43 protein-coding genes are annotated in these 51,280 nt (G+C 41.5%); 21 read left to right on the top strand and 22 right to left on the bottom strand.

All coding sequences use genetic code 11. The features are described 5' to 3' along the window. Positions 1-127: 127 nt before the first annotated feature. The 4 genes from KDU71_RS19345 to KDU71_RS19330 form a co-directional block, all read right to left on the bottom strand. Positions 128-2,038 carry a pyruvate carboxylase subunit B gene (locus tag KDU71_RS19345; RefSeq protein WP_212192760.1) on the bottom strand — a complete coding sequence of 637 codons (1,911 nt, stop codon included), beginning with the start codon at positions 2,036-2,038 and terminating at the stop codon, positions 128-130. A gap of 180 nt (positions 2,039-2,218) precedes the next feature. Next, a complete protein-coding gene (locus KDU71_RS19340; RefSeq protein WP_212192759.1) occupies positions 2,219-2,404 on the bottom strand; it encodes a hypothetical protein in 186 nt (61 codons plus the stop codon). Between the two features lie 14 nt (positions 2,405-2,418). Next, positions 2,419-3,975, bottom strand: a complete 1,557-nt coding sequence (locus tag KDU71_RS19335; RefSeq protein WP_212192758.1) for an acyl-CoA carboxylase subunit beta — start codon at positions 3,973-3,975, stop codon at positions 2,419-2,421. Between the two features lie 422 nt (positions 3,976-4,397). Continuing rightward, positions 4,398-5,183, bottom strand: a complete 786-nt coding sequence (locus KDU71_RS19330) for a phosphatase PAP2 family protein (protein WP_212192757.1) — start codon at positions 5,181-5,183, stop codon at positions 4,398-4,400. A 211-nt stretch (positions 5,184-5,394) separates the two neighbouring features. On the opposite strand from KDU71_RS19330, the gene nqrF reads away from it, so the two are divergent. Continuing rightward, on the top strand, positions 5,395-6,645 hold the full coding sequence (gene nqrF / locus KDU71_RS19325) for an NADH:ubiquinone reductase (Na(+)-transporting) subunit F (protein WP_212192756.1): 1,251 nt from the start codon (positions 5,395-5,397) through the stop codon (positions 6,643-6,645). 94 nt (positions 6,646-6,739) lie between these two features. Here the strand turns inward: nqrF and KDU71_RS19320 are convergent, their stop codons facing one another. The 6 genes from KDU71_RS19320 to KDU71_RS19295 all read right to left on the bottom strand — a co-directional run bounded on the left by KDU71_RS19320 (position 6,740) and on the right by KDU71_RS19295 (position 10,323). After that, a complete protein-coding gene (locus tag KDU71_RS19320; protein WP_212192755.1) occupies positions 6,740-7,123 on the bottom strand; it encodes a DUF423 domain-containing protein in 384 nt (127 codons plus the stop codon). A gap of 50 nt (positions 7,124-7,173) precedes the next feature. After that, entirely contained in the window at positions 7,174-7,431 is a 258-nt protein-coding gene (locus tag KDU71_RS19315; protein WP_212192754.1) for a hypothetical protein, read from the bottom strand. A gap of 39 nt (positions 7,432-7,470) precedes the next feature. Then, positions 7,471-8,091, bottom strand: coding sequence for a YiiX/YebB-like N1pC/P60 family cysteine hydrolase (locus tag KDU71_RS19310; protein WP_212192753.1), 621 nt, complete (start codon positions 8,089-8,091; stop codon positions 7,471-7,473). A gap of 44 nt (positions 8,092-8,135) precedes the next feature. Beyond that, a complete protein-coding gene (locus tag KDU71_RS19305) occupies positions 8,136-8,396 on the bottom strand; it encodes a hypothetical protein (RefSeq protein ID WP_212192752.1) in 261 nt (86 codons plus the stop codon). Positions 8,397-8,398: 2 nt separating this feature from the next. Further along, entirely contained in the window at positions 8,399-8,737 is a 339-nt protein-coding gene (locus tag KDU71_RS19300) for a cupin domain-containing protein (RefSeq protein WP_212192751.1), read from the bottom strand. A gap of 77 nt (positions 8,738-8,814) precedes the next feature. Then, positions 8,815-10,323 (bottom strand): hypothetical protein, encoded by a 1,509-nt coding sequence (locus KDU71_RS19295; RefSeq protein ID WP_212192750.1) that lies wholly within the window; start codon positions 10,321-10,323, stop codon positions 8,815-8,817. Positions 10,324-10,498: 175 nt separating this feature from the next. Here KDU71_RS19295 and KDU71_RS19290 point away from each other — a divergent pair, with 175 nt between their 5' ends. The 5 genes from KDU71_RS19290 to KDU71_RS19270 all read left to right on the top strand — a co-directional run bounded on the left by KDU71_RS19290 (position 10,499) and on the right by KDU71_RS19270 (position 18,098). Beyond that, a complete protein-coding gene (locus KDU71_RS19290) occupies positions 10,499-12,088 on the top strand; it encodes a DUF2339 domain-containing protein (RefSeq protein ID WP_212192749.1) in 1,590 nt (529 codons plus the stop codon). A 104-nt stretch (positions 12,089-12,192) separates the two neighbouring features. Then, entirely contained in the window at positions 12,193-13,434 is a 1,242-nt protein-coding gene (locus tag KDU71_RS19285) for an MFS transporter (RefSeq protein ID WP_212192748.1), read from the top strand. A 91-nt stretch (positions 13,435-13,525) separates the two neighbouring features. Then, positions 13,526-16,204, top strand: coding sequence for an AMP-binding protein (locus KDU71_RS19280; protein WP_212192747.1), 2,679 nt, complete (start codon positions 13,526-13,528; stop codon positions 16,202-16,204). Between the two features lie 45 nt (positions 16,205-16,249). Continuing rightward, complete coding sequence (locus tag KDU71_RS19275) at positions 16,250-17,233, top strand: oxidoreductase family protein (RefSeq protein WP_212192746.1); 984 nt, start codon at positions 16,250-16,252, stop codon at positions 17,231-17,233. Between the two features lies 1 nt (position 17,234). Then, positions 17,235-18,098, top strand: a complete 864-nt coding sequence (locus KDU71_RS19270) for an inositol monophosphatase family protein (protein ID WP_212192745.1) — start codon at positions 17,235-17,237, stop codon at positions 18,096-18,098. On the opposite strand, the gene KDU71_RS19265 is transcribed toward KDU71_RS19270, so the two are convergent. Next, positions 18,081-19,436: a DUF5723 family protein gene (locus tag KDU71_RS19265; RefSeq protein ID WP_212192744.1), complete on the bottom strand. Its 1,356-nt coding sequence runs from the start codon at positions 19,434-19,436 to the stop codon at positions 18,081-18,083. The two genes, KDU71_RS19270 and KDU71_RS19265, sit on opposite strands and share 18 nt — an antisense overlap. 82 nt (positions 19,437-19,518) lie before the next feature. Here KDU71_RS19265 and arfB point away from each other — a divergent pair, with 82 nt between their 5' ends. Both arfB and KDU71_RS19255 read left to right on the top strand, forming a co-directional pair. Beyond that, positions 19,519-19,929, top strand: a complete 411-nt coding sequence (gene arfB / locus KDU71_RS19260; protein ID WP_212192743.1) for an alternative ribosome rescue aminoacyl-tRNA hydrolase ArfB — start codon at positions 19,519-19,521, stop codon at positions 19,927-19,929. Positions 19,930-19,970: 41 nt separating this feature from the next. Next, positions 19,971-20,450: a hypothetical protein gene (locus KDU71_RS19255; protein WP_212192742.1), complete on the top strand. Its 480-nt coding sequence runs from the start codon at positions 19,971-19,973 to the stop codon at positions 20,448-20,450. 179 nt (positions 20,451-20,629) lie between these two features. Here the strand turns inward: KDU71_RS19255 and gnd are convergent, their stop codons facing one another. Next, complete coding sequence (gnd, locus tag KDU71_RS19250) at positions 20,630-22,084, bottom strand: decarboxylating NADP(+)-dependent phosphogluconate dehydrogenase (protein WP_212192741.1); 1,455 nt, start codon at positions 22,082-22,084, stop codon at positions 20,630-20,632. Positions 22,085-22,333: 249 nt separating this feature from the next. Next, complete coding sequence (locus KDU71_RS19245; protein ID WP_212192740.1) at positions 22,334-23,443, bottom strand: glycosyltransferase family 4 protein; 1,110 nt, start codon at positions 23,441-23,443, stop codon at positions 22,334-22,336. A 164-nt stretch (positions 23,444-23,607) separates the two neighbouring features. Here KDU71_RS19245 and KDU71_RS19240 point away from each other — a divergent pair, with 164 nt between their 5' ends. Continuing rightward, a complete protein-coding gene (locus tag KDU71_RS19240) occupies positions 23,608-24,669 on the top strand; it encodes an NUDIX domain-containing protein (protein WP_212192739.1) in 1,062 nt (353 codons plus the stop codon). An 87-nt stretch (positions 24,670-24,756) separates the two neighbouring features. Then, the gene (locus KDU71_RS19235) at positions 24,757-26,115 is read left to right on the top strand and encodes an MFS transporter (protein WP_212192738.1); all 1,359 of its coding nucleotides are present in this window, start codon (positions 24,757-24,759) and stop codon (positions 26,113-26,115) included. Positions 26,116-26,178: 63 nt separating this feature from the next. Here the strand turns inward: KDU71_RS19235 and KDU71_RS19230 are convergent, their stop codons facing one another. Beyond that, positions 26,179-26,841, bottom strand: a complete 663-nt coding sequence (locus KDU71_RS19230; RefSeq protein ID WP_212192737.1) for a Crp/Fnr family transcriptional regulator — start codon at positions 26,839-26,841, stop codon at positions 26,179-26,181. Positions 26,842-26,919: 78 nt separating this feature from the next. Next, positions 26,920-28,506 (bottom strand): sulfatase family protein, encoded by a 1,587-nt coding sequence (locus tag KDU71_RS19225; RefSeq protein WP_212192736.1) that lies wholly within the window; start codon positions 28,504-28,506, stop codon positions 26,920-26,922. 188 nt (positions 28,507-28,694) lie between these two features. On the opposite strand from KDU71_RS19225, the gene KDU71_RS19220 reads away from it, so the two are divergent. Together KDU71_RS19220 and KDU71_RS19215 are read left to right on the top strand one after the other, a co-directional pair. Continuing rightward, positions 28,695-29,327: a MarC family protein gene (locus tag KDU71_RS19220; protein WP_212192735.1), complete on the top strand. Its 633-nt coding sequence runs from the start codon at positions 28,695-28,697 to the stop codon at positions 29,325-29,327. Between the two features lie 222 nt (positions 29,328-29,549). Beyond that, positions 29,550-29,771 carry a hypothetical protein gene (locus KDU71_RS19215; protein WP_212192734.1) on the top strand — a complete coding sequence of 74 codons (222 nt, stop codon included), beginning with the start codon at positions 29,550-29,552 and terminating at the stop codon, positions 29,769-29,771. Positions 29,772-30,427: 656 nt separating this feature from the next. On the opposite strand, the gene mazG is transcribed toward KDU71_RS19215, so the two are convergent. Then, entirely contained in the window at positions 30,428-31,213 is a 786-nt protein-coding gene (gene mazG, locus KDU71_RS19210) for a nucleoside triphosphate pyrophosphohydrolase (protein WP_212192733.1), read from the bottom strand. 149 nt (positions 31,214-31,362) lie between these two features. On the opposite strand from mazG, the gene KDU71_RS19205 reads away from it, so the two are divergent. Together KDU71_RS19205 and KDU71_RS19200 are read left to right on the top strand one after the other, a co-directional pair. Then, positions 31,363-32,295, top strand: coding sequence for a PhoH family protein (locus KDU71_RS19205; RefSeq protein WP_212192732.1), 933 nt, complete (start codon positions 31,363-31,365; stop codon positions 32,293-32,295). Between the two features lie 85 nt (positions 32,296-32,380). Beyond that, the gene (locus KDU71_RS19200) at positions 32,381-33,331 is read left to right on the top strand and encodes a phosphoribosylaminoimidazolesuccinocarboxamide synthase (protein WP_212192731.1); all 951 of its coding nucleotides are present in this window, start codon (positions 32,381-32,383) and stop codon (positions 33,329-33,331) included. 54 nt (positions 33,332-33,385) lie between these two features. Here KDU71_RS19200 and KDU71_RS19195 read toward each other — a convergent pair whose 3' ends face one another. Together KDU71_RS19195 and KDU71_RS19190 are read right to left on the bottom strand one after the other, a co-directional pair. After that, a complete protein-coding gene (locus tag KDU71_RS19195) occupies positions 33,386-33,964 on the bottom strand; it encodes a hypothetical protein (protein WP_212192730.1) in 579 nt (192 codons plus the stop codon). 278 nt (positions 33,965-34,242) lie between these two features. After that, complete coding sequence (locus KDU71_RS19190) at positions 34,243-36,408, bottom strand: S9 family peptidase (RefSeq protein WP_212192729.1); 2,166 nt, start codon at positions 36,406-36,408, stop codon at positions 34,243-34,245. Between the two features lie 451 nt (positions 36,409-36,859). On the opposite strand from KDU71_RS19190, the gene pflB reads away from it, so the two are divergent. The 4 genes from pflB to KDU71_RS19170 all read left to right on the top strand — a co-directional run bounded on the left by pflB (position 36,860) and on the right by KDU71_RS19170 (position 42,017). Further along, on the top strand, positions 36,860-39,091 hold the full coding sequence (gene pflB / locus KDU71_RS19185; protein ID WP_212192728.1) for a formate C-acetyltransferase: 2,232 nt from the start codon (positions 36,860-36,862) through the stop codon (positions 39,089-39,091). An 85-nt stretch (positions 39,092-39,176) separates the two neighbouring features. After that, positions 39,177-39,902, top strand: coding sequence for a pyruvate formate-lyase-activating protein (pflA, locus tag KDU71_RS19180; RefSeq protein WP_212192727.1), 726 nt, complete (start codon positions 39,177-39,179; stop codon positions 39,900-39,902). 38 nt (positions 39,903-39,940) lie between these two features. Then, positions 39,941-40,723, top strand: coding sequence for a formate/nitrite transporter family protein (locus KDU71_RS19175; RefSeq protein WP_212192726.1), 783 nt, complete (start codon positions 39,941-39,943; stop codon positions 40,721-40,723). Positions 40,724-40,862: 139 nt separating this feature from the next. Then, complete coding sequence (locus tag KDU71_RS19170) at positions 40,863-42,017, top strand: adenylyltransferase/cytidyltransferase family protein (RefSeq protein WP_212192725.1); 1,155 nt, start codon at positions 40,863-40,865, stop codon at positions 42,015-42,017. Between the two features lie 20 nt (positions 42,018-42,037). Here the strand turns inward: KDU71_RS19170 and KDU71_RS19165 are convergent, their stop codons facing one another. The 3 genes from KDU71_RS19165 to KDU71_RS19155 form a co-directional block, all read right to left on the bottom strand. Continuing rightward, positions 42,038-42,976, bottom strand: a complete 939-nt coding sequence (locus KDU71_RS19165; RefSeq protein WP_212192724.1) for a TIGR01212 family radical SAM protein — start codon at positions 42,974-42,976, stop codon at positions 42,038-42,040. A 121-nt stretch (positions 42,977-43,097) separates the two neighbouring features. Beyond that, complete coding sequence (locus KDU71_RS19160) at positions 43,098-44,180, bottom strand: lactonase family protein (protein ID WP_212192723.1); 1,083 nt, start codon at positions 44,178-44,180, stop codon at positions 43,098-43,100. Positions 44,181-44,191: 11 nt separating this feature from the next. Next, on the bottom strand, positions 44,192-45,334 hold the full coding sequence (locus KDU71_RS19155) for a hypothetical protein (protein ID WP_212192722.1): 1,143 nt from the start codon (positions 45,332-45,334) through the stop codon (positions 44,192-44,194). 145 nt (positions 45,335-45,479) lie between these two features. Here KDU71_RS19155 and KDU71_RS19150 point away from each other — a divergent pair, with 145 nt between their 5' ends. Further along, a complete protein-coding gene (locus tag KDU71_RS19150; protein WP_212192721.1) occupies positions 45,480-47,087 on the top strand; it encodes a dipeptidase in 1,608 nt (535 codons plus the stop codon). 133 nt (positions 47,088-47,220) lie between these two features. Here KDU71_RS19150 and KDU71_RS19145 read toward each other — a convergent pair whose 3' ends face one another. After that, positions 47,221-48,030, bottom strand: coding sequence for an SDR family oxidoreductase (locus tag KDU71_RS19145; protein ID WP_212192720.1), 810 nt, complete (start codon positions 48,028-48,030; stop codon positions 47,221-47,223). A gap of 204 nt (positions 48,031-48,234) precedes the next feature. On the opposite strand from KDU71_RS19145, the gene KDU71_RS19140 reads away from it, so the two are divergent. Continuing rightward, positions 48,235-50,373: a TonB-dependent receptor plug domain-containing protein gene (locus KDU71_RS19140; protein ID WP_244828605.1), complete on the top strand. Its 2,139-nt coding sequence runs from the start codon at positions 48,235-48,237 to the stop codon at positions 50,371-50,373. Positions 50,374-50,390: 17 nt separating this feature from the next. Then, the gene (locus KDU71_RS19135) at positions 50,391-51,023 is read left to right on the top strand and encodes a hypothetical protein (protein WP_212192719.1); all 633 of its coding nucleotides are present in this window, start codon (positions 50,391-50,393) and stop codon (positions 51,021-51,023) included. Positions 51,024-51,280: the final 257 nt, after the last annotated feature.

Below are 51,280 nucleotides of genomic sequence, written 5' to 3'. Positions count from 1 at the left end.
AGCCCGTGCACAACTTCATAGCAGCATAGCAATAATGCAAAAGCAAATCTATTTTAAAACACAAAAAAGAGGATGTCTCAATTTTGGACACCCTCGATTTTTGGAGTATATTGTATTTCGAAGTTGCTTAAGCCTCTTTTGGTTCAATCACCATCAGAACATCTCCTTTAGCAACAGAGTCACCAGAATCGAATTTGATTTCTGTAACCACGCCGTCAACAGCAGCATCAAGGTTATTCATCATCTTCATGGCTTCAAGCACAACCACTGTTTCACCAGCTTTTACTTCTTCGCCAACTTTCTTCTTGAACTCTACAATCATACCTGGGATTGGAGCTAACAAGCTACCTGTAGCTTCAACTTCTTTAGCACCACCCTTAGCACGACGAGCGCGAGGAGCCACTGCACCTGTTGCATTTGGATCGTTGATTTCAACAGTGAATACTTCGCCATCAACTTTAACTTCCAACTCACGGGTAGCACCACCGTTACCTTTAGAAGTTAATTCGCCAGATAATGCCTTACGCACCAACTCTTCTTCTTTCTCAACCTGCTCCATAGTCTTCGCCTGGAACTCAGCTGGTACTTCTTCCTTACCGTATTTCCACTTCAGGAAGCGCTTACCTGTTACAGGGTATAAAGCACACAATACTTCGTCGTCGATGTCTTGAGTAAAGTCTTTGAACTCCTCTTTAACGGCATCCATTTCAGGCTCTAAAATTGAACCAGGACGAACAGTAATAGGCTCCTCTCCACGTGGGTAATCCTTCAAGGCTTTCTTCTGAACTTCAGGATTGATAGGATCAGTAGTTTTACCGTACAATCCGTAACAAAGGTCTTTTACCTCTTTAGTAATCTGAGCGTATTCTCCTTCGTACGAGTCAAACAATACGTTGTTTACTGTTTGTACACCAACAATTTGTGACGTAGGCGTTACCAAAGGAATGTTACCTAAGTCTTTACGAACTTTTGGCAATAAACGGAATACTTCAGGTAACTTATCTAAAGCATTCATGGCTTTCAACTGGTTCACCAGGTTAGATAACATACCACCTGGTGTTTGGTGAAGCAATACATTGATATCAGTAGTAGCGTAGTTAGGATTGTTATCCAGGTGCTTGTACTTAGGTATGTATTTCTCCATCTCTTCTGCAATAGCAGTAATTTTATTGATGTCCATACCAGAATCGCGGTTAGTACCTAACAACGACATGATTAATGGCTCAACAGCAGCATGTGATGTACGGTAAGCGTAAGGCCCGATACAAGTATCAACGATATCCACACCAGCCTCAATTGCTTTGAAGATAGCTAAGTCAGCCATACCAGAAGTAAAGTGAGTGTGCAGGTTCAATGGAATATCAGTGAATTTCTTGATTTCGCGAATCAAGTTATAGATATCGTAAGGTGCAACCAAACCAGCCATATCTTTGATACAGATAGAGTCAACACCAAACTCAACTAAGTCTTTTACTTTGTTGATGTAGTAGTCCATGTTATAAACATCACCACCTAAACGAGGCTGGTTCAATGTGTAACATACTACACCCTGGAAGTGCTTACCATTGTCTTTGATAACCTGAGCAGCCGTTTCGAAGTTACGGTAGTCATTCAAAGCATCGAAACAACGGAAGATATCCATACCGTTATCGATTGAACGCTGAACGAATGCTTTTACTACATCATCAGCGTAATTACGGTAACCCACAACATTCTGACCACGTAGCAACATTGAGAAAGGAGTTTTTGGCATGTGCTTCTTCAAGGTGCGTAAACGCTCCCATGGATCCTCAGCCAGAAAACGGTGCATGGTATCAAAAGTAGCACCACCCCATGTTTCAACAGCGTTGTAACCAGCGTTGTCGATCATTTCAGCAACTGGTAACATATCTTCAGTACGTCCGCGAGTTGCAAATAAAGACTGGTGTCCGTCACGTAAACTAACGTCATTAATTTTAATTGGATTGGCTGCCTTTGGACGGTCAGCGCCAAACTCTAGTGGAGCCATTTCTAATACTCCGTGCTTATCGAAATTCATCTTTTTTCTTTTTTAAGTGCTTAGTGCAAAGTGCTTAGTGCCTGTAAGTAAAAAAGTCGATTTGGTGATTTATTTAATTGTCGAACTGTAAGATTCTCATCTCTCACTTCGCACCTCTCTTCTCTTTCTTCATGCTCTATCCCACTTCTGCCTTCTGCCTGTTAAACTACTTTACTTACCTTAAGCGCGAGAACGTAATAAACGACCACGACGTTGTACCATTGCTCGGTTACTCATAATCACTTCTTTACCGGCAGCTTTCCATGAGTTAACAGCTTTAACTTCGTTATTTTTAGCTGCTTCCTGCTCCAGGTAATAAGCTACAGCGATCATTGCCGCTCTTCTTCTTTTTTCTCTTGCTGTCATAGTACAATCGTTTTTTACAATGGAATGTTTCCGTGCTTTTTAGGAGGTAACACCTCTGTTTTAGTCGACATCACTTCCATGGCGTCGATTAGGCGCTGCCTTGTTTCGCTTGGCAGAATAACATCATCGATATAACCGCGCTTAGCTGCTAAGTAAGGTACACTAAATGCCTCTTCGTACTCGCTGATTTTAGCATCTGTCATCGCTTGCTTGTCTTCTGCTTCAGCAATCTGCTTACGGTATGTTGAAATAATCTCAACAGCTCCTTTAGCACCCATTACTGCAATCTCGGCCGATGGCCATGCAAATACCATATCAGCACCCAATGGCTTCGAACACATGGCTAAATAGGCACCTCCATAGTCTTTACGTGTAACAACAGTGAACTTAGGCACAGTAGCTTCGGCGTATGACCAAAGTAATTTAGCACCGTGACGAATAATGCCATCCCACTCCTGCTGAACACCTGGCAAGTATCCTGGTACGTCAACAAATGTAATCATTGGAATATTGTAAGCATCACAAGTACGAACGAAGCGTGAAATTTTATCGGAAGCATCGATATCTAAACAACCTGCCTGAATCATTGGCTGATTGGCAATGATACCTACGGAACGGTTGTTTAAGTGACCAAAACCTACAATAGCATTTTCAGCATAGTGCTCATGCACCTGCATAAACTCACCGTTATCAAGTACCGACTCAATAACATCCACCATGTTATATGGTGTTTTTGGATCATCTGGTATAATTGTATCTAACTCTTCACACTGACGAGTTGGGTCATCACCCATAGGTATTTGCGGTGCCTCTTCAAGATTGTTGTTTGGTAAAAACTCCAACAACTCTTTGATGGCATCTATTGTATCTTCGTCGCTATCGCAGGCAAAGTGAGCATTACCACTCTTGGTATTGTGAACCATAGCTCCACCAAGATCTTCCAAAGTAGTTTCCTCACCTGTCACGGTTTTAATTACATTAGGACCTGTAATAAACATGTGACTTTTTTTCTTTACCATAAAGATAAAGTCGGTCATAGCAGGAGAATATACTGCACCGCCGGCACAAGGTCCCATGATAGCTGAGATTTGCGGAATAACACCCGATGCACGTGAGTTACGCATGAAAATCTCACCGTAACCTTTCAAAGCATCAACGCCTTCTTCAACACGAGCACCACCTGAATCGTTAAGCCCAACAACTGGTGCACCAGCTTTAACCGCTAAGTCCATAATTTTACAAATCTTAGCAGCATGCATTTCACCTAGTGAACCGCCACGTGAAGTAAAATCTTGTGAGTAAGCAAAAACCGGACGACCATTTACTAAACCGTGACCGATAATTACACCGTCAGAAGGTATTTCAACTTTTTCAAGACCAAAGTTGACTGAGCGATGCTCAACAAACATGTCTACCTCCCTAAAGCTACCTTCGTCAAAAAGATAATCTAAACGCTCGCGAGCTGAAAGTTTGCCCTTTTCGTGATGTTTAGCCACACGTGCATCACCCCCCATTTTTCGGACTTCTTCACGCTTCTTTTTAAGTAGCTCAATCTTTTCAGATACTTTCATAAATACAGATAGTTTACAATTACACCAAAAATTCTTTAATTGTCTTTTATGCTGCCAAAAATATATACTAGTCCTGATAAGTTGACCATATAAATGTTAAAAAAATGAAAATTCACGATTTTTTTCTTTAATAAAAAAATACGAGCTGATTTTGTCGATTTTTTTACAAATAGTCTACTACAAAAACACTCAAGTTTTAATTTAAAAGAAATTACTGTAATGGGCTTAAAATGTGGATATATGAAATTTTGTGATTTACAAAGTTCAGGTGTTATATACTTAACACATATCCTTATGTATGTGGATTTTTTAAACCTGATAAATTATCTGTCACATATTTACTATTGAATCTTTATCAAGCCTGCAATAATCCTCACAAAAAGCGCTTCCACTCGAGAAAGATTTTTTTTTGAAATTCTGTTTTAAGCATCAACACTCTTTGGCATCAGGTGCCTATCGATAAGCCGGGTACTGATAATTAAGAAAGCCACCAAACACCCTATGGCTGCCCCCAGGCTGATATCAAGGGCCGTATGCACGCCTAACAATACCCGCGATAGAGCAACCAATGTCGCCCAGGCAAAAGGCAGTATGAAAAACAGACGACGCCTGAAATCGGAATAAATGAACAGGATGATATAGGCCATTAGCGTAGCCATCAAAAAAGCATTCACCGAATGACCCGAAGGAAAGGAATAGCCTGTTTCATGCAGCCAATGCGTGATGACTTTGGGATGCAAAGGTTCATCATCAAACATAATTACCTGAGACAACTGCCCGTTAAAAAAATCCTCAATGAATGCACGCCGTTCATCCTTGGATTCAATGTTATAAAAAGCTTCGCTATCAAAACCCATCGACTCATGAAGAAAAATAATATTTGGGCGTTCTACTTTCAGCTGTTCCTTAATAAAATACTCATTTACGCGGGCAAAGACACCAAGCACAAGTGAAAACACCACCAAAGCACCTGTTATTACCAGTAGTTTGCTTTTCCAACCTTTATAGTGCATACTGATGAGTATACAAAACAAAATGGTGATAAGAGGCACTCCTATTGTTCCACCTGTATTGGAAATTAAGAGCCAGAAAGTTGCCAACCACCCTTCGTGAATAACTGAAAATCCATATGGTAAAAAAAAGGTACTTGAAAGGATAAGCAGGCAAATAAATGAAATTAAAAGCAATAATCGAATACGCAAGATCATAATAACAACTTTATTTCTGACAAAAAACCGGTTGCAAGCGAGAGGTTTAAGTTAACCAATATAAGCGGATTTTCCTTAAATTTTCAGGATGTATATAACAAGAGAATTCATACCTGTCGGCAGTAAGAAGATAAGTGGTCACAATAGCTTACCTATTGACAACCGCCTTTTTTTTGCGTAATTAGTAAGAAGGGAAACAATTCGAGGTACAATGACACCGGCTTTTACATTATTGTCTGTTATATGGCTTAGTATGATGGTGTTCTTTATCATTATTATGCTGTTTGTTGTAATGCTGCTTATTGCCAAAGCTAAACTAACAACTCAAGGAATGGTGACCCTGACCATTAACGACGATAAACAATGGCAGGTAGCAGCAGGACAGACTGTTCTCAATAGTTTAAGCACCTTAGATATATTATTGCCATCGGCTTGCGGAGGTAAAGGCACTTGCGGCATGTGCAAATGCAGAGTGGTAGAAGGTGGCGGAAGCATACTTCCTTCCGAGACTATTTTTTTCAACCGCAAAGAAAGACTCAATAACTGGCGCCTGGCTTGTCAAACCAAGGTGCAGGAAAATGTTAGCATAGAAATACCACCTGAAGTAATGGAGATCAAAAAATGGGTATGTGAGGTGATTTCTAATCGCAATGTGGCCGCCTTTATTAAAGAATGTATTATCAAGCTTCCTCAACAGGAAAGGTTAGATTTTAGGGCCGGTGCTTATATACAGATATATGTCCCTAAAGTCAGCATTAATTATTCTGACATTGCCATTGATGAGCCATACAAAAGTGAATGGACACAAATGGGCATGTGGGATTTGCAAATGACTAACCGGGAAGAGACCTACAGGGTTTATTCAATGGCTAATTATCCCGGCGAAGGAGAAACAGTAACATTAAACGTACGCATTGCTGCCCCACCAATAACGAAGCTAAATAATTTCAAGAAGGTAAACCCGGGTATTTGCTCCTCTTTTATCTTTTCTCGTAAGGCTGGTGATAAAGTTATAATATCCGGTCCTTATGGCGAGTTTTATGTGAAAGGCCAGGCCAAAGAGCTTATGTTTATTGGTGGCGGGGCCGGCATGGCTCCGCTGCGCTCTCAAATATTTGATCTGCTAATTACTCGTCAATACATCAGTAAAGTTAGCTATTGGTATGGTGCGCGTTCAAAAATTGAGATATACTACGAAGAAGACTTTAGAAACCTGGAGAAACAATATCAGAACTTCCGATTCGAAATAGCCTTATCTGAACCCAAAGGTGATGATAACTGGAGCGGCCACTGCGGTTTTATCTCCGACGTCATCTATAAGGAGTATTTGAGTAAACACGAGGAGCCTGAAGAGATTGAGTATTATATTTGTGGCCCTCCCAAAATGCATGAGGCAACAATGGCCATGCTGTATAACCTGGGAGTACCAGACAGCAATATCTCATTTGATGAGTTCAGTTAAAAAGCTTATCATCATACACCATCTTCAACAAGTTAATATTGAAGCACCAACAAATGGGCATACATTACTTTAAATATGACTAACCAATGATGCTTTAGAAACTGCGCACAACCTGTACCAACAACAAACACCACCCCAATATCATCAATAGACCGCCCAATGGAGTTACCGGACCTAATACCTTAAGGTTAGCCCCAATTAGTGACGATAAACTTAAGAAGTATATACTGAATGAGAACAAAAGGGTGCCTGAAATGAAGCTCCAGCCCATCATCTGCTGCAAGCGTGTTTCGAAAGTAAAGAAGAAACCTATAACCAGAAGCACAATGGCGTGATACATCTGGTATTTTACGCCAACCTCAAAGCTTTGTAGCTGAGTTTCGGTTAATACTTTTTTTAAGGCATGTGCACCAAGCGCACCAAGTGTTACAGACAATGCGCCATAAATACTACCAAATACCAGTACAATCTGTTTCATTTCAATATATTAAATATTACTTCCGTTTAACAGGTAGTTTTATAAAAGGTTTAGCCCTTAACATTCACTAAATCCCTGATTTCGAAATTCAATTTCTTCGAAAAATCTATCTTCAATGAACCAAACTCCTCATCCATAATAAACTGATAGCCTTCAACCGTTTCACTGGGTAATGGCTCTTTGCCCTTATATTTTTTTCGGTATGCTTTTATTTTCTTACAATCGTTACGCTCAATAGCCACTACGCACTCAAGACTTACATTCTCATAAATCTCGTAATCACTTTTTATGTTTCTTAGAATTCCCATTTCTTACTTTAATTATTGACTACTTGAATTGATAATTTGTTACTTGCTCCGATGTTTATCATCTCTTTGCCCCTGTTTCACCATTCCCAAAAACTCCAATCGCTGATTGGCAGCCATACCATTGGGATTGCAACCTATCTCACCCTCGGGCACTGCAATCCCAAGCTCGTTATAATGCTTGATCCAGCCTCGATGGAAATCACCAGTTTGCGGATCAATAAAAGTCATGGGGTTGAGTTTAAAGAGCGAATCAAAGGCGAAGGCTTCGTAAACAAACTCGGAGCAGTAAAAACCCTCATCTTCGAGGATGTAGGAATAATTATATGGCTGCCCCAATTGCTTATTGGCAAATGCCAAAGCAGTGTCAACACTCTCTGTATTCAGGCCTTTTACCCGATAATGACCCACAACAACAGAATCGGAATCTGACAGGCAAAAATCTTCGAGCAACTCTTTACAAACTCCTTTACCTGGAGCTGCGTGCAATACCCAAACCGTATCTCTATCTACCTCCACCAGGCCCATGTGCGTGTAGTGATGCTCCTTACCAGTTTGCGTTACTGCATCAATGGCCTGCGATAATGTACTATTTAGATATCCTCTGAAAAGAATATCTCCCGATTGATAATGATTATTTTCTATTGCTGGCTGACAACTCATTAAGACTACTATTTGAGCAAGAAACAACCACTTTACCAAACTGTTTATTTCCATGTCAGCTTAATTTCAATTGGTTTTGTACTAAAGTCATTCATCATAAATCGCAAACCTGCAATGTTTTTAGCTTTTATCTGCGGCAACCATTTTTCGAGTGGTTTTCCCTTTGATTGACCTTGTTCATCCACCACTTCGAGCAACACATCTTTACAATTTTGTCGCGATACTTCAATAGTTACCAATTTCACTCCGGTGGTCAGTTCAACATACTCATTGCGGTTTTTGGCTGATAAGATTACAGTTTCCATGACTACGTATCACTTTGTGTTTTATACCTGTCTTTTTGGTTAAATAAGGTCAGATCCTTATAGCCTGCTTTAATTTTTGCCGAGTGCAGTTCTCCTTTGTTTATGTAATAGGTATCCCCCTTTTTCAAAAACAAAACCTGTTTACCGATTGTCAGCTCCATTTCTCCATCCAGTACCACGCCCCATTGTGCTTCGTGCGAATGAAGGGCTACTTCCGTATCCGTTTCAAATTCCATAAAAACAAACTGCTGTTCGCCAGCCTGTATCAATCGTGACACCAACCCATCAATGGGTATTTCGGCTGAAGGGTGCTCATCAATTATCGGTATCTTTTCAATCATATAAGTTTAGTTGCTATTCAAATTAATTGAACAAAATTAGGACTTTTCCTTGTATAGCTCGTTGCTGACGGTTGAAATCATTCGATTAGTATCAGGTCAAGCAGAACCTTATAGGCCTGCTCACCTACAAATTTAGACTTCAGCCAGGCGTAATACACCGATGCATGCAAATCTTCCTGTTCAATGGGTATCCAGTCAAAAGCCGTTTCTACTGCTTGGTAAAATTCACTTGTTTCTGCAACTGCAGGGTCATCAACTATTTGATTCACCAACTGCAAAAATACCTTTACACGCTCCATTTGCGGCCGTTTCTCAAATAACTCTTTCTGCCTTAGCAAGCCACGAATCTTGTTAGCTGCAATATCGAACTTACCTAATTCGAACTGTATATATATTTCCAGAAATTCCTTTTTTATCACCCACTCAACACCCGCAATTTTGGAACACCAGGCATTACTATGCTCAATACTCATTAACTCCTGCAGTGCCACTTTGTATTCAGTATTATAGAAATGATAGATAGCTTTGTTTAGCTTCAGGTTTAGCACCTCTTCAGGCTTTAATCGCAATTTTTGCATAAAGGCAGCATCAACCATACGAATTGCTTCATTGATATGCCCTGTAAAAAAGCGTAATGCACAATACAGCTGTGTAAAACGGGGTAGCAGACGCGTGTATTCGCTCCGGGCTACCTTGCGCATTTGTTCTCTTAACAGGTAAATGTAATCGAGCGATAAACTAAACTTCTTATTACGGAAAAGCGTATGGGCCACCATATATTGCAGACGGGCCACATAGACTATATCATTGGCCGATGCACTGGGTAACACCTCCATGTTGCGATAAAAATGTAACAAAACAGGCTCAAACTCATAATAGGCTTTACGTGATTTGGCGGCACTTCGTACGATGGACATCAGGCGATACACCACCGACGGTCTGTTGGAAATAGCCTGTGTGAGTTCAAACTCCTCCAATGTTTGTTCAATGATGTGTTGCAAATCAACTATTTCACCTTGCACTTTGGATTTTTGTAAATGATGCTGAATCACCTTATAGGCTGTATCAATCTTGTCATCTTCAATGGCCAGACGCAGGTAACGCTTCTTTTTGGACAAAACCACATCAATTCGCTCATTAAGCTTATCCAGAGGCATTTCCAATTGAAGTCGACAAATCTGATTGGCCAATGCATACTGCTCATTATTCACAGCCAGCTGCTCCGCTTTCTTTAACTTCTTCCAGGCGAGATGAACGATGTCAAACTCCTTGAGATATCGGGCCATAGCCACTTGTGCCGAAACCTGTGCTTCAGCCGTATAATCATTTCGCAACTGCTTAAAGTATATGAAGTCCGTCAGATGCTTCATTAGCTTTTTACGCAAAGCATGATAAGCCACCTGATTGCCATCAGGATAGAGTCGACTGACAGCATCCTCGGAGCTCAACTCGCCTTCTTTATACAACAACCAGAAAAGATCCAAATCTTTTCGATTCGTCTTCTGCTTTTGACGATTTATGAATGAAGCAAATTCACTGACTTCCGGTTTTGAAAGGGTATTTATGATATCAACAAGGGCATCCATAGCATTATTTAAAGTCCTTTATTTAAACCCTAAGTTACTTATTTTATGACCTTAATCACACTATATAAACATTTTTAAATGTCCTTTCTTATCAATTTATGGTTTGCTTTAGACTCTGGCTGTGCCGTAAGTTTACACCGTGAACAAATTAAAGTATAACCCAAATTTGACGATCATGATTGAATTAATTAAGAAACATTGGATAACCACATTGGGCATTCTGTTCTTGTTTTCATCATTCACCTACTTTTTAAAAATTGTATTTGAAAACAATTGGTTTCCTGCAGAATTAAGAGTTCTTTCGGGCTTTACCATCGGCTTAACCTTGCTGTTTGCCGGATTCAGCAATTACCGCAAGAACCAGTTAAACACTTGTCAGTTGCTGGCCGGAACCGGCATGAGCGTTGTGTATGCCACATTCTCTTATGTAGCATTCAGCACCAGCCTTAACTGGCCTTACAACATCACATTTATTTCCGTGCTCAGCCTGACGGCACTCACCACCTTTATGAGTTACCGCTACGACCTGAGAGGCCTCATATTCATCAGCATCATGGGTGGTTTACTTTCGCCACTGTTTATGAAAGCAGAGCCTCATCACGACTGGCTGTTGTTTGCCTACGTGTTAATCCTCAACGTTGGCGCTCTATATGTCAGCATATCTAAGCGTTGGATTGAATTACGCGCCATGGCATTCGCCATTACGGTGCTCATCTACGCCACCTACTTTATTTATTTCGATCCATTGACATGGGGCCGACCATTCTTTTATGCGGCATCACTTTTTGCTACCTATATGGGCGGCATTATTTTCGCCTCGTATTACGAAAAAGATCGCTTCACCGGATCGAATCTTTACCTGAGCCTTATTAATGCCATGCTGTTTATCTTTTGGTCGATATACATTCTGGGAAGCTTCGAGATTACATTCACAATTCCATTGTTAATTGTTGGGCTAGGCTTCATGGCAACATCCTCATTTATCTATTATCTATCGGATAAAAAGCCATTCCCTGCCATTATTTACACATGCCTGGGCTTGCTGCTGTTTGCTATTTCTGCATCCAACATCCAGCCAATGAGTATTTATGGTCTTGAGTATGTATTCACCACCTTGCTATGGTTATTGGTAGTCATCAGCACCTATTCCATTGGCCGATTCACCAAAACATTTGAATTGATTTACGTGAGTTACGCAGCCTGGCTGATGCTTATCATCTACTGGTTTACAGTAGCCTGGGATGTACAATGGATAGAATTATTTGGTGTAAAATACCTGCCATTTTTTAATGCTGGTGCTCTTACCTGGATGGCTTTGGCGGCCTTTGGCTTTTATGGATCAAAAGTTGAGCAGGCAAAAAGTCCCAACCTGAGTACAATGATGGCTATAGCTGCCAATATCATTGTTGCCGGTTTGGTTACTATTCAGATTAAAAATCTTTGGATAGCCTACGACATCACTTTTATGAGTCGTTCTTTAGCAATTTCTTTCTCATACATCATTTATGCTCTGTTTATTTTTGCATGGGGAGCACATACGAGGGCAGCAGCCTTCAGAGTTATGGGCTCACTGGTATTAATCATCACGACAGCAAAGGTGTTTTTCTGGGATATATCAGGAGATGCCAGCATCAGCAAAATGTTGTTTCTTTCCATCATTGGCCTGCTGACTTTAGGTATTGCCCGTATCAACAAATACTGGCTTGATAAAGAGAAGGCTGAAGCGGAGGCTAACAAACAGCCATTCACACCTGAACACGACTAGGCTGCTTTAATATTCAGCCATAACGTGAAGATAAAGTTTGCATCGTTTATATTTGCAGGGGTAAGTCACATCACTGTACTTACCCCTTAATTAAACCATTTGCTATGAATAAATCAGTTAAAACAAGCTGGCTCCCGCTTTTCATCACCAACTTTTTAGGTGTACTGAACGATAACTACCTTAAATACCTGGTATTTTTCATCTCCACCACCTGGATGATGAAAGATCAGGAGTCCATCGTCATCATGCTGGCATCAGCCTTGTTTGTACTTCCATATATAGCTTTTTCGCCCATTGCCGGTAAGCTGGCGCGCGATCATGCCAAGTCTAAAATTATCCAGCGGGCGAAGCTATACGAAATTCCCATCATGGCCATTGCATCGGTGGGATTCATCCTCCAAAATGTAACCATTACCATGTTTGCCATTTTTCTGATGGGCTTGCAAAGCTGCTTGTTCTCACCGGCCAAATACGGCATCATTCGTGATATTGGTGGTAAAGAAGGGATTCCATTCGGTACCGGTGCTATGGAAATGCTTACGTTTATGGGCGTACTTATTGGGACATACATTGCCGGTGTTACATCTGATATCAGCCTGATTGAGTCCTTATCGCCATACAGAACCCTCATCGTATGTGCTGCCCTTATTTTCTTTGCTGTATTAGGTTGGCTTTTCAGCTTAAAAATCGCTCCAAAAGAAACGGTACCTGATGATGAAGATGAAACAACGCTCAATCCGATTCTTTTCCTCATTCGCTCTTATAAATGGAGCAAGCAAATTAAGGGTTTGAATATTGTGATTATTGGTCTGGCTACTTTTTGGGCCATTGGTTCTTTACTACAGATGAACATCACAGTGCACTGTCGCAATATGCTTCAACTATCAGATACAGCCACCAGCACCATTATGGCATTGGTTGCTGTTGGCATTGGAGCAGGCTGCTATTTGACTGGTGTTATCTCCAACAAGAAACTGAAGATGTACCTGGTGCCAATTGGCGGAACAGGCATGCTACTGTGTGTTTCCACCATCTTCATCGTCAATCCTTCCACCATATTGTTCACTGTATTAATTGTACTGACAGCCTTTTTTGCCGGTATTTTTAAAATACCTTTAAATTCATTTATTCAGGATCGCGTGCACGGGCGTAAGCTGGGACTAATACTTGCTTATAACAACCTAATGCTGTTTACCTTTATCCTGGTATCAGCAGGCATCTTTGGATTGGTTGAAACAATGGCCAACTCACTTATGGTGTTTGCAGCCGTTGCAGTTATTACGCTTATCATCACAATTGTCGCATGGCTGCGAATTCCAGGTGCCAACAAACTGAAGGCGCTGTAGTTGTTAAACAAAGGACGGAAAATCATAACAACTATTCAACGTTGTATAAGACTAGATATACAAACATTTGACTAGCATTAATTTCATAAGCATGAAACAACATCACCCAATCATAATAGGCTTAGCTAAAGGGCTGTTTGCCCTCCTGCGTTTTATTCTTGGAGCTCGATACAAGGTAAACGTAAAGGGGCGGGAAACGCTAAACAGTCAATCACCCAAACTGATTCTGCCGAATCACCAGGCCATTATGGATCCCATTCTGCTGTTTGCCTATTTGTACAAATACACAACAGCAGTGCCCGTTATGCTAGCCTCCTACTTTGATATCCCTGTTGCCAAATGGCTGTTCAAAGCATGGGGAGCTGTACGTGTAAGTGACCTCGAAGGCGGCAGCCGCAACACCAATGTGTTGAAACAAATTGTATCATCGGTTGACAAAGGACTGATGATGAACAAAAACATCGTTCTATACCCAAGTGGTCAGATTGCAGCTCAGGGCTTTGAGCGCATTATCAATAAACAAAGCGCACAATTAAGCGTTCAAAACATGCCAGATGGTGCAGAAGTAATAGCCGTTCGCATTTCAGGACTGTGGGGCAGCCGCTGGTCAAAGGCATGGATGGGGCAATCTCCTTCATTCTTCCCTACTCTGTTTAAATCAGTTGGGCTTGTGTTGTCAAACCTATTGTTCTTTATGCCTCGAAGAACGATTAACATTGAATTCGTTAATATTACAGCTGAATCAAGAGCCAAAAGTCGTGAGGGCAAAGCGGAGTTTAACCGTTACCTGGAGAGTATTTATAATATAAAAGGAGAAGAAGCAGTATCCTACATCCGCTATCACTTCATATCACCTCCAGTAAAAAGAGAACTGCCAGAAAAGATTGCAGGTTCAGATAAAGTATTAAAAAAGCAATCATCAGCATCCAATGTAACAATACCTAGTGCTGTTTTTTCAAAGGTACAAGCCTGTATAGCATCCATCCTGGAAATAGATGCACAAACCATTGAGCAAAAAAGCTACTTACAATTGGATTTAGGTGCAGACTCGCTCAATATTGTGGAAATCATATCTGAAGTGGAGAATCAGTTTCCTAGCTTTTCGGCTCCTCAAATCAATGACATAAAGACCGTTGAAGATTTATGCCTGGTAGCAATGGGGCAATTTAAAAGTGAGAGTGATCTGAAACCTTCGACACTGCAGCGTCCTCTTAGCGAGGTAAAGCGACTGACTATTAGCAATGACGGCACCATACTTCAGCAGTTCATCAACACCTTTTCCAAACATGGAAATGATCCGTTTTGTTACGATGCCATGCTAGGCTCCACTACCCGTAAAGAGTTCTTTTTAAAAGCATGCGTAGTAGCCGAGTTGCTAAAAAAAGAGAGCAAAGAGCAGCATGTGGGTATATTGCTACCCGCCTTACAAAGCACCACTTTGCTGATTGCAGCCTGTTATCTGGCCGGAAAAGTGCCGGTGATGCTTAACTGGACCGTTGGCAAAAAAGTGCTTTTGCACTGCCTGGCAACGACAGGCGTTCAGACTATACTTTCAGCGGGAGCATTTGTTGATAAGATTGATGAACAGCTTCCTGAGGAGATAAAGAATAAGATCATTCTACTCGAGAAGAAAGTACCTCAGATATCACTGATCACAAAGCTTAAAGGAGCCTTAAAAGCTAAATTCCCACAGCTTTTAATAAATACTAAAAACAAACCGGACACCGCAGTTATCCTGTTTACATCGGGTAGCGAGGCCATGCCCAAAGCGGTGCCATTATCACACAACAATATCGTCAGCAACCTGTCCGCAGCATTTCAGCTGGTTGATATCGATAATAACCAGGTATTTCTATCGTTTCTGCCACCATTTCACAGCTTTGGCTTTACGGTACTCAACATTATGCCCTTGCTAACAGCTATAAAAGTGGGCTATACACCCAACCCAACTGATTCACGTGAAGTGCTGCGCATTCTGAAACACATCAAAGCCAATGTATTGGTTGGCACACCAGGCTTCCTGAAGCTTTTACTGGCCGAGGGCACCAGTGCTGCCTATGCATTTAAATCGGTGAAATTTGCTATATCGGGTGCCGAAGCTATGCCTATATCCTTAAAAGAACATTTTGAAGCAGTCACCGATAGCGGACTCATCCTCGAAGGCTACGGCATTACCGAATGTTCTCCTGTGCTAACGCTCAATCCTCAGGTCAAACAAAAGCTCAACAGCGTTGGCCGGTTTCTGCCAGGCATTGAAGCTAAGATATTGAATTTAGAAACCAACGAAGCACTGCCTGTCGGGCAACCAGGAATGATATATGTAAGTGGCCCAAATGTGTTTGATGGCTATTTGAACCAACCGGAACTGCATCCGTTTGAGACCATTGATGGGAAATGCTATTACAAAACAGGCGACCTGGGATATCTGGATGAGGAAGGCTACCTGTTTATTACAGGGCGTCTCAAGCGGTTTATAAAAATTGCCGGTGAGATGATAAGCCTGCCATTCATCGAAAAAATACTACTCGACAAATACGGCAGAGATGATGAGCAAGTACTGGCAGTGGAGGGCAGCGACAAGAGCCAGCCACCGCGTATCGCATTGTTTACAAAAGATAACATTGACCTGAAAGAAGCCAATGAGCACTTACTCAAAAACGGTGTGGCTCCCATTGCGAAACTTCGCGAAGTGATCAGCATTGATGAGATACCTGTATTGGGCACCGGCAAAACCGATTACAAGGTGCTTAAGGCAATGCTTGAAACATAAAAAAGCAAAAATAGTATCTTTGCGCCTCAATTATCAAGGGCAGACATGAATCAACAGTTGACAGACATTATATTACAAGCCACCGGTGCACAAGGTATTGGCCATACAGAAATCATCCAGAACCTATGGAGCGGTTATGGACAGATAATACGAGTAAAGCTGCATGGAGGTGAGCACAATAGCGTTGTGGTGAAGCACGTTAAACTACCGGATACTACTAAGCACCCAAGAGGCTGGAATACAAACCTCTCACATCAGCGCAAGTTGAAATCCTATCAAGTAGAAACGGCCTGGTATGAATTCTGGAATAGGGATTGTGACGATAATTGCCGTACTCCTCACATCCTGGCGTTAAATCACGTTGGTGAAGAAGTAGTAATGGTAATGGAGGACTTAAACGCGTCAGGTTTCTCCAGGCGAATGAATAGTGTTGGCTGGACAGAAATCAAAACCTGCTTACGTTGGCTGGCAAATTTCCATGCTACCTATTTAAAACAAACACCTGATAAACTTTGGGAAGTAGGTACATACTGGCATTTGGATACGCGACCGGATGAACTGAACATCATGGATGATACCAAGCTGAAAGCTGCAGCACCGGCTATCGACCAGCTACTGAACAACTGCCAATATCAAACATTTGTACATGGCGACGCCAAGCTGGCCAACTTTTGCTTTTCCGAAGATGGCAAGAAAGTGGCGGCAGTGGATTTTCAATATGTGGGTGGCGGCTGCGGCATGAAGGATGTAGCCTATTTTGTGGGCAGCTGTTTGTATGAGGATGATTGCGAAAGCATGGAGAAACAGATTCTTGACTTCTACTTCGATGCTTTAAGAGCTGCTGTATCTGAAAAACATCCGGATATTGACTTCGAAGAACTTGAACTGGAATGGCGTGAGCTATACCCGCTTGCCTGGACCGATTTTCACCGTTTCCTGAAAGGCTGGAGCCCGGACCACTGGAAAATCAACAGCTATAGCGAGCGCCTGGCCCGCGAAGTGATGGCGCGATTAAACAAAGCCCAATAAGATGTTATTATCCCCCCTGCAATTAAACGAATTAGGCTCTTGCGCCATACAGGCTGCCACACAAGCCGGTGAGCTGATTAAACGACGTAGCCTGGAAAAGTTAGCTATTCATAAGAAAGAAGGTGGTGATAGTTTAGCATCACAGGTATTTACAGAAGTTGATTTGGCAAGTGAACAAATCATTCTGAAAGCCTTACAGCCATCCATTGAAAAATATGATCTGGCACTGCTTAGCGAAGAAACAGCTGATGACGGCAGCCGCTTTGAGAAGGACTATTTCTGGTGCATCGACCCATTGGATGGTACGCTGCCGTTTATTGAGCAAACCGATGGTTATGCAGTTTCCATTGCATTGGTTGACAAGCTGGGTATTCCTCATATTGGAGTGATCTACAATCCGGTTGATTCAACGCTTTACCATGCCATAAAAGGACAAGGTGCCTATAAAAATCAGCAGCCATGGGCAATCAGTCACCCATCTGAGTCATTAACACTAGTTTGCGATCGCAGTTTTAAAAAGTACAAAGCATACAATACGATTATCAGTAAACTTAGGCAGTTTAGTCATCATAAACTAAACATCATCTGCCATGGCGGAGCTGCTATGAATGCTATGTGGGTACTGGAGAATTCACTTGCAGCTTATTTTAAATTCCCCAAAAAAGAAGATGGAGGAGGCAGCTTGTGGGATTATGCCGCATCGGCCTGTATCTTTAATGAAATAGGCGCATATGCTGCCAGCTTCAACAAGGAAGATCTAGACCTCAACCGAACCGATTCCACTTTTATGAATCATAAAGGGATATGCTATTGCTCCAGCCGGCAATTAGCACTTGACATCCAAAACTTAATTACTAGCCATTGAACCAATTGGGATTGACACCCCTATATATATGAGCGTCTGCTTGTCGGCAATATTAAGCAGGTTGCCAATAACCGTTGACGAACCAACGAAAAAATTCCGATACCTGGCAGACAGACCGATATCCCATTTTAATATATTTGAATAAGTAACTGGCAGATAAACACCCCATTTAGGCGACTCATAGCGACCGGTTATATTGCCGCGCCATGCTGTTTTTGATACAATATTAACCAATGAATTATAGTAGTTGGGCTTCAAAACTAAATTGCCACTAACAAACCAGTTAGGAGCTATACAATAGTCTGCATCAGCCCTCACTGTAAGGGGCAGATTAGTCCTAAAACTACCACCAAGTCTTTCTTCTACATCTATCGATTTTTCAATCGAATCCTTAAGCGCCTCAATAGTTGTTATTCCACTAAATCGGCTATAAGGCACATCCTCCATTTTAACATTATACGAAGCCTGATCTTTAATGTCCCGATGATGAATCTGACCAATATCAGCCACCACTAAACCTAATTTATATCGATAAGGGATTCCCTTCACACCAACAAGATGTTCGGGTAAATAAGAGTAACTCACACCTAAATCCAAACCAAATCCCAAATCACCAGATTGCTCAACAATATCACCACCATCAACTGTTTTGCTAAGACTTTCATTAAAACCATATGACATGTCCATGTTAAAGTAAGCAATATGTTCCTTGTCAAACATGACATCAATTCCATCCATTTCAAGATATCCGGCACCAGACCCCTGCAGTACCTTAAACACCAGACCACCGCTTAGCCATCTGTTTTCATCCTTTACCAAAGTTGATGACCATACAAATCCATATTCAACCCAACTATTAAGGAGTGAACGAAAATACTCGTCTTTAATATCCTTTAAGCCTTCAGGATTATGGATGCCTTTGAATATATTGATAAAATCATCATTAGACGAGTTATAAATACCATCGGCACGCACACTTACGGTAACACCAAATGAATGTTTATCATTCAGCTTATAAGTGATAGAAGGCACCATCATATGACCTTTTACATACAACAATGATTCTTCTGAAGCCAAAAAGAATTTTAAATCACCAAAGCCAACCTTTCCAAGCACATCCCAAATGTCCTGGGAGGCAAAATTCTGATTATGTAGTAACCCTACATTGGTAGATAACAGGTTAATATTCCACTTTGCCGGATGGCGTGTTAAATCGGCCGGTTGATGAACAATGCCAACAAACGGCAAATAAGGGCTATTATGCACACCGGTATATTCCTGTGCAGATAAACCAATCAACAGAAGTGTGAAATATAGGGTTATGAATAATTGTTTCATAAAATTTGAATGAGTCTGCAAAATAAACCAAATTACGGCATTCTGATTTCATAATGAATATCTTTATGCAATATTTTATGCGATGAAAACAATTAGGGAGCGAGATTTTCTGCCTGAATTAACTTTTCATGCAACCAGAAGTAGTGGTCCAGGCGGGCAAAATGTTAATAAAGTAAATACAAAGGTTATTCTACGCTTTAGCATTGAAGCCTCCGTCTTGCTGTCTGATAATGAAAAGCAGGTATTACTAAGAAAACTAAATAACAAATTGACTTCCGATAATGAGCTAATTATCAGCAACCAGGAGAGTCGTTCGCAAATACATAACAAAGCAGCAGCAATTGAGCAGTTTTACAACCTGCTATCTGATGCCCTTAAGCCAGCAAAAAAGCGCCTGAGAACAAAACCTACCAAAGCATCGATTGAAAGAAGGCTCAAGACAAAAAAGCAACAAGCATTAAAAAAAGCTACCAGACGGCTCAAAGACATGTGACAAATAGCTACTTTTGCAGAAATACATTTAAACACAACACAATGAAAGAGATCACCTTAGGACAAGGGCTGGACAATATTACATTTGGCTTAAGCCGACCAGAAGTCATTCAGCTACTCGGTGAACCCAGCGAAGTAGAACCAATGGATGGCGACAATAATTCAGGAGCCATGGAAGCCTGGCACTATGATGATCATCACCTATCCTTGTCGTTTGAAGAAGACTGTAACTGGCGCTTGACATCCATCACAACCGCCTCACCGGAAGTTCTTTTCGAAGGCATCGACCTGATTGGTCTTAGTCAGGGTGAAGTAATGGAACAGATGGAGGTTTTCAATCTGGGCGACTTTGAACTAGAGGATTTATCAACAGATGTAATTCCCAACCAAAGCCTGGCCTCGAACTCTGATTTTAGCCTCAATCTGTTCTTCGACCACGATATTTTAACTGAGATCCAGTGGGGGCCTTATTGGGACGACGAAGCAGAAGCGCCTATATGGCCCGAGGTTCAAAAGAACTAATGAATAAGTTAAGTGCACCTAAATGTTAGGTCATAATCTGAGGAAGCTGCCTGCAAGATGTTGCAACTAAAAATTCCTGCAGTATTATCTCGCACATCAGGTGTATTGAAAACCTCTAAATTACAAAACAGCCCGATTCAACTATTTGATCGGGCTATTTCAATATTATTACAGGCTATTTAAACATTGTAAGTTGTACTGGCCGTATCTCCACCTCGGCCGGTCCAGTTAGTGTGAAAAAATTCACCTCTTGGCTTATCGATACGCTCATAGGTATGAGCTCCAAAGTAATCGCGTTGGGCCTGAAGCAGGTTGGCCGGCAAATTGGCCGAACGGTAACCATCATAATAGCTCAGGGCTGTTGCAAAAGCAGGCGTTGGAATACCATTCATTACAGCTGTTGCTACCACCTTGCGCCAGCCAGTTTGTGCCTTATCAATCGCTGCTTTAAAATATGGATCGAGCAATAAGTTAGTTAACCCAGGCTGCTGATCAAAGGCCTCTTTTATCTTTCCCAGGAATGCCGATCTGATGATACAACCACCACGCCACATTAGGGCAATACCGCCATAATTCAGGTTCCACCCGTACTCTTGCGCAGCGGCATGCATCAAAGCATACCCTTGTGCATAAGACACAATTTTCGAGGCATACAAGGCATCTTTAATAGCTGCAATAAATGCTTTTTTATCACCTTCAAATACAGTTTTTGGTCCGGTTAAGATTTGAGATGCCTCCACTCGTTCGTCTTTTATTGAAGATAAACAACGAGAAAATACAGCTTCTCCAATCAAGGTTAGCGGCACACCCAAATCAAGCGCTGTAATACCCGTCCATTTACCGGTTCCTTTTTGACCAGCTTTGTCCAGGATCTTTTCAACCAAAGGTTCGCCGTCTTCATCTTTGTAGGCCATAATATCCCGGGTAATTTCAATCAGGTACGAGTCCAGCTCCTGCTCATTCCACTCTTTGAATACCTCATGCATCTCATCAGCTGATAAGCCCAATAAATCTTTCATGATATGATAGGCTTCCGTAATCAACTGCATATCGCCATATTCAATGCCATTATGCACCATCTTCACAAAGTGACCGGCTCCATTTTCACCTACCCAATCGCAACAAGGAGAACCATCCTCTACTTTGGCGGCGATAGATTGAAATACCGGCTTAACTGATGGCCAGGCAGCTTTTGAACCTCCGGGCATGATTGAAGGACCTAACAAAGCTCCTTCTTCACCTCCGGAAACACCAGCTCCAATATAATAAACTCCTTTGCTCTCAACGTACTTAACTCGTCGGTCGGTATCGGGATAATGGGTATTACCGCCATCAATAATAATGTCACCGGGTTCCAGCAAAGGCAGAAGAGCATCAATAGTTGCATCAACTGCAGTCCCGGCTTTAATCATCATCATTATTTTCCGTGGGCGGTCGATTGATGCTACCAACTCTTCCATCGAATGGGTCCCCACAATATTTTTATCCTTACCTCTACCATTGATAAAGTTATCCACTTTATCGGTTGAACGGTTGTAAACTGCCACCCGATACCCTTTACTTTCCATGTTGAGTACCAGATTTTCGCCCATTACGGCCAAACCAATCAGGCCTATATCAGCTAATGTTTCCATAATTATCTTTTCAAGTGGTGTATAAGAAAAAGCTAATTAACACTATCAATTATCAGGATTATTAACCAGCTTATTCTTTAGTTAATGTTCTTTAAGAAAATAATTTAAGCACCAAGAACCGCACTGTAACCGTCTTCATTGCTTCAAGTTGCTTAACACATATAACATAAAACGGCAATAGTTGTTTAAATACACAGCCCGATTTACACATATTAAATTCATGCCCAAACAAGCAGTAATTATCAGCTATTACTTTTTGTTTTTCATCTGATTTAGGCGCCTGATGAAATGACGTCGCTTATAGTAAAGTACTATTGAAGGAATGTAAGCCACAGCAAAGCCTAAAGATAAAATCAGAATACTTAGCCTTAGCATACCCCAGTTACGCAACGAAAAGGCCAGTATCACAAATGCAATGTTAATAGAGCCGATAATTAAACTGATTTGCAGATGTGAAAAACCGAGAGCCAGCATGCGGTGGTGAATGTGATTTTTGTCTGCTGCAAAGGGTGAATTCCCCTGCGCTACTCGCAACATAAACACCCTCAAGGTATCAATAATAGGAACTATCAGAATGGCTATGGCAACAGCTGGTGCACTATTCATTGTGTGCAACAGTTTGTACTGATTGTCAGGGCGATTAAACTCGCTAAAATGCACTGCTACTACAGCAATCAGAAAACCCAAAATCAATGAACCGGTATCACCCATAAATATCTTCTGGCGCTTTGAGAAGATGTTGTAGTAGGCAAAAGCCAATAATCCTCCCACCAATGCTGCCACAAGTGTAGGTATGTGGTAATCTTCATTAATAAAGTACCAAACAGAGAAGGACAAAGATGTAATAATACCAGTGATAGCGGCCAAACCATCGATACCATCAATCAGGTTAAAGCCATTGATGATAAATACCATTCCCACTATCGTGAGCACCGTACCCCAGAAAGGATCAGGATGAAGGCCAAAGAATCCGTGAAAATCGGTGATTTGCAGACCACCCAAACCCACAACAATTATAACAGCAATGAGCTGACCAGCCAACTTAACCATTGGTGCCGTCACTAATATATCATCTTTTATACCTATGCCAAAAATTATAAGTAGAGCCGGTATCAGAAATGGAATTTCAATAAACTGAAACCAATCGACAAACAACGAATATGTAAACAGGAAACCAATAAAAATGGCCAATCCGCCCAGCGTAGGAATCCGCATACGATGAACACTGCGTTTATTAGGTTCATCAAACAAGTTTTTTGAATGCGCCACCCTAAGTATGGTTGGTATTGATAAAAACACCATCATAAAAGATAAAAAGGAGGCAAATGGGATCAGTAACTGAATTGTGTAACCGTTCATAAATAATGTTTCAGTAAAATCAGTACACAAAAGTAATAAAAAGGTCGATAGCTGGGCCAGATAATCACAATTATCCAAGCGAACGAGTTCTATGAATACACTAGTACATATCAATCGGTATTAGCATTGCGTTTGTTATCTTCGCAGCTCAGGTCAATGTAATTATGAATAAAGCACAACTTCTCAAACAGCTCCTACCCGGCTTCCTACCTATTATCGTCTTCATTATTGTTGATGAAATCTGGGGAACCATTTATGGCTTAATCGTGGCCATTATAATCGGAATCTCAGAATTACTTATTGAGTATACAAAAAGTAAAAAACTTGAACGCTTTATATTGGTTGATGTGGGACTAATTATTGCCTTGGGCCTTGTCTCTATTCTGCTGGACAATGAACTCTTTTTTATGCTCAAACCAGGCATTATCAGTTTAATTATGACAGGCCTGGTAGGCTTCTCTGTTTTCACCAAACAGAACCTGATGCTGCAAATGAGCCAGCGCTATATGAAAAAGGTAACCATCAATCCCTATCAGGTGTGGTTAATGCAGCAAAGCATGAAACGTATCTTTTGGCTACTGTTGGTCTATTCGCTGGCAACTATAGCGGCTTCCTTTCTAGATGACACACGCCTGTGGAAGTTCCTGGCAAGTGCCGGTTTCATAGTAGTAGCAGGCATCTTTTTGGCCTTCGAATGGTGGCAGAAAAAAAGAGAAAGCAAACAGCTAAAACAGGATGAATGGCTACCTCTTATTAGTGAAGATGGCCAAATCATTGGTTCGGCTCCCCGTTCGCATGTGCATAAACAATCCTTTCTGCTGCACCCTGTTGTTCACCTGCACGTCGTTTATAATCAGCAGATACTATTACAAAAGCGGCCAGCACACAAACTGGTTCAGCCAGGCAAATGGGATACTGCCGTAGGCGGGCATGTATCAACTGGCGAAAGCATTGAACTGGCACTTCAACGAGAAACCCTTGAAGAAATAGGACTGGAGAATTTTAAAGCACAGGCCATCACCCGCTACATTTGGGAGAGCCCCATTGAAAAAGAAATGGTTTTTGTATTTAAAACTGCTCACAAAGGCCCATTCAGATTTGATGAGCAAGAAGTAGATGAGGTGCGCTTCTGGTCGATTGATGAAATCAACAAGCAATTGGGTAAAGGGATTTTCACGCCCAATTTCGAGCATGAGTTTGAACGATTTAGAGATATGCTCATCTAAAATAAGGGTATCTTATCAAATATCAGACAATAAAAAAATGTAATTCACTATTTTGCCACCCAATTCAAAATCAATACTTCATTATCAATGAATACAATTAAAAAAGCACTCAACGAATCAGCCGCCATGCGCTGGGGCGTTCTCCTGCTGGTAGGCTTTGTGCTATCAGTCAACTACTATTTCTACGATGCCTTTTCAACATTAAAAGATGATATGCGAACTGTATTTGGTTTCACAGGAACAGATTATGGTTTATTTGCATCTTTTTATTCAGTGCCAAATACTTTTTTGTTAATGGCTGTCATTGGCGGGATTATTCTGGATAAAATTGGAATTAGAAGAACTGGTTTTCTTTTCGTGCTTTTCATGACAATTGGAGCTTTCTTAACAGCTTACGGAGCTTCTGATTACTTTAATAACGGTGGTTTTGGTTACGAACTGATGAGTTCATTCCTTCCTCGATTCTCACCAGAGCTTAAAGTGATGTTATTGGGAAGATTCTTCTTTGGACTTGGCGCTGAAACAACAATTGTTGTAGTTAGTAAAATATTAGTTAAATGGTTCAATGGTAAAGATTTGGCTTTAGCCTTTGGTCTAAAAGTAGCTTTTGGTCGTTTAGGCTCATTTGCAGCCCTAAGAATATCCCCTTTCATTTCGAACGAAGGCACCAACTTAAGCAGCGCAATTTGGTTCGGAGCTATATTAGTTTCAATAGGCTTGTTAGCTTTTCTGGTATATATGCTTTTTGATGCCAAACTTGACCGACAAATACAACCAGTAAATAATGCATCAACCACAGATAGCTTCTCTATTAGAGACATTATCGACTTATTAAAAAATAGAGCTTATTTATATATCGCATTGTTATGCGTAACGTTTTATTCGGCAATCTTCCCGTTTAACCATTACGCACCCGATTTTATTTCAGACAAATTCGGGCTTAGCTCTATCGAAAGTGGTAACCTAACCTCGTTTCTGCCAATGGGAACTTTAATATTCACTCCTATATTTGGAGCGTTGATTGATAGAAAGGGAAAAAGTGCAAGTGCAATGATTTTCGGAGCAATAACACTTCTTATAACCCACCTTTTATTTGCATTAACATATACGCCTCCATTAATTCCAATAATACTGCTAGGCATCGCTTATGCTTTAGTGCCTGCTGCCATGTGGCCAACTATGGTTAAGCTTGTGGATGAAAACAAAATTGGAACGGCATACGGCTTGATGTACTCGATACAAAACCTTGGTCTTTTTGTTTTTCCTCTATTAGCTGGAGCTATACTTGATGCAACAAATCCTGGCAATCCTGAAATTTCGGACTACACAGCCACTATTTTAATGTTTGCTGCTGTTAGCTTATTGGGCTTGATATTTGCCCTGCTGCTTAAATTTGAGGATAAGAAAAAAGGCTTTGGGGTGGAGTTACCGCTCAACAAAAAATAGCATACAAAAAAGGATGGTAGTCAATTGATTACCATCCTTTAAAAATATCTTCAGCCCTAATTATTACGACAGCATAATAATTCTTTCCAGCTTTTCTTTATTGGCAATAATCAGCTCACGCCTGTCAAAACGTATGATACCGTCATTTTTAAATTCGGTAATCAAACGACTGACTGATTCTTTAGAAGTGCCAATCCAACGGGCCATATCCAACCGCGAAATTACCAATGGAATGGCCTCATCGGCTGATGTCTTAAACGATTCGTGCAGCTTAAGTAACAAATTAGCCAAACGGCCGCGTACGGTCCTTTGCGATAGTTCAACCAGCGAATTGTATGAGTTCTTCAACTCATCACAGGTCTTCTTAATCAGTAAATCGGCCAGCTCTTTATTCTGACTAATGGCGCGCTTAAATGCCTCACCGGGGATAACGCACACTTCACTATCGGTTAAGCTTTCGCAGGCTGTAACTTCTGGCTCGTCACCTAAAAGTGAATGAAACCCAAACAAATCGCCTTCCTTCACCAGGCGCACTATCTGTTGCTCCCCTTTTGAACCAATACGGTATATTTTCAATAAGCCTTTGTTGACGAAATAGGCATGTTTCATGTTGGTATCCTGCTCATACACCACTTCACCACTTTTGTAGTATGTGCATTGCTGAATGGCCTGATTCCACAACTCCTCATTCGCCTGAATATGTTTTATGATATTACTTAATGGCATGTCTGCTTCCTTATTATTAACGCATGGGCAACATACAAATTTCTTTTCAGATACTTAGCCTGGAACATAAGATTTTTATCACTTCCGGACTTGTCGCTTTTGCAGATAGCGGTCGAGATGCATTTGGTTTAGCTCATCACTATCGCCATACTGCTTGCGAAGCTCCTCCAGTTTTACATGCATCATTTGCTGCACATCTGTATAATCAGCCTGGTCGTAAACATTATTCATCTCCCCCGGATCATTGTGTAAGTCATATAGCTCCCATTCATCAATATCGTAATAGAAATGAATAAGCTTATAGCGCTCGGTACAAATACCATAATGCCGCTTCACATGGTGCTCGGCCGGATACTCATAGTACGTATAGTAAATGGCATCGCGCCAGTTGCTGTCATCACCTGTTACCAGTTTTCGAAACGATTCTCCCTGAATATCATCGGATACTGTAACCCCGGCATAATCCAGGAAGGTGGGTGCAAAATCGAGGTTTTGTACCAACTTGTTGACGGTTGTCCCGGCTTTAATCTCTTTAGGGTAACGCACTAATAAAGGCGTACGAAACGACTCTTCATACATAAACCGCTTATCGAACCAACCATGCTCACCCAGATAAAAACCTTGATCAGAAGTATAAACGACAATGGTATTTTCCTCCAAGCCGGCTGCCTTGAGGTAATCAAGCACTTCTCCAACACCGTCGTCAACCGATTGTATGCAGCGCAGATAATCTTTGATGTAGCGATTGTATTTCCAAAGGGCCAGCTCCTCTCCTTCCATCTTATGCTGTTTAAAATCCTCAATGATTGGATCATAGTAGTCATCCCATTGGGCACGCTGCACTGAGTCCATCCTGTTGGTAACCCAACCGGCGCTTTGCCTCAAATGCCCACCCAGTTCACCTTCCTTATCGAACATCTTCAAGTCGTATGCCAAATCCATATGTTCACGTATTCCCATTTCGTGAGTTGCTGCAGCGCGGCGCCCTTTAAAATCATCGTAAAAATTAGCGGGTGGCGCAAACTCCTTGTCATCAAATAACTCAAAATACTTAAGTTCAGGCATCCATGAGCGGTGGGGTGCTTTTTGATGATACAGCAGCAGGAATGGCTTATCCTTCTGTCGCTTATTTTGTAACCAGTCAAGCGCCAGTTCGGTGGTTATGGTTGTGCAATAGCCATGGTATTGCTTCTTCACGCCATTTTCTATAAAATCAGGATTATAATATTGTCCCTGTCCTGGCAAAACATTGGAGTAATCGAACCCTTGTGGCAGGCCATGCAGATGAATCTTACCAATCATAGCAGTTGTGTAACCAGCCTTCTGCAATTGTTTGGCAAAGTTATCCTGCTCCCAGTCAAAGGGCTGCATATTATCGACCTTGCCATTAACAAAACTGTGCTTACCTGTGAGCATCACCGCCCGGCTGGGAGCACATATCGAATTCGTCACATAGGCGCGTTTGAAAATAGCTCCTTCACTGGCCAGGCGATCGATATTAGGCGTATGATTAAGCTGATGACCATAGGCACTGATGGCCTGATAGGCATGATCATCACTCATAATAAACAGTATATTGGGCTGCTTATTCTCCGATTGTTCAGCTCTGTTACACGATGTAAACAATACAACCAGTATAAATAGATGTACTAAATTCTTGGGCATGATTTTATAATTTTTATTTAGCAGAACCTAAGGTAAGCAATGCTTTTAGATGTTGAACACACGTTTTTCAATAACAGAACATTTACTAACCTATCGGAACATGTTAAAACATTTTCATCTATGATAAAAATCAGTTGCTTATTGAAATAAAGTTAGGGTAATGGTTGATACATTTGCCACTAAAAACAATGAACGAACTGATTACCCTTGGCATTTTAGCGTTTACCTCTTTCTTTACGCTCATCAACCCATTGGGCGTGATGCCCATATTTATGACCATGAGTGCCGACTTAACACCTCAGGACCGGGCTCGTACTGCTAAAAAAGCCTCTTTGGTTGGCTTCATTATCATTGTGGCATTTGCCCTATCCGGACAGCTGCTTTTTAAGTTTTTCGGCATTTCGGTAAATAGCTTTCGCATCGTTGGCGGGGTTATCTTCTTTATTATGGGCATGGATATGCTACAGGCACGCCTGACCAAGGTTAAGCTGAAAGATTCGGAAGTAAAGAAATACGTGAATGACATTTCAATTACCCCTATGGCTATACCGATGATAGCCGGGCCGGGCGCCATTACCAATGCCATTGTATTGATGGAAGATGCTGGTGGTATGGTTGGAGCTGCCGTTCTGATTGCTGCATTAGCGTTGGTGGTGCTACTCACCTACTTCATCTTATTAAGTTCCAGCCGAATTATTAAAGCGCTTGGGGAAACCGGCAACAATGTTCTGATGCGTCTGATGGGACTCATTGTTATGGTAATTGCTGTTGAGTTCTTCTTCAGCGGACTTAAACCGATATTGATTGATATAATGCACTAGTGGTTGATGGGTTTAAAGTTGAGAGTTGAGAGTTTAAAGTTGAGGGTTTCTGGCTATTGCCTTATGCCTTATGCCTTCTAACTACTCACTACTGAACACTGCCTAATCCAAACAAGCTTCCGGGCAACCAGAATAGCCATTGTTGCAACAAACAACCGGGTTTGGGCAACCAGGAAGGACTCCTACAGATGCAGACGGGCATTTGGGGAGCCGGGAAGGGCTTTGTCAACACGCACAGGTGCTTCCAGGCTACCGGAATGGGTATTGTTGCAACAAACAACCGGCTTTGGGCAACCAGGAAGGCCTCCGTCTGATGTAGATGAGCCTTTGGGCAGCCGCGAAGGCCATTGTTGGCACGCACAGGTGCTTACGGGTTACCAGAAAGGCTATTGTTGCGACGAACAACCGGGTTTGGGCAACCGGGAAGGCCTCCGTCTGCTGTAGATGGGCATGCTGGGCGCCATGCATGTATGTCAACTGCTGCAGATACCCATTGGGGCAACCGGAATGGTGGTGTACAGCAGCAGGCAGGCATTACCGACACCGCGAAAAGCCCTGCATAGCAGCCAGCATTGATACCGGTAAAAGAAAAGTCCATTGAAGTATAGCAGGAAAGTAAAAATTGATTCCCCATAAGCGCTCCTTCTGCAGTATTCGCCTTAAAAGGCAAAAAAAACCTCTGCAGTTTCTCTTGGGTTAGAACTTGGCTGCAGAGGTAAAAGGATGTTGAATAGTGTTGGGTGTTTTAAGAAACCGTCCGTTTCAGTTTCTTTGAGTGTTTAAAATGAATTGTGAATTCACTTGCGTTTACTGAGGTTTACCTTCAGATGTTATTCGTTATTGACGAATGGTTGATTTTTTATGACTAACATGCGTTTTTGTTTGACAAAGCAACCTTACGTGTGTATTATAATTGATATAATTTACTTATTTAAATTCTATTAATATTTGGCTAAATCACACCACAAAACATCAACAACCTACATTTCAGGAATATACAGATATTTGAATATTTTAAGTACAGCAAATGCGCAATTATTTGAAGCACCAATACTGTTTAATAAATAAGCAACATATAGTCATTCGTCAAAAATATCGAATTACAACTTTTTGGCCTCTTCCCATATCTTATCCATTTCGGCCAGGCTCATGGCTTTCAAATCTCGACCCTGCTTTAGCGTCTTCTCTTCCAGGTAATTAAACCGCTTAATAAACTTACGATTGGTTCTTTCCAGGGCATTTTCGGGATTAACGCCATATAAACGAGCCGCATTAATCACTGAAAATAGCAAGTCGCCAAACTCAGCCTCCATCTTATCTTCATCATTGGCTTCCACCTCAACAATCAGTTCCTCCAGCTCCTCTTTCACTTTATCCCACACCTGTTCTTTGTGTTCCCAGTCAAAACCTACGCCACGAGCCTTATCCTGTATGCGATTGGCTTTCACCATGGCCGGCAGTGACATAGGTACACCTTCCAGCACCGATTTATTGCCGTCCTTTTCTTTCAACTTCAGCTTTTCCCAATTCTCTTCCACAGTTTTCGCATCATTGGCCTCTACATCACCAAATATATGCGGATGCCTGTATATCAACTTCTCGTTAAGTGCTTTAATGACGTCAGCCATAGTAAAGTCTTTTGCTTCGGACGCAATTTTGGAATAAAACACAATGTGCAGCAGCAAGTCGCCCAATTCCTTTTTAATCAGCATTGGGTCGTTCTTCAGTATCGCATCGGCCAACTCATAGGTTTCTTCAATGGTGAGAGTGCGCAACGAATCATTCGTTTGCTTCTTATCCCAAGGACATTTTGCACGCAGCTCGTCCATTATTGTCAGTAACTCATTAAATACAATCAATGTCGATTCGTGTTGATGTTGGCTCATTTTGCGTTTCGTTTTAGTTGAAAAATCAGAATAGATATTTTATGGAATTTTTTATAATTATCGTGCAATGAATCGCACATTTGTCAGCCCTCAAATGCAAAAAATATTGTTACTTTGCAGAATACAAAATTAAGGATTTATACCACTTTATGATAGAAAAGTTAATCTACCTCGAATCGGTTGATTTAGTGGAGTTCCTGGGGGTTAAAAATGCCAAACTGGAACAAATTAAGAATCGTTTCCCAAAATTGAATATTGTTGCCAGGGGTAATTGGCTAAAAGCCATTGGCGATGCAGAAGAGGTAGCCGACTTTGAAGAAAAAGTGAATTTACTGCTGACACACTACAATAATTACAATGTACTCAGCGAAAAATCATTAAATGAAATATTGCTGGGCGACAGGCTCACCGAAGCCAGTAGCGACAGTGATATTATTCTATTCAGTACCAGTGGCAAACCCATTAAAGCACGTACTGAAAACCAGGAGAAACTGGTTAAAAGCTTTAAGCACAACGACCTGTTATTTGCCGTCGGACCGGCAGGGTCGGGTAAAACATATGTAGCCATTGCCTTGGCGGTGGCGGCTCTTAAAAACAGGAAGGTGCGACGCATTATATTAAGCCGGCCAGCCGTTGAAGCCGGCGAAAAACTTGGCTTTCTGCCTGGGGATATGAAAGAAAAAATCGATCCTTATTTACAGCCTCTTTATGATGCACTTCAGGATATGATTCCGGCTGTGAAGCTAAAAGAGTTTATGGAAAATGGTACCATACAAATAGCTCCTCTGGCATTCATGCGGGGTCGCACTCTAAACAATGCCTGCGTTATACTTGATGAGGCACAGAACACTACCAATAATCAGATGAAGATGTTCCTGACGCGCATGGGTGAATTTGCCAAATTCATTATCACAGGAGACGTAACACAAATTGATTTGCCCAACAAGCAGCAGTCGGGACTGGTACAAGCCATGCGCATATTAAAAGGCATTGAAAGAATAGAACGTGTGAACTTTACAGTCAAAGATATTGTTCGACATAAATTAGTTCAGGATATTGTTGAAGCATACGATAAAGAATAATCAAGACAACTTACTAAAGGAAACAGCCAAACGGGTATAAAACAAAACTAAAGGAATAACTAATATTGATTATAAACTAATAATTATGAGTAAAGCGATTGTTAAAACGGATTACAATTTTCCGGGACAAAAAAGCGTATACAAAGGAAAAGTACGCGACGTTTACAATATTAACGATGACTACCTGGTTATGGTTGTTTCTGACCGCATTTCAGCATTTGATGTGGTGTTACCTAAAGGCATTCCCTACAAAGGGCAGGTTTTGAACCAGATTGCAGCTAAGTTTCTGGATGCTACTGCCGACATCGTTCCTAACTGGAAGATTGCCACGCCAGACCCAAACGTAACAGTTGGTCATATGTGCGAAACCTATCCGGTTGAAATGATTGTGCGTGGTTACCTGACTGGTAGTTCATGGCGTTTATACAAAGATGGCGGACGCGACATTTGTGGTGTACCTATTCCGGACGGCATGCAAGAGCACCAGGCTTTTCCTGAGCCAATCCTAACACCAACCACTAAGGCTGAGCAGGGTGCCCACGACGAAAACATTACACGTGAGGAAATCATCAAACAAGGTTTAGTATCAGAAGAAGAATACAAGGAACTGGAACGTATTTCGCTGGCTCTGTTTAAGCGCGGCAGCGAAATCGCCAAAGAAATGGGATTAATCCTCGTTGATACCAAATATGAATTTGGTAAAAAAGATGGTCAGATTTACCTGATTGACGAAATTCATACACCCGATTCATCACGTTACTTCTATGCTGATGGCTACCAGGAGCGTTTTGATAAAGGCGAAAACCAGAAGCAGCTATCTAAAGAGTTTGTGCGCGAATGGTTGATGGAAAACAACTTCCAGGGGCGCGAAGGAGATGTATTACCTGAAATGACTGACGAATTTGTTGAGCAGGTATCAGAGCGCTACATAGAGCTTTACGAAAGCATTACAGGTGATAAATTTGTAAAAGCTGATGTTTCAGAGGTAGTGGGTCGTGTTGAGAAAAATGTGACTGAATATCTGAAGTCTTTGTAAATAATCACTACATATACGATGCAAAGGGGGAGCTTTCAGCTCCCCTTTTTGCATTTATAATCTTATTGAAAAATTGAATACCTGATAGCCACCACCTCTTTGAGGCAAATAACAGTAGCCATCTTTATAGTAATATCGCCTTCCATCATACATACGCGTATCACAATGTTGCGGTAAGTGTCTCACAGTGTGACAATGAATATCAACCAATTGATATCCACAACCCCTGTGATAAGTATACAACTGGCCATCGCAGTGATAATAGGCCATTCCGCCAACATACACCTTGGTGTAATAACGATTAGGTAAGCATCTCACATAACAACTTTCAACACGTTTGTGTTTTGACTTATGATAACGTTTATGCTGATGAGCATATCTGTCGCTATATCCATAATCCTCCCTGCAATCATTGCGCTCATACCTGTGTGAATGTTCATAATGGCGATGATAAGTATGGGTATCATTATGCTTAGCTTTTTTATGATGTCTGGCATTTGAGTGTTCCCTGTAATCATTGCTGTTGCGATTATTCTTGCGACTATGCCAACTATTACCTTGTGCACTAAGTGACAAACTAATAACAGACAATGCAAAAATTAGTATGGAGGATAATATATGTAATCGTTTCATGACTCCTAATTTTAAAGTTAGACAATCATTCAGGCCAGAATGTCAATTTTGTTATTCATAACAAAACAAACGCCATGCCAAAACCTTAACACTTATTAACACAAACTCCATCCTACCCCATATACATCTATCATACTGGCATTTATAAATTTACATTTAACAACACAATACCTCAATACATCCCCTATTAAAGCCTCACAAAAAACCTCTCCATCAATCAGACATAAAAAAAACCCGCCAGTATATACCGGCGGGTCAGATGTATCATCATTGTATATTTACTCATCAATGCCTTCAAGCATCATCATAAACGCATAATCCAATGCAGTTTCGCGATAACGCTTAAAGCGCCCCGATGCACCACCGTGCCCAGCTTCCATATTCGTGTGCATCAATAATATATTGTCTCCTGTTTTCTTGTCGCGTAGTTTGGCGCACCACTTGGCCGGCTCCCAGTATTGTACTTGCGAATCAAACAAGCCGGTTGTTATCAGCATGTTCGGATACGCTTTTGCCTCCACATTATCATACGGTGAATAGCTCAGCATGTAATCGTAGTATTCTTTATTCTTAGGATTCCCCCATTCGTCAAACTCATTAGTTGTTAATGGTATTGTTTCATCGAGCATGGTTGAAACCACATCAACAAAAGGAACGGCTGCAATCATACCATTATACAACTCAGGTGCCATATTTGCAACAGCACCCATCAACAATCCACCGGCACTTCCTCCCATTGCATACAAGTGCTCTGGAGAGCTATATTTCTTTTCGATAAGGTATTTACTACAATCAATGTAATCATTAAACGTATTGATTTTATTCAGCATCTTGCCATCGTCGTACCATTGGCGTCCCATAGCCTGGCTACCTCGTATATGGGCCACCACATAAATGAACCCGCGGTCAAGCAGACTCAAACGAGTAGAACTAAACCAAGGATCCATTGTAGCTCCATATGAGCCATAAGCGTATAACAACAGCGGGGCATTCCCATCCTTCTGAACACCTTTTTTATAAACCACAGACATGGGAACCCTGGCACCATCACGAGCGGTAGCCCACAATCGCTCTGTAACATATTCATCTGGGTTATGGCCACCAACCACTTCCTGTACTTTTTTCACATCCTTTTCTTTGGTATCCATATTATAATCGATGGTCGATACAGGCGTAGTCATCGAACTATAGCCAAAGCGCAATAAATTGGTGTCAAACTCAGGGTTGGTGGAGATATAAGCCACATATACCTCTTCGCCAAAATCAATATAGTGTTCTTCGCTGGTCGATTGATTAATAATACGCAAATGCGTCAGGGCATCTTTACGTTCACTCACCACCAGGTGTTCTTTAAACACTTCCATTCCATCCAGCAGCACATCCTCGCGATGAGGAATAAGCTCTTTCCAGTTACTCATTTCTGTGGCATCAACCGATGTTTCCATTAAACGGAAATTAGTTGCTTCAGAGTTGGTTAATATAAACCACTTATCCTGAAAATGCTCAATGCTATATTCATGATTATCGGTACGTGGCGTAAAGGATTTAAACTCTCCTTCCGGCGTGTTGGCATCCAGTATATGGTAATCACTAACCAAGGTTGAGCTTTCACCGATAACAATGTATTTATCAGACTTGGTTTTGCCTACTCCAATATAAAACGAAGGATCTGTCTCGTGATAAACCATCACATCCTGCTCAACTGCGTTACCAAGCTTATGACGCCAGATTTTCTCACTTAATAACGAAACTTTGTTCTTTGTCGTATAAAAATATGTTTGGTTATCATTGGCCCAGGCACCGCCAGCCTGTGCATTAGACAGCTCATCAGATAATATTTCACCAGTCTCCAGATTTTTAAATCGGATTGTATAAATACGACGACTTACAAAGTCCTCGGCAAATGCCAGCAGCTTATTATCCTGACTTACACTTAAGCTACCAAGAGCATAATAAGCTTGTCCTTTTGCCCTTTCGTTTTCATTAAAAAACACTTCTTCTGGCGCCTCCATTGTTCCTTTCTTACGGCAATGAATCCGATATTCTTTACCATCTTCGAATTTGGAGTAATACCAGTAACCATTGGAATAATAAGGCACCGACTCATCGTCCTTCTTAATTCGCCCTACAATTTCATCAAACAACTTTTCCTGTAAAGCTTCCGTATTTTTCATCACTGCCTTTGTATAGGCATTTTCGGCATTCAGGTAATCAAGCACACTTTGCGTTTGCAGGTCGGGCGATTCTGCATTTTTTTGCTCATCAGTTAATCGCATCCAGAAATAAGGATCAACCCTCGAATGTCCGTGCATCTTTAACACTGAGTCTTTTTTAGCAGCAATGGGCGCATCCGGCAGGTCGCCCGGCACTAATGATGTTTTCTTTGATTGAGTATTGCAGGCAACAAACAAAACAATGCCTACCAGGTAAATAAGTTTATTCATAGTTTTAATATTGGGTTAAACTGTTATAAAGGTATATATAATGATACTTCATGAAACGATTTTCCATATTTTCTTTCAACAACTTTAGAAGAAAAAAGTCCAACTTTATGCTCTTCTATCAACTCTTAAATGTTAAAAATATATAAATTTTAGAATTTACATCTTTTCACAACTGAAATTATTAAGCAGAGTTTTCGAAATTTCCACATATTGACTATCAAATATTACACTCTTAAATCTCATTTGTAATGTGGACATTACAATTTATATTCGAATATTTAATCTACATATTCTATAATTAATACTTCTTGACAGAACTAATTTCAGACCCAACACTCCCCTTTTACCCTAATAATGAGGATTGCACAAGACATTAAAACAATGTTTCTTTGTCACCTCAATTAAGCATTATACGCACAAACAATAATTAGTACAGGTTAACAGGCAAATTATGAGTAAAATTAATGAAGTGTTCGTTAGAGGAAATTGGAACGAACAGGTAAACGTTAGAGATTTTGTTCAGAAAAACATCACACCTTATGAAGGAGATAGCTCTTTCTTGTGTGGACCAACCGACAGAACCAAAAAACTTTGGGAAATCTGCTTGGATGCAATCAAAGAAGAGCGGGCAAACAACGGTGTTCGTTCAATCGATACTGAAACGATATCAACCATCACATCTCACGAAGCGGGATACATCCAAAAAGACCTTGAGCTAATCGTAGGATTGCAGACTGATGAACTACTAAAACGTGCTATGAAACCTTATGGTGGTATTGCAGTAGTTGAGAAAGCTTGTAGTGAACAAGGTTTAGAAGTATCTGACCGTGTTAAAGATATTTTCCGTAATTACGCAAAAACACATAACGATGGTGTTTTTGATGTTTATACTGATGAGATTCGCAAGTACCGTTCATTAGGTTTCTTAACAGGTTTGCCTGATAACTACGCGCGTGGACGTATTATCGGTGACTACCGTCGTTTAGCATTGTATGGGATTGACCGCCTGGTGACTGCCAAACAAGCTGATTTAGCTGGATTAGTTGGTCCTATGAGCGATGATAAAATTCGCTTACGCGAAGAAGTGGCTGAGCAAATTAAAGCCCTTATCCACATTAAAGAATTAGGTGCCAAATATGGTTTAGATCTTTCTCGTCCCGCAGAATCTGCACAAGAAGCTGTTCAGTGGGTGTACATGGCCTACCTGTCGGCTGTAAAAGAGCAGGATGGTGCCGCTATGTCATTAGGTAACGTATCGTCATTCCTTGACATTTACATGGAATACGATTTGGCTAATGGCAACATCACTGAGGAATTAGCGCAGGAGTTTATCGATCAGTTTGTGATGAAACTACGCGTGGTTCGTCACTTACGCATGAATGCTTACAATGAAATTTTTGCAGGCGACCCAACCTGGGTAACTGAAGCCATTGGTGGTAAATTGATGGATGGCCGTCATAAAATTACTAAAACTTCATACCGTTTCTTACAAACACTTTACAACTTAGGCCCTTCACCAGAGCCAAACATGACAGTTCTTTGGTCACAAGATTTACCAGAAAACTTCAAGAAGTTCTGTGCTCAGGTATCAATCGATACGTCATCTATCCAGTATGAGAATGACGATTTGATGACCAATACTCGCAACTCTGACGACTACGGTATTGCTTGTTGTGTATCGTTCCAGGAAATTGGTAAGCACATCCAGTTCTTTGGTGCACGTACCAACCTGGCTAAAACATTACTGTTAGCCATAAACGGTGGACGTTGCGAGATGAGCGGTAAGACCATTGTAGAAGGTATCCCTGCCTTGAAAAGCGAAGTACTTGAATTTGACGAGGTAATGGCTAACTACAAATTGGCTATGAAAGATGTGGCTCGTGTTTACAACGAGTCGATGAACATCATTCACTACATGCACGATAAATACTACTACGAAAAAGCACAGATGGCTTTTGTTGACACCAATCCTAAAGTGAATTTGGCTTATGGTATGGCAGGTTTATCTATTGTTGCTGACTCATTATCGGCTATCAAGCATGCTAAAGTAACTGTTATTCGTAACGAAGAAGGTTTATCAACTGACTTCAAAATCGAAGGAGAATTCCCATGCTATGGTAACGATGATGATCGCGTAGATAACCTGGCTGTGGAAATTTCAAACAACTTCAACCAGTTGCTATGTGGTTTGGCAACATACAAAAACGCCGAGCCTACTATGTCAATCCTTACCATTACATCAAACGTGGTATACGGATTGAAAACAGGTGCAACTCCTGACGGACGTGCGCAAGGTGTACCATTTGCTCCTGGAGCCAACCCAATGCACGGACGTGACAAGAACGGCGCAATTGCTTCGTTGAACTCTGTAGCTAAATTGGACTATAAGAATGCACTTGATGGTATATCAAATACTTTCAGCATTATTCCTAAGTCATTGGGTGCTGATTCAGATACACGTACTGAAAATCTGGTAACCATGATGGATGCTTACTTTTCTAAAGAAGCTCACCACTTGAATGTGAACGTTCTGAATCGTGAACTATTGGAAGATGCCATGGAAAATCCTGGAGAATACCCACAGCTAACCATTCGAGTTTCAGGTTACGCTGTGAACTTTGTTCGCCTGACGCGTGAACAGCAGTTAGAAGTTATCTCACGTAGCTTCCACAGCAATATGTAATAACAGATATACAGGCAGAAGAATTAAGGCAGAAGGTGCATGTCATCCTTCTGCCTTCTGGCTTCTGACTCTTAACTAGATACTTATGTTACGAGTACATTCATTTGAATCATTAGGCACCTACGACGGACCGGGAATTCGTCTGGTGGTGTTTCTGCAGGGCTGTAATTTTAAATGCCTGTATTGTGCCAATGCCGATACCATTGAACTAAAGGGAGGTACAGAAACCTCAGTTGAGGAAATTGTAAATATGGCTAAAAACCAAAAGCCCTTCTTTGGAAAAAAAGGTGGCCTTACCTTCTCCGGAGGCGAACCGCTGGTACAAGCCAAACAATTGCTTCCTGTCGTAAAAACACTCAAACAAGAAGGCTTCCATGTGTGCATTGATACCAACGGCAGTATTCTTAACGAAGATGTTAAGGCGGTGATGGAATATGTTGACATTGTGTTGCTCGATATTAAACACATAAACGAAGCCCAACATCAATTACTAACCGGTAAAAGCAATGCCAAGACACTTGCTTTTGTCGATTACCTTCAGGAAATAAACAAGCCTGTTTGGCTGAGATATGTTCTGGTTCCGGGTTATAGCAATAATCCAGAACACCTTCACCAGCTTGGCAAACACTTTCAGGCATATAACAACATTGAGAAGTTGGAAATACAGCCATACCACGAACTGGGCGCACACAAATATGAGCACCTTGGCTGGGAGTATAAGCTAAAAGGAGTTAAAGCCAATACACCGGAACAACTGAATGAAGCCTATAACATCCTGACGACCTATTTTAAAGAAGTAGTAATTAACTAATTCTGCCTCTGATATTCAACCCTTAAAAAAGTGAAAGAATGAACTATTATTCATCAAAAGAAATAGTAGAGCAAGTTAATAAAGTGGCTGAAGCTAAAGCCAATACCAGCGTACCAAAAACATTTGTTTTAGCGTTGCTGGCGGGTGGCTATATTGCTATGGGTGGTTTATTAGCCATTGTTATTGGAGGCGGTTTACCCGGACTAAGTGCCAGCAATCCGGGTATACAAAAGTTTCTGTTTGGAGCTGTTTTCCCGCTGGGGCTTATATTATGCGCCATTGCCGGGGCCGACCTGTTTACCGGCAATACAGCTTATTTTATTCCGGGCTTGCTATCGGGAAACCGTCAACTAAAAACCATATTTAAAAATTGGGGTATTGTGTATGCCGGCAACTTTATTGGTTCATTAATAGTAGCCTTCCTGTTCGCCTATTATACCGATATTTTTGGCAAAGATCCATGGCTTTCAAGCACAGTAAATATTGGCGAATACAAAACTGCTGCACCATTCCTTAAGGCACTCGTCAAAGGTATAGCCTGTAACTGGATGGTGGCTTTGGCCATGTGGCTGGCCTATGCGGCAAAAGATTTATCGGGTAAAATACTGGGTATCTGGTTCCCAATAATGGCCTTTGTAGCTATGGGCTTCGAACACAGTGTGGCCAATATGTTTTTTATCCCAACAGCCATTTTTTACGGGGCTGATGTAAGCTGGTTTTCATTCCTTACCGACAACCTGATTCCAGTTACCATTGGCAACATTATTGGTGGTGCTTTATTTGTAGGAACAGCCTATTGGTTCGTTTACGAAAAGAAATAAATTTAGTGGCTTAACTTTCAAATCTAAAGAGAGCATCCGTTTGGGTGCTCTTTTTTTTGTATTTCGGGCAAAAGCATTCTTCACTTCCCACACATTCCATTATATTTGGCTTTCAAATCCTTAATTAAGCATATATCAAATGAGCAAAAAAGTGTTTGTTTCCGGTTGTTTTGACATGTTACACAGTGGGCATGTAGCCTTTTTCAAAGAGGCTGCCAAATATGGTGATTTACATGTTGGAATTGGTTCTGACAGAACTATCAGAGTACTAAAAGGCCGTGAAACCATCAACTGCGAGGAAGAAAGGTTATACATGATTAAGGCGCTTAAGTTTGTCAAAGAAGCGTTTGTGAACTCAGGTGGTGGCATAATGGATTTTGAAGAAGAAGTTAAGCAATTGAAGCCCGACTATTTTGTGGTGAATGAAGATGGCTTTTCGCCGGCCAAAGAGAAGCTATGCAAGGAGATTGGCACCGAATTAAAGGTGTTGAAGCGCATTCCGGAAGATGGCTTGCCCAAACGTTCTACAACCGACATCAGAACATCGGATAATTGCCTGCTTCCCTATCGCATTGATTTAGCCGGCACCTGGATTGACCAGCCTTATGTTTCTGAATTTCATCCTGGCTGGGCCATCACCCTGTCGCTTGAACCTATAATTGAATACAACGAACGCTGTGGCATGTCCACCTCAACGCGTAATGCGGCCAAAAAAATATGGCCCTATTTTTTACCCCTTGAAAAACCTGAAAAACTGGCCGAAATACTATTTAAGTACGAAAATTCGCCGGGATCGCAACTCATTTCCGGCGCACAAGATGCCATTGGCATTTGCATGCCCGGACTGGTTCGCCACTATTACGATGCAGCATACTGGCCTAAATCCTTTGAATCTGTTCACGATGAGGATATCCTCAACTGGCTTGAAGAACATATTTTTATGGTTTTGCTTTGGCCACGTAAAAATGGACTGGACCTTTTAAAGGAAACATATATTAACGAAGAAAATGTAAAATCGTTAGCCACAGCCGCTGAAGAGGCATGGGAAGCTATTATGGCGAAAGACCTGAAAGGTTTCTCACAAGCATTTCTTAAATCATTTGAAGCGCAAACAACCATGTTTCCTGCCATGATTGATGAAGACGTGGCGGCTGCCATTGAGCCCTATAAAAAAGATGCACTGGCCTGGAAACTGGCAGGTGCAGGGGGTGGTGGTTACCTGATATTGGTATCCGAAAAGCCAGTTGATGGTGCCATGCGCATTAAGATCAGACGCAAAAACTCAGGTATATAAACACTTACACAGGGAAAGTACTAAAGCTGGAAATACTTTCCCTGCCAGCTATCTTTTTCAGCCAAACGCTTTTCTACTTTGGCAACAAACTCAAAATTTTTGAGCCCCCAGCGCGGAGCAATTAGTAAATCGTGGGGTGCCTGACTAATAAAACGGTCCATTACAATACGGGGATGCATTATCTCTAGAAAATCAACCACCAAATCAATAAACTCCTCGGCTGTATAAAGCCTGAAGAAGTCAGGTGTGGTTTCATATATTTTAGCAAACGAACTTCCCTTAACAATTTGCAACTGATGCAACTTTAGAAAGCTAATTGGCAGTTGACTTACTTCACGCGCATGCTGAAGCAACTGCTCGCGATTCTCACCCGGCAAACCCAGTATTAAGTGCATACCTACTGGAATACCAGCCCCGGCAATACGTTTTGCTGCATCAACTGTTTCGGCATAATTGTGCCCCCGGTTAATCTGAAGCAATGTCTCATCAGAGGTGGATTCTGCACCCAGTTCAATCGCAATATAATAGTCTTTGCGCCACTCTTTCAGAGTCACCAATAAATCATCCGAAATACAATCAGGCCGCGTGCCCAACACAATACCCGCAACTTTTGGATGATTGAGCGCCTGCTGATATTGTTCCAACAGATAGGCTGTTTCACCATAGGTATTGCTGTATGCCTGAAAATAAGCCAGGTATTGCTGTGTTTGATATTTAGGCCGAAAGAAAGAGATGCCCTTATCTATCTGCTCGACAATACTCAATTCCGGTCCACAATACGATGGATTAAATGTGCTGTTGTTACAGAATGCACAACCACCTGTTCCTTTCGAACCATCACGGTTGGGACAAGTAAAACCTGCGTTAACAGATACTTTTTGTACTCGCTCTCCAAAGGTTCGTTTAATGTATGAACTATAGTCGTTGTAGCGTTTGCTGGTTCCCCAATCGTATTGCATCTCCTGTTTATTTTGGGCGACAAAGATACAGATAATAAGTTAATGAAGTGATTAAAAAACAAAGAGGAAAGCAGCCTCAAACAGCACTACTTTCCTCTTTCTATAATCTCTTTATTATAACTTACTCAAACAACACACATACAGGCATCTCAGCCTTTTGCTCACTCACGTATGACAACAAACCGGTTTCTCTGTTGCGTTTAAAAGCCACCAGGTTATTAGATCGTTGATTAGCCACCACCAGCAACTCGCCATCAGGTGTTAAGGCGAAATTACGTGGCCAGTCTCCTCTTACCGATTCGTGCCCAATCAATTCCAATTGCTGACCGACTATTTTAAATATGGCCAATGAGTTATGCCCTCTGTTGGATGCATAAATAAACCGACCATCACCAGAAATATGTATGTCGGCACAATAGCTGTCACCGGTGAAGTCAGCTGGCAAAGTAGATACCGAGCCAAGTACCTGCCAAGAGCCTGAAACCTTTCCAACAACTGTTACGGTACTGTTAAGCTCATTAATGACATACATTTGCTCTTTTTGAGGATGCATAGCAAGGTGCCTCGGTCCCGCTCCATTGTCCAGTTTAAGGCTATCGCTTTTTAGAAGTTCACCCTGAATAAGCTGATAAAAAATCAATTGATCTATTCCAAGGTCAACAGCTACGGCATGTTTATTATCTAAAAACCAGATAGAATGAGCATGAGGACTTTTCTGACGATCTGTGACGCCTTCACCGTAATGCTGAGCTACTTCTTTTAAAGGGCTCAACTCACCACTCTTATCAACTTGAAGGTACCCGATGTTACCACCAGAATAGTTGGCAACCAGGATATCTCCCTTATCATTGCTTGAAACATGACAGGGATGTGCCCCTCCGCATTCAGAAGAGGAGCGTTTCTCCAGTCCATTTTCTATAATGGCATAACTTTCAACAGTACCTGTGCCGTCAACATCTAATTCATTAACAGCAATTAGGGTTTGTTGCTCATTAGCAAAACATAAAAAAGAGGGATTGTCAGTTTTAGCCACCAACCTCAAAGTATCAAACGAACCATCACTAAAGACAGCTCCCTGATAAATTCCTTCACTTTCACCATCTGTATAGGTTCCCAAAAAGAACGGGTAGGTTTTTATTTCCTTTTTATTGGTACATGATACCAATGCCAGGCCTACGGCCATAATAAGCAAGATTTTTTTCATTTTCTGTATATCTATTCGTCTTTTTTATTTGTCAAACGTGGTTTAAAACGTGCTTTTGCCAGTAAATACCCTAAAGTAAAAGGTAAACCAAAAATAACTCCTACCAGCACAATTACCACAAATACTATCAGCCAGGATATTCTGCGAATAAAACGAATTAGGTTATCGGTTGTTTCCTCAATCAGTACTTTTCCCGACTGCTGAATATCATCACGCAACAATACACGCTGTTCATCCAGATATTTCTGCAGGTGTTGCCGCTCTTGTGATAGTTCATAGATACTTGTGCGCATACCCGTGTTAAAATCATGAAGGACAGGCGTTAACTCTTCGCGCATACGAACGGCTATTATACCCATCATTTCAGGCGATTCCTGTGCCACTATAGCCAAACGGTTAAGCATTTGAGACAATGAATCAATCCGCGCCAAATAGGGTTCAGCCAAACTATCATTTTCCAATGTCAACAAAATCAAGTCCTTTTCCCAGGCAAGCTGCGACTGAATCTGCTCATTGTAAACACTCATCCTGTCAGTAAAATCATTCATCACTTCGGCTCCAGTACCAATGGTAGATGTATATAGCGAATCCGGTATTTGCAGGTGCTCAATTAAGAGCGGTCGCGTATCGAACTTAGAAAATTGCCATTCGTATAATTCTGAAGTCAGCGGATAGGTTTCGACAAAACTCAGTAGCTCTTCGTAATGCTTTTTATCATTGCTGCGTTTGGCCGTTTGCTGTATTTCATTCACAAGCTCATTGGCACATGCTTCAGCTATCTGACTCAATTCACCAAAATGTACTGAACCACTCGCTTGCAGATAGACATCCATTTGCTTTGCCAGTAACCAGGTATCCACCAGTGCTATTTCAGCATCACTTTGAAAAGCAGTACGAGCACACGCCGAAGTAGCCGCTCCCTTCCACTTAATAGCTTCGGCTTTTATGCTGGGCTCTTCTGTAGTAGCAACAATCGAATCAGCCGCTTGAATGACCTGCCCGGTAAATGATTTATAATAAGAACGCACAGCCATTCGTGTATTCAAATCTTGTTTTGATAATGCTTCGGTACCAAACTGAGGTTGGAATTTGAGTAATGAACAGCTGCTTAATAGTGTAATTAGCAGCAAACTTGCTATGATTTTAGTTTTCATGGCGTAATGTAGCCTTTAAGTTGATAGTTAAAGATAAACAATTAATTAAATCGCTGTTTAAATGCTTTCACATGATGTTTGTTAGCCAGTTAGTATTTGGCTTTTACTATTTTAGCGTCAAATAACACTGTAATAAATAATGCTCATGAAAAGACATCTCACTGCTTTCCTCCTTTTAATCTGCGCAATAGCCACTTTTGCACAAAGTATTTTTGACCAGGTTAACGATCCCTATTTTGGCGAAACCTGCACCAGTATCATGGTCAGCAAGGGCGCTTCCACCGATGGTTCGGTAATTACATCACACACCTGCGATGGACGCTATCGCACCTGGCTGACTATTGAGCAGGGCCAGCAATTCAAAAATGATACCACAACACCTATTTTAAAAGGAAAATTAAAAACTGAAACACCTTGGGATATGCGTAAGGTTAAAGTAGCCGGCACAATTCCACAGGCAAAACAAACATACAGTTTCCTGAATACGGCTTATCCATGCCTGAATGAGAAACAGTTGGCCATTGGCGAAACCACCTTTGTAGGACCTAAAGAGCTGGTGAATGAAGATGGAATGTTTTTGATCGAAGAGCTGGAACGCATTGCGCTGGAACGCTGCTCAACAGCCCGCGATGCCATTAAACTGATTGGTGAGCTGATTGAAGAATATGGCTACGGCGACTGGGGAGAATGCATTACAATTGCCGATAAAAAGGAAGTATGGCAACTGGAGATTGTTGGCGAAGGACCCGATAACATTGGCGGTATATGGGCTGCACAGCGCATTCCGGATGGTCACGTGGGTGTATCGGCCAATATATCGCGCATTGGCGAAATCAACCTGAAAGATAAAGACCATTTTATGGCTTCTAAAAATGTTTTCTCGGCGGCAAAGAAGCTGGGCCGCTGGGATGGTAAAGAGCCCTTTAAATTCTGGAAAGCCTATGGCGATGTTGAGAAACCATTTATGATTCGTGAGTATTTCATTTTGAATGCCCTGGCTCCTTCTCTGAACCTCGATTTTGAAGCTGATGAACTGCCTTTCTCGGTGAAGCCCGATAAAAAAGTGTCGGTTCAGGATGTGATGGCCCTGTACCGCGAAACATACGAAGGAACCGAGTATGATATGACGCAGAACCTGCTGGTAACAAAAAAGAAATACAACGATAAAAAGGAAGAAATTGGCGTAGACACCCTTAAATCACCTATTGCAAATCCATGGATGGGACGTAACGAACGAAACCTATACAATGCGTTAAAAGAAGAAGCAGTTGAGTTTCAAAGAACAGTCGCTGTATCGTGGTGTTCATATTCTGAGATTATTCAGCTACGCGATTGGCTACCTGATGAAATTGGTGGTATTGCCTGGTTCAGCTTCGACAATCCGGCACAATCACCTCGCATACCTATCTACAGCGGAGCCACCGAGTTACCCGAAAGTTTCAATTTTTGCGGACAGAAGCGCTATCGCAACGATGCAGCTACCTGGCAATATCGCAAAGCCAACAAACTGGCGACACTGGAGTGGCAAAGCACTAAAGAAGGGATGAACAAGGAAATTGCCTATTTTGAAGAAAAAGGGCTGACCGAGACCAAAGAATTGGAAGCTCGCGTTAATCAACTCATTGAAGCGGGTGAAAAAGAAAAAGCACAAGAACTATTGAACCGATACACCAAAGATTTTACCGGAGCAACCATGTTGCGTTGGAAAGAACTGGAAGAGAAATACTGGGCCAAATTTGGCTTAGGCTTCTAATAAAACAGCATAAAGAAATCCCCGCAGAATGACGCTGCGGGGATTTTTTTATGACTTTTAATCTAACTAGTTCATAATTTGAGCTCACCAAAGCCAAACTATTACTATTCTGTTTTCACTTTATAATACCTCTTTACTTTATCGGACTATCCGGTTCTTTGGCCATGTGATTATAGGACAATTTATCCAATAATCCGGGCACAAATTTCTTCAGAAAAACGGTTAGTTTACCCTCAACAAAGGTCAGGATGAGCGTACGTTTGCGCTTAATAATAGCCTTAGCCATGTGCATGGCCACTTCTTCAGCACTCATCATTTTTTCTTCCTTGCGAGGAGTTTCTCCCTGGTTGCTGCCATCTGCCGTAAGTGCCGCCTTGCGCACATTGGAAGCCGTAAAACCAGGTGCCGCAATCAATACATGCAGTCCTTTTTTCAGGTTCTCAACGCGAATGGTTTCAAGGAATCCGTGCATGGCAAACTTGGATGCCGAATAACCGGTACGACCAGGCAAACCAATAAATCCGGCAATAGAAGAAACGCCTACCACAGAACCCTTACTCTCCAATAATGAAGGCAAAGCATACTTGGTGCAATATACTGTCCCCCAGAAATTCACATCCATTAGCTGCTTTAGCACCTCTAAATCAACATCCTGAAAGGCCGCACGCATGGAAATACCTGCATTATTAACCAACACATCAATGCGTCCGAATGCTTTTAGCGTTTCACTAATTAAATGCCTGCAATCATCCTGTACACTGACATCGGTTTTTACTGAAATAACTTCAGTGCCATTGGTCTTAAGTTCATGCTCAATCTCCACAAGTTTTTCGGCACTGCGAGCTGCCAGCGCCAGCTTAGCGCCACGTTGAGCAAACTCCCTGGCGCAAGCCAAACCAATACCCGACGAAGCACCTGTAATTATAATGACTTTGTTCTTCATATCGTATTTAATTATTCAAGCAGATTAACAGCACTGCCTCAATCAAGCTGTGAAATTAACGATTTATAAATGATTTAAAAATCAACTGTGCCATCCTGCACCTTTCAACAACTGGTCGCAGTATTTCAACAGCTCGTCATCTTAAAATTTAATAGTTGTGATGGCATCTGCACTTTTGAACTGTCAATTAAATGCAAACAATCAATGGTAAGCAAAGTAATTTATACAGTTTTTCTCGTCCTGGTTAGTATCACCCAGCACATGCGGAGTGAACCTATAATCAAGGGCATTGTCGTTGGTAGCGATAACTCGCCCCTCATAGGCGTAAACATTACATTAAAAGGCACCTATGATGGCACGATTACCAATACTGCAGGCAAATTCGAAATTGAGACGAATCATCCGGAGGCAATATTGGTTGTCAGCTATATTGGCTATAAGACCAAAGAAGTATTGCCGCCACACAACCGTTTTTTAACCATCGTACTAAAAGAGAGTGTTACCAGCCTGAATGCTGTTACCATCACTGCCGGAACTTTTAGTGCTGGCGACAAAAAACGGGCAACCGTGCTTGAACCTCTTGACATCTATACCACAGCTGGCTCATTGGGTGACATTAATGGGGCTCTTAAAACACTTCCGGGCACGCAGCCTGCTGCTGACGACGGCCGACTGCTGGTACGCGGTGGTGAGGCTTCAGAAACAAAAGTACTTGTGGATGGATTATTGGCTGCTAAACCTTACTACTCTAAAGTACCTGATCTACCCACCCGTGGCCGTTTTGCTCCCAGCTTATTTAGTGGAACCGTGTTCAGCACAGGCGGTTATTCAGCCGAATACGGACAAGCTCTTTCTTCCATACTTATTCTGGAATCAAATGACATAGCGGTAGAAGAAATAACCAGTCTATCACTTATGTCCATCGGACTCGAGGCTTCCAAAACATGGGCAGCGCCCAATCGCTCAACCTCATTGGGTTTAAGTTACACCAACCTTGCTCCCTACTTCAACATGACTAATAACCGCCTTGATTGGATTAAACCTGCAGAAGCAGGTAATGTCAATCTGATGCATCGACAGAAAAAAGCGAATGGTGCCATGTTTAAATGCTTCTCAACCTTTGACTTTGGCATTCAGGAATTCAATACTGTGGTGGGCAGCAACAAGGTCAACATTGATTCTGAAGGTGGTAACGGATATATTAACATCAGCTATGTCACACCCATTTCAGCAGCAAGTTGCCTTAAATCAGGTCTTGCTACAACCATCAACAGAAGACGTGAATTGGCAAGTTCTAATCGCACACTGAATACTGAGGTTTATTCTGAAGCACGCCTGAGCATTCATCAGCCACTATCTGAAGGTATAGATTTAAAATACGGATTGGCTGATGCCTTCACTTACTATCAGCAAGATTACAGCAACACACTGACTGATACAGAATACAGCACTAATATCAGGGATCATATAGCAGCTTTGTTCATTGAATCAGAAATACACCTTTCAGCTCAACTGGCATTGCGGCCGGGCCTGCGGTATGAGTACTCAAGCTATCTGAACCAATCGAGTCTGTCGCCCCGCTTTGCTGTGGCTTGTAAAACTGGCAAAAACAGCTTACTGACAGCTGCATGGGGCCATTATTTCCAGAGTCCTCAGAATGATTATCTGAAGTACTCATCCTCGCTACAATTTGAAAAAGCCACACATTATCTAATTGGTTACCAGACAGGCTCCCTTGCAAAACGTCTGTTTCGTGTCGAAGGTTATTACAAAAACTACGAACAACTCATAAGCTACAACTCATTTACAGATTATCAGTTCCAGAAACTGGCCAATAAAGGCAATGGCTTTGCTAAAGGCATTGATATTTTTTACAGAGATAAGCAAACACTGAAACGAACAGACTTTTGGCTTTCCTATTCATACATTGACACCCAACGTCACTATCAGGATTACCCAAAGTCTGCCATGCCATCCTTTATAGCAGAGCATACCTTTTCGGCCGTGGGAAAATATTTCATGGGCACCATCAACACGCAAGTTGGTGCCACCTGGACAGTGGCCTCAGGCCGCCCATACCATCGTAACGGTGATGCGACTTTTATGAATCAAAAAGCACCTGTATACAATGACCTGAGTATAAACTTAAGCTATCTCACAACCCTGGGTGACCATCAAACCATTGTTCACTTTTCATTTTCTAACGTGTTGGGCCGAAACCATTTGGTGGGCTATCGAACAGTTTCGTCCCCGGACAAGAGCGGTGATAGCTATCAAATACCTCTTTTACCCGACATTAAGCAGTTCCTGTTCTTAGGGATATTCATTTCAATAAATAACTAATATTAAATCATTTCACTATGAAAACACTAACACTCATTTTTGCATTATGCCTAACGCAATGGATGCAAGCAAACGACTACGAGACCATCATGCAACAAAACATCACACAGCTTTATCAAACAACAGATGTTAGTTCTATTAATCAAATTGCAGCCAGCTTTCAGCGCATTGCCGATGTGGAAAAGGATGAATGGCTACCGCTCTATTACGTAGCCTATGCATATGCTCGCTCCACTCATTTTATCACAGATGCCGACTCTATTGATTTACAACTCGATAAAGCACAACTAGCATTGAAACAGCTTGTCGGCAGCAAAAGTGACGAATCGGAGATTTATGCCTTACAAGCCCTGGTTTACTCATTACGAATAACAAATCCCATGCGTGGCTACAAGTACTCAAGTTTGTCAAACGAAGCACTGGCTAAAGCAGAACAGCTCAATGCCGCTAATCCCCGCATATACTATTGTAAGGCCAACAACATCTACCATACACCAAAAATGTTTGGTGGTGGCAAAGAAAAAGCACAACCATTATACGAAAAAGCGGCAGAACTATTTGCCCACAGCAAACATCCTAACCACCTTTGGCCAACCTGGGGATCGATTCATAACAAGGCGATGTTGAACAAATGCCTGGCCAGTCAATAAAGCTTATATTCCGGCAGTATTATATTCTCTGCCGGGATTTATCAATTAATAACCTGAGTTCGATTAAAATTACAGAGCTCAAAATTTCTTACATAACTGATTTACAATGCAAATTTCAGAAGCGTAGCGAGCTGTGGTGATGAGATTTAAAGCAGTAAATCAATTATTTAAGGAAAAGCTTAGAGTTTCACTTATAAATATTCATTTTCATCGTCATATCTGTTCACCATAGCTCGCTATGCTTTCACAAATATTCC

Origin of the sequence: Carboxylicivirga sediminis (genome assembly GCF_018156225.1) — a bacterium.
GTDB classification, from domain to species: Bacteria; Bacteroidota; Bacteroidia; order Bacteroidales; family Marinilabiliaceae; genus Carboxylicivirga; species Carboxylicivirga sediminis.
The sequence above is the reverse complement of the archived record's forward strand: the minus strand, read 5'-3'. Positions and strand labels throughout refer to the sequence as shown.

What these genes read in the sequence shown, in the direction of transcription:
- KDU71_RS19290 (WP_212192749.1), top strand. Translation starts at nt 10,499, where the DNA reads ATGATTGAATTAATTAAGAAACATTGGATAACCACATTGGGCATTCTG.
- KDU71_RS19340 (WP_212192759.1), bottom strand. Translation starts at nt 2,404, where the DNA reads ATGACAGCAAGAGAAAAAAGAAGAAGAGCGGCAATGATCGCTGTAGCT.
- KDU71_RS19275 (WP_212192746.1), top strand. Translation starts at nt 16,250, where the DNA reads ATGAATCAACAGTTGACAGACATTATATTACAAGCCACCGGTGCACAA.
- KDU71_RS19345 (WP_212192760.1), bottom strand. Translation starts at nt 2,038, where the DNA reads ATGAATTTCGATAAGCACGGAGTATTAGAAATGGCTCCACTAGAGTTT.
- KDU71_RS19270 (WP_212192745.1), top strand. Translation starts at nt 17,235, where the DNA reads ATGTTATTATCCCCCCTGCAATTAAACGAATTAGGCTCTTGCGCCATA.
- KDU71_RS19155 (WP_212192722.1), bottom strand. Translation starts at nt 45,334, where the DNA reads ATGAAAACTAAAATCATAGCAAGTTTGCTGCTAATTACACTATTAAGC.
- KDU71_RS19140 (WP_244828605.1), top strand. Translation starts at nt 48,235, where the DNA reads ATGGTAAGCAAAGTAATTTATACAGTTTTTCTCGTCCTGGTTAGTATC.
- KDU71_RS19220 (WP_212192735.1), top strand. Translation starts at nt 28,695, where the DNA reads ATGAACGAACTGATTACCCTTGGCATTTTAGCGTTTACCTCTTTCTTT.
- KDU71_RS19150 (WP_212192721.1), top strand. Translation starts at nt 45,480, where the DNA reads ATGAAAAGACATCTCACTGCTTTCCTCCTTTTAATCTGCGCAATAGCC.
- KDU71_RS19235 (WP_212192738.1), top strand. Translation starts at nt 24,757, where the DNA reads ATGAATACAATTAAAAAAGCACTCAACGAATCAGCCGCCATGCGCTGG.
- KDU71_RS19160 (WP_212192723.1), bottom strand. Translation starts at nt 44,180, where the DNA reads ATGAAAAAAATCTTGCTTATTATGGCCGTAGGCCTGGCATTGGTATCA.
- KDU71_RS19190 (WP_212192729.1), bottom strand. Translation starts at nt 36,408, where the DNA reads ATGAATAAACTTATTTACCTGGTAGGCATTGTTTTGTTTGTTGCCTGC.
- KDU71_RS19315 (WP_212192754.1), bottom strand. Translation starts at nt 7,431, where the DNA reads ATGGGAATTCTAAGAAACATAAAAAGTGATTACGAGATTTATGAGAAT.
- gnd (WP_212192741.1), bottom strand. Translation starts at nt 22,084, where the DNA reads ATGGAAACATTAGCTGATATAGGCCTGATTGGTTTGGCCGTAATGGGC.
- KDU71_RS19205 (WP_212192732.1), top strand. Translation starts at nt 31,363, where the DNA reads ATGATAGAAAAGTTAATCTACCTCGAATCGGTTGATTTAGTGGAGTTC.
- KDU71_RS19320 (WP_212192755.1), bottom strand. Translation starts at nt 7,123, where the DNA reads ATGAAACAGATTGTACTGGTATTTGGTAGTATTTATGGCGCATTGTCT.
- KDU71_RS19195 (WP_212192730.1), bottom strand. Translation starts at nt 33,964, where the DNA reads ATGAAACGATTACATATATTATCCTCCATACTAATTTTTGCATTGTCT.
- KDU71_RS19175 (WP_212192726.1), top strand. Translation starts at nt 39,941, where the DNA reads ATGAACTATTATTCATCAAAAGAAATAGTAGAGCAAGTTAATAAAGTG.
- KDU71_RS19300 (WP_212192751.1), bottom strand. Translation starts at nt 8,737, where the DNA reads ATGATTGAAAAGATACCGATAATTGATGAGCACCCTTCAGCCGAAATA.
- mazG (WP_212192733.1), bottom strand. Translation starts at nt 31,213, where the DNA reads ATGAGCCAACATCAACACGAATCGACATTGATTGTATTTAATGAGTTA.
- KDU71_RS19230 (WP_212192737.1), bottom strand. Translation starts at nt 26,841, where the DNA reads ATGCCATTAAGTAATATCATAAAACATATTCAGGCGAATGAGGAGTTG.
- KDU71_RS19265 (WP_212192744.1), bottom strand. Translation starts at nt 19,436, where the DNA reads ATGAAACAATTATTCATAACCCTATATTTCACACTTCTGTTGATTGGT.
- pflB (WP_212192728.1), top strand. Translation starts at nt 36,860, where the DNA reads ATGAGTAAAATTAATGAAGTGTTCGTTAGAGGAAATTGGAACGAACAG.
- KDU71_RS19330 (WP_212192757.1), bottom strand. Translation starts at nt 5,183, where the DNA reads ATGATCTTGCGTATTCGATTATTGCTTTTAATTTCATTTATTTGCCTG.
- KDU71_RS19145 (WP_212192720.1), bottom strand. Translation starts at nt 48,030, where the DNA reads ATGAAGAACAAAGTCATTATAATTACAGGTGCTTCGTCGGGTATTGGT.
- KDU71_RS19280 (WP_212192747.1), top strand. Translation starts at nt 13,526, where the DNA reads ATGAAACAACATCACCCAATCATAATAGGCTTAGCTAAAGGGCTGTTT.
- KDU71_RS19305 (WP_212192752.1), bottom strand. Translation starts at nt 8,396, where the DNA reads ATGGAAACTGTAATCTTATCAGCCAAAAACCGCAATGAGTATGTTGAA.
- KDU71_RS19225 (WP_212192736.1), bottom strand. Translation starts at nt 28,506, where the DNA reads ATGCCCAAGAATTTAGTACATCTATTTATACTGGTTGTATTGTTTACA.
- nqrF (WP_212192756.1), top strand. Translation starts at nt 5,395, where the DNA reads ATGACACCGGCTTTTACATTATTGTCTGTTATATGGCTTAGTATGATG.
- arfB (WP_212192743.1), top strand. Translation starts at nt 19,519, where the DNA reads ATGAAAACAATTAGGGAGCGAGATTTTCTGCCTGAATTAACTTTTCAT.
- KDU71_RS19335 (WP_212192758.1), bottom strand. Translation starts at nt 3,975, where the DNA reads ATGAAAGTATCTGAAAAGATTGAGCTACTTAAAAAGAAGCGTGAAGAA.
- KDU71_RS19135 (WP_212192719.1), top strand. Translation starts at nt 50,391, where the DNA reads ATGAAAACACTAACACTCATTTTTGCATTATGCCTAACGCAATGGATG.
- KDU71_RS19255 (WP_212192742.1), top strand. Translation starts at nt 19,971, where the DNA reads ATGAAAGAGATCACCTTAGGACAAGGGCTGGACAATATTACATTTGGC.
- KDU71_RS19285 (WP_212192748.1), top strand. Translation starts at nt 12,193, where the DNA reads ATGAATAAATCAGTTAAAACAAGCTGGCTCCCGCTTTTCATCACCAAC.
- KDU71_RS19295 (WP_212192750.1), bottom strand. Translation starts at nt 10,323, where the DNA reads ATGGATGCCCTTGTTGATATCATAAATACCCTTTCAAAACCGGAAGTC.
- KDU71_RS19310 (WP_212192753.1), bottom strand. Translation starts at nt 8,091, where the DNA reads ATGAGTTGTCAGCCAGCAATAGAAAATAATCATTATCAATCGGGAGAT.
- KDU71_RS19245 (WP_212192740.1), bottom strand. Translation starts at nt 23,443, where the DNA reads ATGAACGGTTACACAATTCAGTTACTGATCCCATTTGCCTCCTTTTTA.
- KDU71_RS19240 (WP_212192739.1), top strand. Translation starts at nt 23,608, where the DNA reads ATGAATAAAGCACAACTTCTCAAACAGCTCCTACCCGGCTTCCTACCT.
- KDU71_RS19165 (WP_212192724.1), bottom strand. Translation starts at nt 42,976, where the DNA reads ATGCAATACGATTGGGGAACCAGCAAACGCTACAACGACTATAGTTCA.
- KDU71_RS19200 (WP_212192731.1), top strand. Translation starts at nt 32,381, where the DNA reads ATGAGTAAAGCGATTGTTAAAACGGATTACAATTTTCCGGGACAAAAA.
- pflA (WP_212192727.1), top strand. Translation starts at nt 39,177, where the DNA reads ATGTTACGAGTACATTCATTTGAATCATTAGGCACCTACGACGGACCG.
- KDU71_RS19170 (WP_212192725.1), top strand. Translation starts at nt 40,863, where the DNA reads ATGAGCAAAAAAGTGTTTGTTTCCGGTTGTTTTGACATGTTACACAGT.